General features: G+C 71.9%; 51 protein-coding genes and 1 pseudogene (1 of these 52 cut by a window edge). 21 read left to right on the top strand and 31 right to left on the bottom strand.

The features are described from left to right. Nucleotides 1-112: 112 nt before the first annotated feature. Nucleotides 113-793, bottom strand: a complete 681-nt coding sequence (locus ACZ7GJ_RS02190; RefSeq protein WP_470748506.1) for an HdeD family acid-resistance protein — start codon at nucleotides 791-793, stop codon at nucleotides 113-115. Nucleotides 794-870: 77 nt separating this feature from the next. Between ACZ7GJ_RS02190 and ACZ7GJ_RS02185 the strand changes: the two genes are divergently transcribed. After that, nucleotides 871-1,647: an enoyl-CoA hydratase/isomerase family protein gene (locus ACZ7GJ_RS02185; protein WP_470748504.1), complete on the top strand. Its 777-nt coding sequence runs from the start codon at nucleotides 871-873 to the stop codon at nucleotides 1,645-1,647. Here the strand turns inward: ACZ7GJ_RS02185 and ACZ7GJ_RS02180 are convergent. Together ACZ7GJ_RS02180 and ACZ7GJ_RS02175 are read right to left on the bottom strand one after the other, a co-directional pair. Continuing rightward, nucleotides 1,634-2,269 (bottom strand): DJ-1/PfpI family protein, encoded by a 636-nt coding sequence (locus ACZ7GJ_RS02180; protein ID WP_470748502.1) that lies wholly within the window; start codon nucleotides 2,267-2,269, stop codon nucleotides 1,634-1,636. The two genes, ACZ7GJ_RS02185 and ACZ7GJ_RS02180, sit on opposite strands and share 14 nt — an antisense overlap. A gap of 38 nt (nucleotides 2,270-2,307) precedes the next feature. Further along, on the bottom strand, nucleotides 2,308-3,279 hold the full coding sequence (locus ACZ7GJ_RS02175; protein ID WP_470748500.1) for a GlxA family transcriptional regulator: 972 nt from the start codon (nucleotides 3,277-3,279) through the stop codon (nucleotides 2,308-2,310). Between the two features lie 109 nt (nucleotides 3,280-3,388). On the opposite strand from ACZ7GJ_RS02175, the gene ACZ7GJ_RS02170 reads away from it, so the two are divergent. Next, the gene (locus ACZ7GJ_RS02170; protein ID WP_470748498.1) at nucleotides 3,389-5,026 is read left to right on the top strand and encodes an ABC-F family ATP-binding cassette domain-containing protein; all 1,638 of its coding nucleotides are present in this window, start codon (nucleotides 3,389-3,391) and stop codon (nucleotides 5,024-5,026) included. 7 nt (nucleotides 5,027-5,033) lie between these two features. Here ACZ7GJ_RS02170 and ACZ7GJ_RS02165 read toward each other — a convergent pair whose 3' ends face one another. The 5 genes from ACZ7GJ_RS02165 to ACZ7GJ_RS02145 all read right to left on the bottom strand — a co-directional run bounded on the left by ACZ7GJ_RS02165 (nucleotide 5,034) and on the right by ACZ7GJ_RS02145 (nucleotide 11,134). Next, complete coding sequence (locus tag ACZ7GJ_RS02165) at nucleotides 5,034-5,804, bottom strand: SDR family NAD(P)-dependent oxidoreductase (RefSeq protein WP_470748496.1); 771 nt, start codon at nucleotides 5,802-5,804, stop codon at nucleotides 5,034-5,036. Nucleotides 5,805-5,835: 31 nt separating this feature from the next. Continuing rightward, complete coding sequence (locus ACZ7GJ_RS02160; protein ID WP_470748494.1) at nucleotides 5,836-7,017, bottom strand: MAB_1171c family putative transporter; 1,182 nt, start codon at nucleotides 7,015-7,017, stop codon at nucleotides 5,836-5,838. Then, the gene (locus ACZ7GJ_RS02155) at nucleotides 7,007-7,519 is read right to left on the bottom strand and encodes a hypothetical protein (protein ID WP_470748492.1); all 513 of its coding nucleotides are present in this window, start codon (nucleotides 7,517-7,519) and stop codon (nucleotides 7,007-7,009) included. The genes ACZ7GJ_RS02160 and ACZ7GJ_RS02155 overlap by 11 nt, the downstream gene beginning before the upstream one ends. Nucleotides 7,520-7,723: 204 nt before the next feature. Further along, nucleotides 7,724-10,177 (bottom strand): Tex family protein, encoded by a 2,454-nt coding sequence (locus ACZ7GJ_RS02150; RefSeq protein ID WP_470748490.1) that lies wholly within the window; start codon nucleotides 10,175-10,177, stop codon nucleotides 7,724-7,726. 93 nt (nucleotides 10,178-10,270) lie between these two features. Then, the gene (locus ACZ7GJ_RS02145) at nucleotides 10,271-11,134 is read right to left on the bottom strand and encodes an SCO6745 family protein (RefSeq protein WP_470748489.1); all 864 of its coding nucleotides are present in this window, start codon (nucleotides 11,132-11,134) and stop codon (nucleotides 10,271-10,273) included. Between the two features lie 270 nt (nucleotides 11,135-11,404). On the opposite strand from ACZ7GJ_RS02145, the gene ACZ7GJ_RS02140 reads away from it, so the two are divergent. Then, nucleotides 11,405-12,910 carry a M1 family metallopeptidase gene (locus ACZ7GJ_RS02140; RefSeq protein ID WP_470748487.1) on the top strand — a complete coding sequence of 502 codons (1,506 nt, stop codon included), beginning with the start codon at nucleotides 11,405-11,407 and terminating at the stop codon, nucleotides 12,908-12,910. A gap of 39 nt (nucleotides 12,911-12,949) precedes the next feature. On the opposite strand, the gene ACZ7GJ_RS02135 is transcribed toward ACZ7GJ_RS02140, so the two are convergent. After that, on the bottom strand, nucleotides 12,950-13,849 hold the full coding sequence (locus ACZ7GJ_RS02135; RefSeq protein ID WP_470748485.1) for an oxygenase MpaB family protein: 900 nt from the start codon (nucleotides 13,847-13,849) through the stop codon (nucleotides 12,950-12,952). A 174-nt stretch (nucleotides 13,850-14,023) separates the two neighbouring features. Here ACZ7GJ_RS02135 and sph point away from each other — a divergent pair, with 174 nt between their 5' ends. Next, nucleotides 14,024-15,013 (top strand): sphingomyelin phosphodiesterase, encoded by a 990-nt coding sequence (sph, locus tag ACZ7GJ_RS02130; protein WP_470748484.1) that lies wholly within the window; start codon nucleotides 14,024-14,026, stop codon nucleotides 15,011-15,013. Between the two features lie 48 nt (nucleotides 15,014-15,061). Here sph and ACZ7GJ_RS02125 read toward each other — a convergent pair whose 3' ends face one another. From ACZ7GJ_RS02125 to ACZ7GJ_RS02110, 4 genes and pseudogenes are all read right to left on the bottom strand, one after another. Further along, nucleotides 15,062-15,430, bottom strand: a complete 369-nt coding sequence (locus ACZ7GJ_RS02125; protein WP_470748482.1) for a cupin domain-containing protein — start codon at nucleotides 15,428-15,430, stop codon at nucleotides 15,062-15,064. A gap of 114 nt (nucleotides 15,431-15,544) precedes the next feature. Beyond that, on the bottom strand, nucleotides 15,545-17,203 hold the full coding sequence (locus tag ACZ7GJ_RS02120) for a bifunctional aspartate transaminase/aspartate 4-decarboxylase (protein WP_470748480.1): 1,659 nt from the start codon (nucleotides 17,201-17,203) through the stop codon (nucleotides 15,545-15,547). Nucleotides 17,204-17,232: 29 nt separating this feature from the next. Further along, nucleotides 17,233-17,823, bottom strand: a pseudogene (locus ACZ7GJ_RS02115) (aspartate-alanine antiporter-like transporter); the annotation flags it as partial. A gap of 76 nt (nucleotides 17,824-17,899) precedes the next feature. Continuing rightward, nucleotides 17,900-19,732 (bottom strand): AMP-dependent synthetase/ligase, encoded by a 1,833-nt coding sequence (locus tag ACZ7GJ_RS02110; protein ID WP_470748478.1) that lies wholly within the window; start codon nucleotides 19,730-19,732, stop codon nucleotides 17,900-17,902. A gap of 85 nt (nucleotides 19,733-19,817) precedes the next feature. On the opposite strand from ACZ7GJ_RS02110, the gene ACZ7GJ_RS02105 reads away from it, so the two are divergent. Beyond that, nucleotides 19,818-20,555 carry a MerR family transcriptional regulator gene (locus ACZ7GJ_RS02105; protein WP_470748477.1) on the top strand — a complete coding sequence of 246 codons (738 nt, stop codon included), beginning with the start codon at nucleotides 19,818-19,820 and terminating at the stop codon, nucleotides 20,553-20,555. Between the two features lie 55 nt (nucleotides 20,556-20,610). Here ACZ7GJ_RS02105 and ACZ7GJ_RS02100 read toward each other — a convergent pair whose 3' ends face one another. The 7 genes from ACZ7GJ_RS02100 to ACZ7GJ_RS02070 form a co-directional block, all read right to left on the bottom strand. Then, a complete protein-coding gene (locus ACZ7GJ_RS02100) occupies nucleotides 20,611-21,516 on the bottom strand; it encodes a hypothetical protein (protein ID WP_470748475.1) in 906 nt (301 codons plus the stop codon). Nucleotides 21,517-21,750: 234 nt separating this feature from the next. Then, the gene (locus ACZ7GJ_RS02095; RefSeq protein WP_470748473.1) at nucleotides 21,751-23,922 is read right to left on the bottom strand and encodes a 3-hydroxyacyl-CoA dehydrogenase NAD-binding domain-containing protein; all 2,172 of its coding nucleotides are present in this window, start codon (nucleotides 23,920-23,922) and stop codon (nucleotides 21,751-21,753) included. Nucleotides 23,923-23,972: 50 nt separating this feature from the next. Beyond that, on the bottom strand, nucleotides 23,973-25,187 hold the full coding sequence (locus tag ACZ7GJ_RS02090; RefSeq protein WP_470748471.1) for an acetyl-CoA C-acetyltransferase: 1,215 nt from the start codon (nucleotides 25,185-25,187) through the stop codon (nucleotides 23,973-23,975). 23 nt (nucleotides 25,188-25,210) lie between these two features. Further along, on the bottom strand, nucleotides 25,211-26,353 hold the full coding sequence (locus tag ACZ7GJ_RS02085) for an acyl-CoA dehydrogenase family protein (protein ID WP_470748470.1): 1,143 nt from the start codon (nucleotides 26,351-26,353) through the stop codon (nucleotides 25,211-25,213). A gap of 19 nt (nucleotides 26,354-26,372) precedes the next feature. Further along, nucleotides 26,373-27,398 (bottom strand): LLM class F420-dependent oxidoreductase, encoded by a 1,026-nt coding sequence (locus ACZ7GJ_RS02080; protein ID WP_470748469.1) that lies wholly within the window; start codon nucleotides 27,396-27,398, stop codon nucleotides 26,373-26,375. Beyond that, on the bottom strand, nucleotides 27,398-28,576 hold the full coding sequence (locus ACZ7GJ_RS02075; protein ID WP_470748468.1) for a CaiB/BaiF CoA transferase family protein: 1,179 nt from the start codon (nucleotides 28,574-28,576) through the stop codon (nucleotides 27,398-27,400). Before ACZ7GJ_RS02075 ends, ACZ7GJ_RS02080 begins: the two co-directional genes overlap by 1 nt. A gap of 105 nt (nucleotides 28,577-28,681) precedes the next feature. Next, entirely contained in the window at nucleotides 28,682-29,086 is a 405-nt protein-coding gene (locus ACZ7GJ_RS02070) for an MmcQ/YjbR family DNA-binding protein (protein WP_470748466.1), read from the bottom strand. Nucleotides 29,087-29,168: 82 nt separating this feature from the next. Here ACZ7GJ_RS02070 and ACZ7GJ_RS02065 point away from each other — a divergent pair, with 82 nt between their 5' ends. Further along, the gene (locus ACZ7GJ_RS02065) at nucleotides 29,169-30,368 is read left to right on the top strand and encodes a saccharopine dehydrogenase family protein (RefSeq protein WP_470748464.1); all 1,200 of its coding nucleotides are present in this window, start codon (nucleotides 29,169-29,171) and stop codon (nucleotides 30,366-30,368) included. A gap of 119 nt (nucleotides 30,369-30,487) precedes the next feature. Continuing rightward, nucleotides 30,488-32,557, top strand: coding sequence for a serine/threonine protein kinase (locus tag ACZ7GJ_RS02060; protein ID WP_470748462.1), 2,070 nt, complete (start codon nucleotides 30,488-30,490; stop codon nucleotides 32,555-32,557). A gap of 4 nt (nucleotides 32,558-32,561) precedes the next feature. Here ACZ7GJ_RS02060 and ACZ7GJ_RS02055 read toward each other — a convergent pair whose 3' ends face one another. Then, on the bottom strand, nucleotides 32,562-33,239 hold the full coding sequence (locus tag ACZ7GJ_RS02055; RefSeq protein WP_470748460.1) for an endonuclease V: 678 nt from the start codon (nucleotides 33,237-33,239) through the stop codon (nucleotides 32,562-32,564). A gap of 26 nt (nucleotides 33,240-33,265) precedes the next feature. On the opposite strand from ACZ7GJ_RS02055, the gene ACZ7GJ_RS02050 reads away from it, so the two are divergent. Continuing rightward, nucleotides 33,266-33,565, top strand: coding sequence for a YciI family protein (locus tag ACZ7GJ_RS02050; RefSeq protein WP_470748458.1), 300 nt, complete (start codon nucleotides 33,266-33,268; stop codon nucleotides 33,563-33,565). Nucleotides 33,566-33,622: 57 nt separating this feature from the next. On the opposite strand, the gene ACZ7GJ_RS02045 is transcribed toward ACZ7GJ_RS02050, so the two are convergent. Then, nucleotides 33,623-34,702, bottom strand: a complete 1,080-nt coding sequence (locus ACZ7GJ_RS02045) for a WD40/YVTN/BNR-like repeat-containing protein (protein WP_470748456.1) — start codon at nucleotides 34,700-34,702, stop codon at nucleotides 33,623-33,625. Nucleotides 34,703-35,085: 383 nt separating this feature from the next. On the opposite strand from ACZ7GJ_RS02045, the gene ssgD reads away from it, so the two are divergent. Both ssgD and ACZ7GJ_RS02035 read left to right on the top strand, forming a co-directional pair. Then, the gene (gene ssgD / locus ACZ7GJ_RS02040; protein WP_470748454.1) at nucleotides 35,086-35,502 is read left to right on the top strand and encodes a spore wall synthesis regulator SsgD; all 417 of its coding nucleotides are present in this window, start codon (nucleotides 35,086-35,088) and stop codon (nucleotides 35,500-35,502) included. A gap of 199 nt (nucleotides 35,503-35,701) precedes the next feature. After that, a complete protein-coding gene (locus ACZ7GJ_RS02035) occupies nucleotides 35,702-37,342 on the top strand; it encodes an ABC-F family ATP-binding cassette domain-containing protein (protein ID WP_470748452.1) in 1,641 nt (546 codons plus the stop codon). Nucleotides 37,343-37,382: 40 nt separating this feature from the next. On the opposite strand, the gene ACZ7GJ_RS02030 is transcribed toward ACZ7GJ_RS02035, so the two are convergent. Next, entirely contained in the window at nucleotides 37,383-37,865 is a 483-nt protein-coding gene (locus ACZ7GJ_RS02030; RefSeq protein WP_470748450.1) for an ATP-binding protein, read from the bottom strand. Nucleotides 37,866-38,096: 231 nt separating this feature from the next. Here ACZ7GJ_RS02030 and ACZ7GJ_RS02025 point away from each other — a divergent pair, with 231 nt between their 5' ends. From ACZ7GJ_RS02025 to ACZ7GJ_RS02015, 3 genes are all read left to right on the top strand, one after another. After that, nucleotides 38,097-38,948 carry a helix-turn-helix domain-containing protein gene (locus ACZ7GJ_RS02025; protein WP_470748448.1) on the top strand — a complete coding sequence of 284 codons (852 nt, stop codon included), beginning with the start codon at nucleotides 38,097-38,099 and terminating at the stop codon, nucleotides 38,946-38,948. Nucleotides 38,949-38,987: 39 nt separating this feature from the next. Next, nucleotides 38,988-39,248, top strand: a complete 261-nt coding sequence (locus tag ACZ7GJ_RS02020) for a hypothetical protein (RefSeq protein ID WP_470748446.1) — start codon at nucleotides 38,988-38,990, stop codon at nucleotides 39,246-39,248. A 166-nt stretch (nucleotides 39,249-39,414) separates the two neighbouring features. Beyond that, on the top strand, nucleotides 39,415-40,386 hold the full coding sequence (locus ACZ7GJ_RS02015) for an acyl-ACP desaturase (RefSeq protein ID WP_470748444.1): 972 nt from the start codon (nucleotides 39,415-39,417) through the stop codon (nucleotides 40,384-40,386). Nucleotides 40,387-40,463: 77 nt separating this feature from the next. Here the strand turns inward: ACZ7GJ_RS02015 and ACZ7GJ_RS02010 are convergent, their stop codons facing one another. The 3 genes from ACZ7GJ_RS02010 to ligD all read right to left on the bottom strand — a co-directional run bounded on the left by ACZ7GJ_RS02010 (nucleotide 40,464) and on the right by ligD (nucleotide 42,481). Next, nucleotides 40,464-40,715: a WhiB family transcriptional regulator gene (locus tag ACZ7GJ_RS02010; protein ID WP_470748442.1), complete on the bottom strand. Its 252-nt coding sequence runs from the start codon at nucleotides 40,713-40,715 to the stop codon at nucleotides 40,464-40,466. 252 nt (nucleotides 40,716-40,967) lie between these two features. After that, nucleotides 40,968-41,201 carry a trypsin-like serine protease gene (locus ACZ7GJ_RS02005; protein ID WP_470748440.1) on the bottom strand — a complete coding sequence of 78 codons (234 nt, stop codon included), beginning with the start codon at nucleotides 41,199-41,201 and terminating at the stop codon, nucleotides 40,968-40,970. Nucleotides 41,202-41,461: 260 nt separating this feature from the next. Further along, the gene (gene ligD, locus ACZ7GJ_RS02000) at nucleotides 41,462-42,481 is read right to left on the bottom strand and encodes a non-homologous end-joining DNA ligase (protein WP_470748438.1); all 1,020 of its coding nucleotides are present in this window, start codon (nucleotides 42,479-42,481) and stop codon (nucleotides 41,462-41,464) included. Between the two features lie 75 nt (nucleotides 42,482-42,556). Here ligD and ACZ7GJ_RS01995 point away from each other — a divergent pair, with 75 nt between their 5' ends. From ACZ7GJ_RS01995 to ACZ7GJ_RS01970, 6 genes are all read left to right on the top strand, one after another. Beyond that, on the top strand, nucleotides 42,557-43,627 hold the full coding sequence (locus ACZ7GJ_RS01995) for an ATP-dependent DNA ligase (protein WP_470748436.1): 1,071 nt from the start codon (nucleotides 42,557-42,559) through the stop codon (nucleotides 43,625-43,627). 109 nt (nucleotides 43,628-43,736) lie between these two features. Then, nucleotides 43,737-43,928, top strand: a complete 192-nt coding sequence (locus ACZ7GJ_RS01990) for a hypothetical protein (protein ID WP_467944749.1) — start codon at nucleotides 43,737-43,739, stop codon at nucleotides 43,926-43,928. Beyond that, on the top strand, nucleotides 43,915-44,436 hold the full coding sequence (locus ACZ7GJ_RS01985) for a DUF6879 family protein (RefSeq protein ID WP_470748434.1): 522 nt from the start codon (nucleotides 43,915-43,917) through the stop codon (nucleotides 44,434-44,436). Before ACZ7GJ_RS01990 ends, ACZ7GJ_RS01985 begins: the two co-directional genes overlap by 14 nt. Next, the gene (locus ACZ7GJ_RS01980; protein WP_470748432.1) at nucleotides 44,433-45,263 is read left to right on the top strand and encodes a helix-turn-helix domain-containing protein; all 831 of its coding nucleotides are present in this window, start codon (nucleotides 44,433-44,435) and stop codon (nucleotides 45,261-45,263) included. The genes ACZ7GJ_RS01985 and ACZ7GJ_RS01980 overlap by 4 nt, the downstream gene beginning before the upstream one ends. Nucleotides 45,264-45,364: 101 nt before the next feature. Further along, complete coding sequence (locus ACZ7GJ_RS01975) at nucleotides 45,365-45,508, top strand: hypothetical protein (protein ID WP_354383220.1); 144 nt, start codon at nucleotides 45,365-45,367, stop codon at nucleotides 45,506-45,508. 6 nt (nucleotides 45,509-45,514) lie between these two features. Continuing rightward, a complete protein-coding gene (locus ACZ7GJ_RS01970) occupies nucleotides 45,515-46,687 on the top strand; it encodes a methyltransferase domain-containing protein (RefSeq protein WP_470748430.1) in 1,173 nt (390 codons plus the stop codon). Between the two features lie 38 nt (nucleotides 46,688-46,725). Here the strand turns inward: ACZ7GJ_RS01970 and ACZ7GJ_RS01965 are convergent, their stop codons facing one another. Both ACZ7GJ_RS01965 and ACZ7GJ_RS01960 read right to left on the bottom strand, forming a co-directional pair. Then, nucleotides 46,726-48,117: an NAD(P)/FAD-dependent oxidoreductase gene (locus ACZ7GJ_RS01965; RefSeq protein ID WP_470748428.1), complete on the bottom strand. Its 1,392-nt coding sequence runs from the start codon at nucleotides 48,115-48,117 to the stop codon at nucleotides 46,726-46,728. Between the two features lie 107 nt (nucleotides 48,118-48,224). Continuing rightward, nucleotides 48,225-49,205 carry an NAD(P)/FAD-dependent oxidoreductase gene (locus ACZ7GJ_RS01960; protein WP_470748426.1) on the bottom strand — a complete coding sequence of 327 codons (981 nt, stop codon included), beginning with the start codon at nucleotides 49,203-49,205 and terminating at the stop codon, nucleotides 48,225-48,227. A 66-nt stretch (nucleotides 49,206-49,271) separates the two neighbouring features. Between ACZ7GJ_RS01960 and ACZ7GJ_RS01955 the strand changes: the two genes are divergently transcribed. After that, nucleotides 49,272-49,931 carry a helix-turn-helix domain-containing protein gene (locus ACZ7GJ_RS01955; RefSeq protein WP_470748424.1) on the top strand — a complete coding sequence of 220 codons (660 nt, stop codon included), beginning with the start codon at nucleotides 49,272-49,274 and terminating at the stop codon, nucleotides 49,929-49,931. Then, a complete protein-coding gene (locus ACZ7GJ_RS01950) occupies nucleotides 49,928-50,449 on the top strand; it encodes a nucleotide triphosphate diphosphatase NUDT15 (RefSeq protein WP_470748422.1) in 522 nt (173 codons plus the stop codon). Before ACZ7GJ_RS01955 ends, ACZ7GJ_RS01950 begins: the two co-directional genes overlap by 4 nt. Nucleotides 50,450-50,473: 24 nt before the next feature. On the opposite strand, the gene ACZ7GJ_RS01945 is transcribed toward ACZ7GJ_RS01950, so the two are convergent. From ACZ7GJ_RS01945 to ACZ7GJ_RS01935, 3 genes are all read right to left on the bottom strand, one after another. Further along, nucleotides 50,474-52,540, bottom strand: coding sequence for an MDR family MFS transporter (locus tag ACZ7GJ_RS01945; protein ID WP_470748420.1), 2,067 nt, complete (start codon nucleotides 52,538-52,540; stop codon nucleotides 50,474-50,476). Nucleotides 52,541-52,612: 72 nt separating this feature from the next. Beyond that, entirely contained in the window at nucleotides 52,613-53,962 is a 1,350-nt protein-coding gene (locus ACZ7GJ_RS01940) for a 6-phospho-beta-glucosidase (protein WP_470748418.1), read from the bottom strand. Between the two features lie 55 nt (nucleotides 53,963-54,017). Then, nucleotides 54,018-54,508: the 3' portion of a helix-turn-helix domain-containing protein gene (locus ACZ7GJ_RS01935; protein WP_470748416.1), read on the bottom strand. It continues 379 nt past the right edge of the window; only the last 491 of its 870 coding nucleotides appear in the window; its start codon lies off the right edge, out of view; it ends in the stop codon at nucleotides 54,018-54,020.

Raw genomic sequence — 54,508 nt, 5'->3', positions numbered from 1 at the left:
ACGCTCGATCGTCTCCACGCGTCAAGAGTGGGGAACAGCCCGGTCCGGGCCGGACCGCTGACCATAAGTCAGCGCCATTCGGACACTTTCTGACCATTGGCGTATGACAGAGTCAGTTGTTGGACCGTTCCTGATCTTCCGGCAGCCGCTTCTCGGCCGCCTCGCGCGCCCCGGCCGCCGCATCCTGCGCCGTCGGCGCCCCCTCCCGCGGGGTGTCTTCCCTGACCAAGCCCAGGATGCGACGGGCGCCCATGCCGAGGGCCACCAGGCTCAGCCCGTCGAACAACAGGGCGAGCGAGAAGAAGGTTCCGATCACGTACAGACTGCTGCCCGGCCAGTTGGAGAGGATCAGCAGGCCCAGCAGGATGCCGAAGGCGCCCTGGACGAGGGTCAGGCCGAAGTTCGCACCGCGCACGACGAGCCCGCCGGCCAGCCGGAACACCCCGCCGGTGAGGAAGAGCAGCGCCGCGAACATGGTCAGGGCCTCGGCGCTCGCCTCGGGGCGGCGCAGGATCACGAAACCGGCCGCGATGTTGATGGCCGCGACGATGACCGCGAGCCAGAAGTAGTTGCTCTTGCGGGACTGCACGGCCTGCAACAGCCCGACCACACCGCCCGCCAGCAGCAGCCAGCCGAAGAGGAACATCGAGGTCAGCGTGGCGACGCCGGTGTAGACCAGCCCCACCAGACCCGCGATCACCAGTAGGACTCCCAGCAGGGCCAGTACGCCGAAGCTGCGGCTGACCTCTTTCCTGTCCTTGCCCTCGGTACGGTCTGCACGGTCTGCGCCCATGGGCGTGCCACCTCCTCGCACCCCCCGGACGGACTCCCTTGATCATAGGTACGACCGCCCGGGATAGCATCCGGCGCATGGACGCAGCCGCAACCGCAACCCTCCTGCACTCGGTGGCCGACGGGGTCGCCACCGTCGTGATCTCCCATCCCGCCAAGCGCAACGCCATGACCGCGGCGATGTGGAAGCGCCTGCCGGAGCTGCTGGAAGGGTTCGCGGCCGATCCGGCCGTACGGGTACTGGTGCTGACCGGGGACGGCGGGACCTTCTGCGCGGGCGCGGACATCTCCGCCATCACCGGGGGCGAGGACCAGCAGGCCCTGGCCGTGGCGGCGGAGGAGGCCCTGGCGGCCTTCCCCAAGCCCACGGTGGCCGCCGTCCGCGGCTTCTGCGTGGGCGGCGGCAGCCAGCTCGCGGCCGCCTGCGACCTGCGCTTCGCCGAGGAAGGCGCCTCGTTCGGGGTCACGCCGGCGAGGCTGGGCATCGTGTACGCGGCCTCCTCCACCCGGCGGTTGACGGAGCTGGTCGGCCCGGCGGTCGCCAAGTACCTGCTGTTCTCGGCGGAGTTGATCGATGCCGAGCACGCCCTGCGGGCCGGATTCCTCAACGAGCTGCTGCCCGCCGGCCACCTCGACAAGCGCGTACGGGAGTTCACCCGGATCCTGACCACCCGCTCCCAGCTGACCCAGGCGGCGGCCAAGGAGTTCGCCAACGGGCGGACCGACCGGGACGCCCACTGGACGGCGCAGGCGGCCGGCAGCGGCGACACCGCCGAGGGTGTCGCCGCGTTCCTGGAGCGCCGCGCCCCGGAGTTCACCTGGACCGCCGGGCGGCCGGGTCCTACTTCAGGATGAAGCGGCTCTTGCCCCGCCATTCCTCGACCACGTCGGCCGGGGCCTTCTCGGGAGAGCCCGCGTCGTAGGGCGGCTGGGGGTCGTACTCGGTCAGCAGCTGGACCGACTGGGCCAGCCGGTCCCCGCCGATCCGGCCCAGCAGGGCCAGACCCATGTCGATGCCGGAGGACACCCCGGCGGCCGTCACGTACTTGCCGTCGAAGACGACGCGCTCGCCCGTGGGGCGGGCCCCGTACGCCGGGAGCTGGTCGAGGGCGAGCCAGTGCGAGGTGGCGCGGCGGCCCTCCAGCAGCCCGGCGGCGGCCAGCAGCAGCGAGCCGGTGCACACCGAGGTGGTCCACGCGCTGGTGGCGTCGGCCGCGCGCAGCCAGTCGAGCAGGACCGCGTTCTCCATCTGGTCGCTCTGCCCGGGGCCGCCGGGGACCAGGATGATGTCGGGGTTCGGCACGTCGGCGAGGGTCTTGTCCGCCATCAGCGCGAGCGAGCCCGAGTCGTTGCGTACGGGTCCGGGCCGCTCGGCCACGAAGACGGTCTCGGCCCCCGGGAGCCGGCCCAGGGTGTCGAAGGGCCCGACGGCGTCGAGTGCGGTGAAACGGTCGAAGAGCAGGATGGCGATCTGCATGGCTCCTCCGGAGCGGTAGGCGGTTCGGTCATCGGGCTTTACAGGGGTTGGGGGCGACCGCCGAAGCGGCGCCGGTACTCCGCCGGGGACTGGCCCAGGGTCTTCACGAAGGCCCGGCGCAGCGCCTCCGGCGTCCCGTAACCGCAGGCGCGGGAGATCTGGGCCACCCCCTCGGTGCTGTCCTCCAGCAGCCGCCGCGCGTGCTCCACCCGCACCCGCTCGACGTACCGCCCGGGCGTCACCCCGGTCTCCGCCTGGAAGGCGCGGGCGAAGTGGCGCGGTGAAAGCCGGGCCCGGGCCGCGAGCGCCTCCACGCCGAGGTCCCCGCCCGGGTGCTCGGTGATCCACTGCTGGACGTCCCGCAGCGGCTCGCGCCGGGCGGTCTGCGCCGCGAGCTGCGCGCTGAACTGGGCCTGGTTCCCGGGCCGCCGCAGGAAGACCACCAGGTGCCGCGCGATCGTCAGTGCGAGGTCCCGGCCGTGGTCCTCCTCGACCAGGGCCAGGGCGAGGTCGATCCCGGCCGTGACCCCGGCCGAGGTGCTGACCGGTCCGTCCCGTACGTAGATGGGGTCCGGCTCCACCTCGACGGCCGGGTAGTCCCGGGCCATCCGCTCGCACGCGTTCCAGTGCGTCGTGGCCCGCCGGCCGTCCAGCAGTCCGGCCTCGGCCAGCAGCAGGCTCCCCGTGCACACCGACACCAGCCGCTCCGCCCCGGCCCCGTGGGCGCGCAGCCAGTCGGTGAGCCGCGGCGCGAAGTCGGCCGTGTACCGGCCGCCGGGCACCAGCAGGGTGGTCCCGGCCCCCGGGCGCTCGCCCTCCAGGTCCCCGTCCGGCACCAGCGTCAGCCCGCTGTGCGTACGGACCGGCTCCCCGCCGAGGGAGACCGTCCGGATCGCGTACCCGGCGCAGCCCGAAGCCCGGGCGGCGCCGGCGAACACCTCCACCGGTCCGGTGACGTCCAGGCTCTGCACCCCGTCGTAGAGGACGACGAGCACCTTTCGCTGCTGCATGACCTCATCCTGTGACGCGCGGCCGATGGCCGCAATGACGTGCATCCCACCTATCCGGCCATACGACCGGCTCCGGGGAGCACGGTCGCGCGGATAGGATCGGCAGATCATGACTGCAACCCTCGTCGCCAAGAACCTCACCGCCGCGCACGGTGAGCGCACCCTCTTCGCCGATCTCGACCTCGTCGTCGCGCCCGGCGACGTCATCGGCCTCGTCGGCGTCAACGGCGCCGGGAAGTCCACCCTGCTGCGGATGCTCGCCGGTCTGGACACCCCCGAGACCGGTGAGCTGCGGCTCTCACCGCCCACCGCCGCCGTCGGCCACCTCCCGCAGGAGCCCGAGCGCCGCCCCGGCGAGTCGGTGCGGGAGTTCCTGGCGCGGCGTACCGGGGTGGCCGCCGCGCAGGCGGAGCTCGACGAGGCGACGCAGGGCTTGGTGGACGGCACCCCGGGTGCGGACGACGCATACGCGGACGCCCTCGACCGGTGGCTGAACCTGGGCGGCGCCGACCTCGACGAGCGGGCCCAGGAGGTCGCCGACGACCTCGGGCTGGCCGTCGGACTGGACCTGCCGATGACGGCGCTCTCGGGCGGCCAGGCCGCGCGGGCGGGCCTCGCCTCCCTGCTGCTGTCGCGCTACGACGTGTTCCTGCTCGACGAGCCCACCAACGACCTGGACCTCGACGGTCTGGAGCGGCTGGAGCAGTTCGTGAAGGGCCTGCGCGCGGGCACCGTGGTCATCAGCCACGACCGCGAGTTCCTCACGCGCACGGTCACCAAGGTCCTCGAACTCGACCTGGCCCAGCAGCAGATCAACCTCTACGGCGGCGGCTACGACTCCTACCTGGAGGAGCGCGAGCGCGCCCGCGGCCACGCCCGCGAGGAGTACGAGGAGTACGCGGGCAAGAAGTCCGCCCTTGAGGGCCGGGCCCAGATGCAGCGCAACTGGATGGACAAGGGCGTGCGCAACGCCCGCCGCAAGTCGAGCGACAACGACAAGATCGGCAAGAACCTGCGCGGTGAGTCCAGCGAGAAGCAGGCCGCCAAGGCCCGGCAGACGCAGCGCGCGATCGAGCGGCTGGAGGTCGTCGACGAGCCGCGCAAGGAGTGGGAGCTGCGCATGGAGATCGCGGCGGCCCCCCGCTCCGGCTCGGTCGTCGCCACGCTGCGCGAAGCGGCGGTCCAGCGCGGGGACTTCGGCTTCGGCCCGGCCAGTCTGCAGATCGACTGGGCGGACCGGGTCGCGATCACCGGGGCCAACGGCGCCGGCAAGTCCACGCTGCTGGCCGTGCTGCTCGGCCGACTGGCCCCGGACTCCGGCTCCGCCACGCTCGGCTCCGGGGTACTGGTGGGCGAAGTCGACCAGGCGCGCGGCCTGTTCCTCGGCGAGGAGCCGCTGCTGGAGGCCTTCTGCGCGGCCGTCCCGGACACCGAGCCGGCCGAAGTGCGCACGCTGCTGGCGAAGTTCGGCCTGAAGGCGGCGCACGTGCTGCGCCCCGCGGCCACCCTGTCCCCCGGCGAGCGCACCCGGGCGGCCCTGGCGCTGCTCCAGGGCCGCGGCGTGAACCTGCTGGTGCTGGACGAGCCCACCAACCACCTCGACCTCCCGGCGATCGAGCAGTTGGAGGCGGCCCTGGACGCCTACGAGGGCACCCTCCTGCTGGTCACCCACGACCGCCGGATGCTCGACGCGGTCCACGTGACCCGCCGCCTGGAAGTCGCGAACGGCAAGGTCACCGAGGTCTAGCGGGCGGTCATTCGGCCGGGGGCCGGCGGGTGCGGGCCATCTTCCGGGCCACGAAGGCGCGCGGGAGGTGGCGGACCGCCAGGGCGTACGCCTGGTAGCGGCGGCCGGTGACGCTGATCGGGCGGCGGCGGACGAGGTCCTTCAGGGCCTGGTCCACCACCGCCCGCGGGTCCAGCCAGACCGCCTCGCGCAGGGCGCTGACGTCCATCCCGGCGCGCTCCTGGAACTCGGTGCGGGTGAATCCCGGCACCACCGCCAGCACGCGGACCCCGTACGGCTCCATGTCCACCCGGAGGGACTCGCTGAAGGCGGTGACCCAGGCCTTGGCGGCTCCGTAGGTGCCGGTCGGCAGGAGCCCCGCCACCGAGGAGACGTTGACGACCGCGCCCCGGCGGCGTTCGCGCAGGCCCGGCAGCACGGCGTGGGTGAGCCGCAGCGGGACCTTCACCAGCAGGTCGAGCATCCGCTCCTCGTCCTCGACCGGGCTGTACGGGAAGGGCGCGGGGAGGCCGAAGCCGGCGTTGTTGACCAGGATGTCGACGGGGCGGGTGCGGTCGGTGAGCCGCTGCTCCACGGCCGTGCGGTCGCCGGTGTCGAGGAGGTCGGCGGCCAGCACCTCGCAGCGGGCGCCGAACTCCCGCTCCAGCGATTCGGCGACGGTTTCGAGGCGGTCCTTGTCGCGGGCGACGAGGACGAGGGCGCAGCCCTTGGCCGCGAAGCCGCGGGCGAAGGCCGCGCCGAGTCCGGCGCTGGCTCCGGTGATCAGTACGGTGGTCACGTGCGGGTCACTTCCTTGCTGTTCGAACGCGTCACGGGGCGAATGCGGTGGTGGCCGGCGAGGCGTAGGCCCGGGCGACGTCGACGAGGAAGCGGGCCTCGCCCTCCAGGTCGCCGTCCTCGGCCGAGGTCTGGATGGCGGCCGGCAGCTCCAACGCGTCGTCCTCGCCCCGCTGTTGCTCGGCCCCGGCCAGCTTCGCCTGCCGCGCCTCCCTCAGTACGCAGGCCAGCGCGGCCGCGGCGCGCCCCTGGTCGGGCACCCCGTGTCCGGCGACGTGGCTGCGGGCCCGGTCCGGGACGCCCGGGGCGACGTACTCCCCCAGGATCAGGATCGCGTCGCGGGTCTCGATGACCTTGCGGTACACGAGCAGGTTGCGCGGCACCGGCGGCCACAGCAGCTCCAGTACCCGGCCGGCCCGCGGCTTGGTGAGGGCGACGTGCGGGACGGCGTGGACCAGGTCGCGCCACAGCGGCCAGAGCCGCCAGGCGGTGGCGATGTCGGCGGCGGTGCGGCGGAATGTGAACAGCGTCGGGACGAGGATCGCGGCGGCGCGGACCAGGCCGTGCAGGTTCATCAGCAGCGGCAGGGCGGGCATCGCCCAGGTGCTGCCGAACAGCGCCTTGAGCAGGTACGCGAACCAGAACACCCCGGCGAGCGCGGTGCCGAGGCCGAACAGTTGCAGTCCGGCGGCGAGGCCGCGGCTCTCGGTGCGCCGGCTGTAGCGCCAGCAGACGTACACGCAGACGGTGTTGGCGAGCAGGTGCGCGGAGATCAGCACCAGCCAGTACGCCAGGGAGGGCACCGGATCGCCCACGGGCGGGATGGTGTGGGTGCCGTGCGCGGGCGCGGCGGCGTCGAGCACCAGCAGCGTGCCCAGCCAGGCCACCGTGCCGGCGCCGGAGGCGAGTTGGAGGCGGCGGCCGCGGGTGGCGGCGGCCACGAAGTAGAGCACGGCGCCGGCCGAGAGCACTCCGATGAGGTTGCGGATCAGGCCGATGGTGTGGGCGTAGCCGGGGTCGCGGCCCATCGCGTAGGCGACGACGGCGGGCAGGTTCAGGGTCATCGCGGCGGCGGCCGTGGCGACCGCGAGCCACAGTCCGCGCTGGTGCGGGGCGCGCAGCGCGCCGGGGGCGCGCAGCAGTACCGCTGTCCAGAGGCAGACGACGCTGGGGACGGCGAGCCAGTCGCCGAGGGCGATGAGGTCAGCCGCCATGGTGACCGCGCCTGCGCCGCTCGTAGCCCATGGCGGACTCCAGCCGGGCGAGGGTGTCGCGGGCCTCTCCCGTGGCCGGCCCGGGGCCGGCGCTCGCCGTGCGGATGCGGATCATGCTGGCGAGCATCTCCGCCTCCTGCTCCTGGCGGGTGGTGTAGTTGGTGCGCCCGAGGACGGTGGGAGCCTGCCCGTCGGTCTCCTCGCCCTCCAGCGAGTGGTGCCCGAACAGGATGTGGCCGATTTCGTGGAGCACGATGTGCTCCCGGTGCAAGTGGGTGGTCTGGGCCTCGTAGAAGACGTAGTCGACGCTGGCGGTGCCCACCCACAGCCCGCAGACCCCGGACTCGGCCGCCTCCCTGGGAAGCGGGTGGAGCTTGATGGGGCGGCCTCGCTGCTCCGCGATCCGGTTGCACAGGCCGTCGAGGGAGAAGGGGTGCGTCAGGTCCAGACGACCGAGAATCGACTCGCACCGTTTGCGCAGACTGAGTTGCGGGTGGCGCATCTGATCCCTCTTCTGATCCCTCTTCGGAGCCTTTCTCGGGCAACGTCGGTAGGCGTGCGTGGGCAGGGGCATGGCGTCCTTCGGGAAAACGCGGAAGCCCGTCCGCCGGAAGACGAACGGGCGTTCCACCATCCCTACAGATCTTGCACGGGGGTTGGCAAGGCATGTCCCCAGGTGGGGTGCCTATTCGGCCAACCCTGCCGGCTACCGCTTGCGGCGCTCCTCCGGGCCGGTGAGACCCGCGCGGCGCAGGGCGTCGGCCATGGCGCTGTTGGCCGGGGCCGGGGCGCCGCCTCCGCCGCCGCCCTGCCGCTGACCGCCCTGGCCCTGCCGCTGGCCGCCCTGGCCCTGACCGCGCCGGCCCTGGCCCTGGCCGCCGTCACGGGAGCCGCGCTGCTGGGGCGGGCGGCCGCCACCGCGCCGCTCCTGCCGCTCCTCGCGCGCCTTCGGCTCGCCGGCGGCCGACCGGTCCCGGTCCTGGCCCGCCTCGTCCTCCAGCCGCAGCGTGAGCGAGATCCGCTTGCGCGGGATGTCCACGTCCATGACCTTCACACGGACGATGTCGCCCGGCTTGACCACGTCCCGCGGGTCCTTGACGAAGGTCTTCGACAGCGCCGAGACGTGCGCCAGTCCGTCCTGGTGGACGCCGATGTCGATGAAGGCGCCGAACGCGGCCACGTTGGTGACCACGCCCTCCAGGATCATCCCGGGGGCCAGGTCGCCGATCTTCTCGACGCCCTCCTTGAAGGTGGCCGTCTTGAAGGCGGGCCGCGGGTCCCGGCCCGGCTTCTCCAGCTCGCGCAGGATGTCCGTGACCGTCGGCAGGCCGAAGGCCTCGGTCACGAACTGCTCGGGCCGCAGCGAGCGCAGCACGCCCGTGTTGCCGATCAGGGCGGCGACCTCGCTGCCCGCCGTCTTGCCCATGGCGCGCACCACCGGGTACGACTCGGGGTGCACGCTGGAGGAGTCCAGCGGGTCGTCCCCGCCGCGGATCCGCAGGAAGCCCGCGCACTGCTCGTACGCCTTCGGGCCGAGGCGGGCCACGTCCTTGAGCCCCTTGCGGTTGCGGAAGGGGCCGTTGGCGTCGCGGTGGGACACGATGTTCTCGGCGAGGCCGCCGCTGATGCCCGAAACCCGCGAGAGCAGTGGCGCCGAGGCGGTGTTGACGTCCACGCCGACGCCGTTCACGCAGTCCTCGACGACGGCGTCGAGCGAGCGCGAGAGCTTCACCTCGGCCAGGTCGTGCTGGTACTGGCCCACCCCGATCGACTTCGGGTCGATCTTGACGAGTTCGGCGAGCGGGTCCTGGAGCCGGCGGGCGATGGAGACGGCGCCGCGCAGCGACACGTCCATGCCGGGCAGTTCCTGCGAGGCGAAGGCGGAGGCCGAGTACACGGAGGCGCCGGCCTCCGAGACCATCACCTTGGTGAGCTTCAGCTCGGGGTGGCGGGTGATCAGGTCCCCGGCGAGCTTGTCGGTCTCGCGGGAGGCGGTGCCGTTGCCGATGGCGATCAGCTCGACCGCGTGCTCCTCGGCGAGGCGGGCCAGCTTGGCGAGGGACTCGTCCCACTTGTTGGCGGGCACGTGCGGGTAGATCACGTCCGTGGCGACGACCTTGCCGGTGGCGTCCACGACGGCGACCTTCACGCCGGTACGGAAGCCCGGGTCCAGCCCCAGCGTCGCGCGGGTCCCGGCCGGCGCGGCGAGCAGCAGGTCGCGCAGGTTGGCCGCGAAGACCCGTACGGCCTCGTCCTCGGCGGCGGCGCGCAGCCGCATCCGCAGGTCGATGCCGAGGTGCACCAGGATCTTCGTGCGCCAGGCCCAGCGGACCGTGTCGGCGAGCCACTTGTCGCCGGGACGGGCGCGGTCGTTGATGCCGAAGCGGCGGGCGACCATGCCCTCGTACGTGGACGGGCCGGGCGTGTCGCCCGGCTCCTCCGGCACCAGGGTGAGGTCGAGCACGTCCTCCTTCTCGCCGCGCAGCATCGCGAGGACGCGGTGCGAGGGCAGTGCGGTGAAGGGCTCGGCGAAGTCGAAGTAGTCGGCGAACTTGGCACCCGCCTCCTCCTGGCCCTCGCGGACCTTCGCGGCGAGCCGGCCGCGGCCCCACATGCGCTCGCGCAGCTCCCCGATCAGGTCGGCGTCCTCGGCGAACTTCTCGGTGAGGATGGCGCGGGCGCCCTCCAGCGCCGCCGCCGGATCGGAGACGCCCTTGTCGGCGTCGACGAACGCGGCCGCCGCGGCGGCCGGTTCCACCGACGGGTCGGCCAGCAGGCCTTCGGCGAGCGGCTCCAGACCGGCCTCGCGGGCGATCTGCGCCTTGGTGCGGCGCTTGGGCTTGAAGGGGAGGTAGATGTCCTCCAGCCGGGCCTTGGTGTCGGCCGCGTTGATGCGCGCCTCCAGCTCGGCGTCGAGCTTGCCCTGCTCCCGTACGGAGTCCAGGATCGCCGCGCGCCGGTCCGCCAGCTCGCGCAGATACCGCAGCCGCTCCTCTAGCGTGCGCAGCTGCGCATCGTCGAGCATCTCGGTCGCTTCCTTGCGGTAGCGCGCGATGAACGGCACGGTGGAGCCGCCGTCGAGCAGCTCGACGGCGGCCTTGACCTGCCGCTCCCGTACGCCGAGCTCCTCGGCGATCCTGCCTTCGATGGACATCGTCACGATCGGGTCCCGCCTGCCTTCGTTTGCACTGGAAGGCTGCCAATTGTGGCAGGTGGCGGTGGCGGACGGCGGGAGCCCCGGTTGCGGACCCGCTCAGGCCTTGCCGAGGAGGTCGCCCGGGAAGGCCCCGGCGCCGATGGCCCGCATCACGAATCCGCCGCCCAGTTCGGCGAGTCGGGCCAGTCCTGCTGCGCCCAGGTGCTCGTACGGGGCCGCGTCCAGGCGGTCGGTGTCGGCCTCCAGGGCCTCGCGCACGGCCTTGCCCTCGTCGGTGAGCTCGCCGTCCGCGTCCAGGATCCCGCGGGCGCGCAGCCGATCGGCCGCCGCGTCCAGGTCGGACTGCTCCCAGCCGCGGATGGCCTTGAGCCACTTCGGGCTCATGCCGCGGCCGGTGGCGGTGTGGCTGACCAGGGCCTCCACCGGGTCGAGGCCCGCGAGGAGCAGTGCGGCGAGGTGGCCGTCGCCGCGGTGCTCGCGCAGCAGCGTGGTGGCGTGCCACAGGCGCAGGTGCGCCTCCTCGGGTACGGGGAGGTCCGCGTGCGCCGCGTAGAGGGTGCGGGCGTGCCGGGTGCAGCCCTCGGTGGCGCGCATCGCGAGGTCGGCGGTCTCGGCGAGCTCGGGGGACTCGATGACCTCCTGGCCGAGCAGCCGGCGCAGGGTGGTGTCGACGGCCCGCAGCCGGGCGGCGAGGGCCTGCTCGGGCGTGATGGTCTCCCAGAGGGCGGGCAGGTGCCGGGCGACGAGCTCGTGGCGGTAGTTGTAGAACGTGGCGGTCACCGCGCCGGCCCCGACGGCGCCCATGGCGGCGGAGCGGTGAGCGAGGTTGACGGCGACCGGGTCGGTGATGCCGAGGCCCGCGAACTCCTTGCCCAGGTCCGGCGAGAAATAGACGGCCGAGTGCAGCGGATTGATCGCGGTGTGCCAGCAACGGCGGGCGTCGAGCAGGGAAATCGTCATGCCCGGCAGGCTACCGACTGTTTGGTACGTCGGGTAGATCGGTTGCCGCCAACGCGGCCCCGGGGCGGGGGTGAAGACGCGGCCCGGGGGCGGCCCGGCGGCGAACCGGCAGCGGCGGCCCGTTCTTTCAGGCCTTTCTTGGTCCTGTGACGGCCGAATGGCGATCGTGTGACAGCAGGGGCCATGGACATGACGTGGGGCGCCGGGCGTGAATACGGTCGGACCACAAAGCTTCGAACCGATCTGTCTCCCCTACCACTTGGAGCCCAGGTGTACCGCAAAGCCATCGCCCCGAGCGTTCTCGCCGCCTCCCTTCTGCTGGCGATCCCGGCGTCGGCGGCGAGTTCCGCTCCGGGCGCCCCGGGTATCGGCGACCCCTACTACCCGGCCAGCGGAAACGGGGGGTACGAGATCTCCCACTACGACCTGCGCCTGAAGTACCAGCCGAAGACGGACCTGCTGGAGGGCACCGCGACCCTCCTCGCCACCGCCAAGCAGGACCTGTCGCGCTTCAACCTGGACTTCGGCCTGGAGGTGAGCGAGATCCGGGTCAACGGCGCCAAGGCGAAGTTCGCCAAGTCCGGCACCCAGGAGCTCGAAGTCACCCCGGCCTCCGCGCTCCAGCGCGGAAAGCAGGCGACCGTCGTCGTCAAGTACGCGGGCAAGCCCTCGGAGTTCAAGATCGACGGCTGGAGCGCCTGGCAGCGCACCCCGGACGGCGGCGTCGCGGCGCAGGAGCCCGATTCGGCGGTGTGGTGGTTCCCCAGCAACGACCACCCGCGCGACAAGGCGACCTTCGACATCTCCGTCAACGTCCCCGACGGCACCCAGGCCATCAGCAACGGCGTGCTCCAGTCGCAGAGCTCGAAGCTCGGCTGGACCCGCTACAACTGGCGCTCGAACAAGCCGCAGGCCACGTACCTGGCCACCCTCGCCATCGGCAAGTTCGACATCACCACCGACAAGACGGCGAGCGGGCTGCCGATCCTCAACGCGTACAGCCAGGACCTCGGTGACAACGCGGGCGCGGCGCGGGCGAGCGTGGAGCGCACCGGCGAGGTCGCGGAGTGGCTGGAGGGCGTCTTCGGCCCGTACCCCTTCAACGCGCTGGGCGGCTACGTCCCGAACGTGCCCAGCGGCTTCGCGCTGGAGACGCAGACCCGGCCGTTCTACAGCCCCCGCCAGTTCGCGAACGGCTCGAACGCCTCGGTGGTCGTGCACGAGCTGGCCCACCAGTGGTACGGCGACAGCGTGTCCGTGGAGAACTGGAAGGACATCTGGATCAACGAGGGCTTCGCCCGCTACAGCCAGTGGCTGTGGTCGGAGAAGGAGGGCGAGGGCACCGCTCAGGAACTCGCCGACTGGGCCTACGCCTCACGCCCGGCCGAGGACCCGTTCTGGCAGGTCAAGCCGGGTGACCCGGGTCCGGAGAACCAGTTCCACGGGGCCGTCTACGACCGCGGGGCCCTCGCCCTGCAGGCGCTGCGGAACGAGATCGGCGACGAGAAGTTCTTCGCGATCCTCAAGGGTTGGCCGACCCAGCACGCGTACGGCAACGCCTCGGTCGGGGACTTCGTGCGCTACGCGGAGAAGGTCTCCGGCAAGCCGCTGGCGCAGCTCTTCGAGGACTGGCTGTACACGCCGGGCAAGCCCTCCTTCGCCCCGCCGGCTGCCAAGGCCCCCGCGGCGCGCTCCCTCCAGGCCCCGGCGAAGCCGCCGGTGGAGCCGAAGTCCTGGAAGAAGATCGCCGAGACGAACACGATCCACGAGCACTGATCCCGGGTCGTAGGTGCAGGACCCGCGCGCCGGCGGCCCTCAGTGGGCGCCGGCGCGTCGGCGCGCCCTGGCTTCCCGCGCGATGGGCAGGTACCGCAGCCGTTCCGGCAGCACCGGTACGAGGAGCCGTGCGACCGTGCTGAAGCGGCGGAGCTTGCGCTCCTGGGCCGGGGTCCACTCCAGGCCGATCGCGGCGCGCGCCTCGGGCGGCATGTAGCCGACGGTGACGAAGGCCCGCAGGCGCAGGTACAGCACGCGCAGCAGCGGCCAGGCGAGCCGGAGCAGCGGCCGCACGGCCGCCGGGCCGACCTCGGGGCACGGCACCGGCGCATCGGTGGCGACCAGCTCGCGGGCGACCTTGGTGGGCTCGATCTCCTCGGCCAGCATCCGGTGGTAGTAGGGCCAGAACTCCTCGATGCTCTGCGGCATGTCCCGGTCGTGGAGGCCCAGGATCCGGCCCACCTGGAGCCACTCGCGGTACATCTGCCGCTCCTGGGCCGGGGTGATGCGGCGGAACAGGTAGCGCCCGGCGTACAGGGAGACCGGGAATCCGGTGGCGTGCACCCAGGCGTAGCAGGCGGGGTCGAGCGAGTGGTAGCGCCTGCCCCGGGTGTCGGTGCCCTGGATCTCCTTGTGCAGCCGGCGGACCCGGCGCCCCTCGGCGGCGGCGTGCTCCCCGCCGTATACCCACAGCTGGACCGAGCGCAGCGAGCGCTCGCCGCGACCCCAGGGGTCGGTGCGGAAGACCGAGTACTGGTCGACCCCGGCCCCGACCGCGGGGTGGGCGACCTGGAGGGTGAAGGCGGCGGGCAGCATCAGCAGGGAGCGGATGTCCCCGGCGCTGCCCCAGAGCACCCCGCCGGGCGGGGGCGGCTGGGGATCGGTCCGGCGGCCCGCGGCCTTCCGTTTCGAGGTGTCCGAATCCTCGGTCGTACTCATCCGTGGTCCCCCAGGTCTGGCTCTGTTCCGTCCTCCCAGTATCCGTGGTTTCCGGGGCGCCCCCGTTTTGACGCGGGCAGGACAGAAAGTCTTGTCATGGGTGTTACCCAGAGGTAACCGCGGCTGCTTGGATGACGGCGTCGATCTTCCCCCGCAGGAATGATGGAGTCCCCCATGCCGAACACCTCGCCCCGCCGCAACCGGGCCGCGGCCGCCGCCGTCGCGATGATCGCCGCCGGTACGCTGGCCGGCACGACCGCGCCCGCCGCCACGGCCGCGGAGAGCGCCGACGCACCCCGGCTGAGCGTGCTGTCGTACAACGTGTTCCTGATGAGCAAGAACCTCTACCCGAACTGGGGCCAGGACCACCGGGCCGCGGAGATCCCCAAGACGTCCTTCTACCAGGGCCACGACGTGGTCGTGATCCAGGAGGCCTTCGACAACGGCGCCTCGGACGCCCTCAAGGCCAACTCGGCCGCGCAGTACCCGTACCAGACCCCGGTCGTCGGCCGCAGCAAGAGCGGCTGGGACGCCACGGGCGGCGCGTACTCCTCCACGACCCCGGAGGACGGCGGCGTCACGATCCTCAGCAAGTGGCCGATCGTCCGCAAGGAGCAGGTCGTCTACAAGGACGCCTGCGGCGCCGACTGGTGGTCCAACAAGGGCTTCGCCTACGTCGTGCTGAACGTCAACGGCTCGAAGGTGCACGTGCTCGGCACGCACGCCCAGTCCACCGACCCGGGCTGCGGCTCGGGCGAGGCGGCGGACATGCGCGCCCGCCAGTTCCGGGCGATAGACGCCTTCCTGGACGGGAAGAACATCCCGGCGAACGAGCAGGTCATCGTGGCGGGCGACATGAACGTCGACTCGCGCACCCCCGAGTACGCCACGATGCTGGCCAACGCCGACCTGGCCGGCTCCGACACGCGCACGGGCCACCCGTACTCCTTCGACACCGCGCTGAACTCGATCGCGAACTACCGCTACCCGAACGACCCGCGCGAGGACCTGGACTACGTCCTCTACCGCAAGGGCAACGCCCGCCCGGCGGGCTGGGAGAACAACGTGGTCAAGGAGCAGTCGGCGCCCTGGACGGTCTCCAGCTGGGGCACCTCCTACACCTATGACAACCTCTCGGACCACTACCCCCTGATCGGCCGCTAACCCCCCACCCGGCCGCCGTACCGACCCAGGTCCGGCGGCCGGCCCCGTTCACGAGGGCAGCGAGGCGGCCACATGGTCGACGACCACCTGGAACTCCTTCGTCGGCGAGAAGTCCAGGAACTCGCAGTCCTCCAACGCCTCCGGAGCGTGACCGGGTTCCCAGTAGAAGGCATCGCCCTCCTGGTAGACCCGGTCCCCGTCCTTGAAGTGCAGCTTGACCTTCCCCTTGAACACGTATCCCCAGTGCGGGCACGTGCACAGGTCGTCCGGGAGCCCCTTGAACGCCGGCGTCATGTCCACGCCCTTCGCGAATCGCACGAAGCCGACGGAGAAGTCGCCGCCTATCTCGCGCATCCGCAGTTCCACACCGTCGCCTTCGAAGGCCACGGGCGTCTGGTCCCGCGTCGTTGCCGTCATGGCTGCTCCACGTTTGTCCGCTCCGGCGGTCCGGAGATCCCCCTGTGTTCCCCGATAGCCCAAGTCTCCCCCCGCCCCGCCCGGCCCGCGAGGGCTCAGGGGAGCGGCGCCGGGTCAGGCGGAGGCCTTGGCGCGCTCCCATTCCGTGGCGTAGTCCTGGAAGATCTCGCGCAGGTGGTGGCCGATCTTCAGGTAGTCCAGGTCGTCGAGGTTGGCCAGGGAGACGCGGACCGACCACTCGGGGCCGTCGAAGCCGCCGCCGTTGAGGAGGACGACCGAGGTCTGTTCGGCGAGGCGGAAGAGCGGGTCGACCGGTTCGTAGTTCTTCTCCAGGAAGTCCGCGAAGTCCTTGCCGTGGACCCGTTCGGCCTCGGCCAGCAGGTCGAGTTCGATGTAGTACGCGGCCCGCCGGTCGTCGTCGGAGATCTTCATCTGGGCGCCCTCCAGTAGGAGGTCGAGGCGCCGGTGGACGATCTGGCGCAGGTGCTCCTTGTACGCCTGGCCCTCCTCCAGCATGTCGAAGAGCGAGAAGAGCACCATCATCGTCTGCTGCGGCAGCGACAGGCCGGCGGTGTGGTTGAGGGCCACCGAGCGGGAGTCGGCGACCAGCCGGTCGATGAAGCGGATCCGGTCGGGCTCCAGGGTGAGCGTTCCGTAGCGCCTGGCCAGGCGGTCCTTCTGCTCCTGCGGGAAGTTCGCGATCATCTCGTCGATGACGTTGTCGTCGTGCAGGCCGATGACGCCGAGCCGCCAGCCCGTACAGCCGTAGTGCTTGGAGTACGAGTACACGAGCAGGGTGTTGCGGGGCAGCTCGGCGGCGACCGAGCGGAAGCCGGGCACGAAGGTGCCGTACACGTCGTCGGTGACGATCAGCAGGTTCGGGTTGGGGCCCGCCACGATGTCCTTGATCTGGTTCGCGACGCGCTCGCTCAGCGCCAGCGACGGCGGGTTGCTGGGGTTGACGAGGCAGACGAGCTTGACCGCCGGGTCCGCCAGCTGGGCCACTGCCTCCTCCGGGTAGCGCCACTGGCGCACCCCGGTCTCCGCGAAGAGGCTCGCGGAGACGTTCACCACCTCGAACTCGAAGGTGTCGAGCTCCGGGATCTCGATGTACGGGGTGAACACCGGGGCCATCAGGGCGATCTTGTCGCCCTTGTGGAGGATCCCGTTCTTCATCAGGGAGTCGAAGATGTAGCACATGGCGGCGGTGCCGCCCTCGGTTGCGAACAGCGACAGGTTGTTGCCCTCGGGCGGCTGCTTGTCGAACATCTCGTCGCCGATGTACCCCCGCACGATGTGCTCGGCGTGCACCAGCATCCGGTCGGGGACCGGGTAGTTGTCGCCGGTGATGGAGTCGGTCAGCTCGTGCACGAAGGCGTCCTTGTCGAACGGCCAGCGCGTGAGGGCGTACTGGATGCAGGCGGACAGCATCTCCACGCCGGGCAGGTCCGGGTGGCGCCGGACCCAGGAGTCGAAGCGCTCGGCGATACCCTTCTTCTCGGGCATCCCGCCGAGGTTGTCGGCCGTCCACACCCGCCGGGACTCTTCGAGCGCGAAGTAGCCGAGGGCGTAGAAGGCCTCACGGGGTCCGGCGGCGATCCAGTTGGGGTTGCCCCGGCCCGCGTTGAGCATCGCCCGCGCGGTGGTCTCCTTCTGGCCCGGCTTGTCCTCCTGCACGGCGGTGGCGAGCTGGATGAACTTGTCCTTCAGCTCGAACGGGCTGAGCTGGGCGAAGGACTGGATCTCCTCGCGGCTGAAGCTGGTCTCCGGCACGGCGTTTCCTTTGCGTAGGTGGTGCGGGGTCAATGGCGGAGGAGGACGATGACGGCGCCCCAGATCGTCAGGAGCACGTTGCTGACGGCGTACGGGATGGTGTAACCGAGCACGGGTACCTGGGACTTGGCCTGTTCGTTGACCGCGCCGATGGCGGCCGTGGTGGTCTGGCCGCCCGCGAGGACGCCCATCAGGATCGGGAAGCGGATCTTCTGGATGTGGTGACCCGCGAGGAACCCCACGAGCAGTGGGATCAGCGTGGCGATCGCGCCGAACAGCAGCAGCCCCCAGCCCGCGGTGGAGAGCCCGCCGGTGAAGCTGGGCCCGGCGTTGATGCCGACGACCGCGACGAAGAGGCAGAGCCCGAGGGTGTCCATGAACCACTGGGCGCCGGGCGGGACGTTGCCGTACGTCGGGTACTTGCTGCGGATCCAGCCGAAGACCAGGCCCATGATCAGCGCGCCGCCCGAGGTGGACAGCGAGATCGGGACCCCGCCGGCCTTGAGCGCCGGGATGCCGATGCAGCCGCCGAGGAAGATGCCGAGGCCGACCCAGATCATGTCGGTGGCGAAGCTGGTGGGCACCGGTTTGCCGATGGCCCGCCCGGCCGGGTCCACGAGCGGAGCCGCGGGTATCGGCATTCCCCCACCCTTGTCCGGTGGGCGGACATCCGCCCACCGGACTGGGCCGTTCGGGTTACGGCGCCTCGGGCTCGCCTTCGTACAGCCCGTCGATCAGGGCCGCGTACTTGTCCCGGACCACCCGGCGGCGCAGTTTGAGGGAGGGGGTGAGCTCCCCGCTCTCGGGGCCCCACTCCTCGGTCAACAGCCGGTAGCGCTTGATCTGCTCGGTGCGGTTCAGCCGGGCGTTGGCCGCCTCGACCGCACGGGCGATCTCCGCGCGGACGGCCGGGTGCTCGGCGAGGTCGGCGGGAGAGGCGGCCTCGATGCCGCGGGCGGCCGCCCAGGCTGGGGCCAGTTCGGGGTCCAGGACGAGCAGGGCGACGAGGTAGGAGCGGCCGTCGCCGTGGACCAGCGCCTGCCCGATCAACGGGTGTTCCTTGACCGTGTTCTCCACCAGCGCCGGCGAGACGTTCTTGCCGTTCGAGGTGATGATCAGTTCCTTCTTGCGGTCGGTCAGCCAGAGGAACCCGTCCTCGTCCAGCCGGCCGATGTCCCCGGTCGGGAACCAGCCCTCCGCGTCGGACGCGCTCTCCACCGAGCCGTCGGGCCGCAGGTAGCCGCCGAAGACGGTCGCCCCGCGGGTCAGGATCTCCCCGTCCTCGGCGAGCCGCAGCTCCAGCCCCTCGATCGGCCGGCCCACCGACCCGAGCCGGAAGCCGTCCGGGCTGTTGACCGTGCACACACCCGAGGTCTCGGTCAGCCCCCAGGCGTCCATGATGGTGATCCCCCAGCCCGCCCAGAAGCGGACCACGTCGATCGGCATCGGCGCGGTCGCACTGGCCGTCCACAGCAGCCGGTCCATCCCGGCCAGCCCCAGCAGCGGATCCAGCACCTGCTCCTTGGCCCGGCCGTACGAGGCTTCGAGCGCCTGCGGCACCTCCTCGCCCCGCTCCCGGTGGCCCGCGCGGGTGCGCGCCAGGTCGTTGGCGGCTTCGATGGCCTCCCGCTGCTCCGCCGGGAGCTGCGCGAGGACCGCCCGTACGGAGGCGGCGAGCTTCTCCCACACCCGGGGCACGCCGAAGAACTGCACCGGGTGCAGCTCGCGCACCGCGCCCGCGACGGCGGCCGGGTCGGCGCACAGCCGTACGTGCGCGGCCCGCAGCAGCGGCAGGTAGATGCCGAGGACCCGCTCGGCGATGTGCGCGAAGGGCAGGTAGCAGATGTGCTCGGCGTGCTCGGGCAGCTCGACGTGCCGGTCGAGGCGGACCGCCTGGAGCATGATGTTGCGGTGGGTCAGCCGCACGCCCTTGGGGTCGCCGGTGGTGCCCGAGGTGTACACGACGGTCAGCGGGTCCTCGGGCCGGGACTCCTGCCAGGCCTTCTCGAAGGCGTCGGGGCGGTGCACCCGGGCTCCGCTCGCGTGCAGGGAGCCGTAGGTGCGGTGCGGGCCGGCGTCGGCGGCCTCGGCCACCACCAGCCGCTCCAGCGGGACCCCGGCGTCGGCCAGCAGCGGTTCCCACCGGGCCAGCTCGCGGGCGCCCTCGACGACCGCGACCCTGGCGCGGGAGTGCCGGGCGATGTGCGCGATCTGCTCGGGCGCGGAGGTTCCGTACACGGTGACGGGGACGGCGCCCAGGTGGACCAGGGCGAGGTCGCTCAGCCAGTGCTCGGGGCGGTTGCCCATCATCAGCAGGACGTGCTCGCCGCGCTCGATGCCGAGGGCGGCGTACCCGGAGGCGAGGACGGCGACCTTGCGGCGCACCTCGGACCAGGTCAGCGTCGACCAGCCGGGGCCCTCGCGCCACGAGAGGGCGGGGAGGGCGCCGTGATCGGCGGCGTTGCGGGCGAGCAGGGCGGGGAGGGTGAGTTCTTCGGGTCGTCCGGGCAGTCGCAGGTTCGTGGTCATGGGCAGCTCCTGGCCGTTTCACATCGTTGGTGCGACAGCAATACTGTTGAACCCAAGCTGTGGAGCAGAGATCGAGGCGCAGACGATGACCGACCAGGCACCCGAGCCGATGCTCACCGTCGACGAGCTGGCGGCCAGGGCGGGCGTAACCGTCCGCACCGTACGGTTCTACAGCACTCGCGGGCTTTTGCCCCCTCCCGTGATCGGACCCCGTCGGGTGGGGCACTACGGGCCGGAGCACCTGTCCCGGCTGGCGCTGATCGAGGAGTTGCAGCACCAGGGCATGACCTTGTCCGCGATCGAGCGCTATCTGGACGCGCTGCCCGACGACCTGAGCGCGCACGATCTGGCGATCCACCGTGCGATGGTGGCCAGTTGGGCCCCGGACGCGGCCCAGGAGGCTTCCCTGGAGGAGCTGGAGAAGCGGGCGGGTCGGAGCCTGTCGGAGACCGACCTGCGGCGGCTGACGGCGATGAACGTGCTCGCCGCCTCGGGGGACGGTTTCCGCGTCGATGTGGGGCTGCTGCGGCTGGGGGTCGCGCTGCTCGACGTACCGATCGCGCACGAGACGATCCTGGCGGCCCGCAAGGTGCTGATGGAGCACACCAGGTCGGCGGCGCACGAGCTGACGGCGCTGTTCCGGGACGAGGTGTGGGGGCCGTTCACGCTGGGCGAGAGCGATCCGGAGCGGGTGGAGTCGATGAAGGCGCTGTCGGCGCACATGCAACCGATGGTCGTACAGGCCCTGGTGACGGCCTTTCAGCGGTCGCTGAGGGAGGAGCTGCGGGCGGCGTTCGTCTCGGAGCCGGCCGGCTCCGAGTGAACGCCGCCCGCGGATGCGGGGCCCGGGAGGGCCGGGCTCGGCCGGGAGGGCGGGCTCAGACGCCGCCCTCGATGATCGTCCAGCCCGAGGAGACCTCGTTGAGCGGGCCGACGTTGGCGTACCTGCCGCCGCTGAGCTTCGAGATCCAGGAGGTCCCGTCGTCCTTGTAGAAGAACAGGCTGTCCCCGGTCCGGCCCACCAGGTCCCACACGCCCGAGGTGCCGATGTCGCGGAACGAGCCGACCGTGCCGTTGGTCGCCGAGGCCAGCTTGTACCGGAGTTCGGAACTGTTCCTCGCCATGCCCAGGACCGAGTCCTTGGTGGCGACCAGGGTCCCCAGGAACACGTCTCCGTCCCTGTTGCCCACGTTGGTGAAGACGCCGCCCTTCAGGCTCCCGTAGCCGACGTTGCTCTTGGGGAACTCGGTCGACCCCTTCCTGGCCGTCGTGGCCAGCAGCGTGTCGCAGGAGGCGGCCATGAACGCCCAGCCCGAGCTGAAGTTGTCGTACTGGCGTACCTCCTGGTATCTGCCCCTCTTCAGCGTGCCGGTGACTCCCCGGCCGGAACCGGCGTCGTAGAAGATGATCGAGTCGCCCGACGCCTCGACGAGGCTCCAGCCCGTCGAGAAGTCGTCGAACCTCTCGACGCGGGCGTACCGCCCCCCGGTGAAGGTGCCGGTCTCCCCGGCCCCGGTGTCCGCGTTGTACAGGAGCATCGAGTCGCGGCTCGCGGCGGCGTGCGTGTACCCGGTGGGAAGGTTGAACCCTCCCCTGTACTGGTAGTTCCCCGCCGACAGGGTGGCGGTCCCCGTCGAGCCGGTGTCCGCGTTGTAGAAGAGGATCGAGCTGCTCGGGGTGGTCTGGTTGCAATACGGTGAAGCAGCGGTCGCGGGCGTCGCCGGCGCGGCCAGCAGGACCGCCGTCGCGGAAGTGGCAAGTGCGGCCACCAGGGATTTCTTCATGAGGCTCCCCGTTTCTTCGCACGTGAACGGTGGGGTCCCCGGGCACGTGAACGGTAGGTCCCCCGGCACGTCGGTGGCGCTCCCCGCGCCGCGCCCGCTCGAACGGGGACGCGTGCCCTGTTCATCGTGCGCCGCGTCCGGCCGCGGCGCATCTCGGGTCCCCCGTCATACGGCGGGGGCCGCCCCGGGGAAGTCCCCGGGGCGGCCCCCGCGTTCCGTCAGCGGTACGCGGCCTCAGTCCGCGTAGGTCTCGCCGCGCTCGGCCTTGGCCACCAGCGAGGCCGGCGGGGTGAAGCGCTCGCCGTACGTCCCGGCCAGCTCGCGGGCGCGGGCGACGAAGCCCGGCAGCCCGCCCTCGTAGCCGTTGATGTACTGGATCACGCCGCCGGTCCACGCCGGGAAGCCGATGCCCATGATGGAGCCGATGTTGGCGTCGGCGATGGAGGTGAGGACGCCCTCGTCGAGGCAGCGGACGGTGTCCAGCGCCTCGGAGAAGAGCATCCGCTCCTTCATGTCGGCGAAGGGGATCTCGGCGTCCGGCTTGCCGAAGTGCTCGCGCAGACCCGGCCAGATGCGGGCGCGCTTGCCGGCCTCGTCGTACTCGTAGAAGCCGCCGCCACCACTGCGGCCGGGGCGGCCGAACTCGTCAACCATGCGGTCGATGACGGTGTCGGCGGGGTGCTCGGCCCACGCCCGGCCCTCGGCCTCGAAGGCCTTGCGGGTCTCGTTGCGGATCTTGCGGGGCAGGGTGAGGGTCAGCTCGTCCATCAGGGAGAGCACCTTGGCGGGGTAGCCGGCCTGGGCGGCGGCCTGCTCGATCGAGGCGGGCTCGATGCCCTCGCCGACCATCGCCACGCCCTCGTTGATGAACTGGCCGATGACGCGCGAGGTGAAGAAGCCGCGCGAGTCGTTGACCACGATCGGGGTCTTGTTGATCTGGCGGACCAGGTCGAAGGCGCGGGCGATGGCCTCGTCGCCGGTGCGCTCGCCCTTGATGATCTCCACCAGCGGCATCTTGTCGACGGGCGAGAAGAAGTGCAGGCCGATGAAGTCGGCGGGGCGCTTGACGCCCTCCGCGAGGCCGGAGATCGGCAGGGTGGAGGTGTTGGAGCAGAGCAGCGCGTCGGGGGCGATGACGTCCTGGATCTCCTGGAACACCTTGTGCTTGAGCCCGGTGTCCTCGAAGACGGCCTCGATGACGGCGTCGCAGCCCGCCAGGTCGGCGGCGTCGGCGGTCGGGGTGATCCGGGCCAGCAGCTCGGCCCGCTTGGCCTCGGTCGTACGGCCCCGGGAGAGGGCCTTGTCGAGCAGCTTCTCGGAGTACGCCTTGCCCTTGGCGGCGGCCTCGGGGGTGACGTCCTTGAGGACCACCTCAATGCCCGCGCGGGCACAGGAGTAGGCGATGCCCGCGCCCATCATGCCGGCGCCGAGCACGGCGACCTTGGTGACCTTGCGCGGTGCGGCGCCCTGCGGGCGGCTGCGGCCTGCGTTGACGGCCTGGAGGTCGAAGAAGAACGCCTGGATCATGTTCTTGGCGGTCTGCCCGGTGACCAGCTCGGTGAAGTAGCGGGCCTCGATGGTCAGCGCGGTCTCGAAGTCCACCTGGGAGCCCTCGACGGCGCACGCCAGGATGTTGCGCGGGGCCGGGTACGGGGCCCCGTTCAGCTGCTTCTTCAGGCTGGCCGGGAAAGCCGGGAGGTTGGCGGCGAAGCGCGGGTTGGACGGCGTACCGCCCGGGATCTTGTAGCCGGGGACGTCCCAGGGCTGCTTGGACTCCGGGTTCGCGTCGATGAAGGCGCGCGCCTTGGCCAGCATCTCCTCGGGAGTGGCGGCCAGTTCGTGGACCAGGCCGTTGTCGAGGGCGCGCTGGGGGTTGTACTGGGTCCCCTGCAGCAGGACCTTGAGCAGCGCGTCGGCGATGCCCATCAGGCGGACGGTACGGGTGACGCCGCCGCCGGCCGGGAGCAGGCCGAGGGTGACCTCGGGCAGGCCGATCTTCGAGCCGGGCGCATCGAGGGCGACCCGGTGGTGGGAGGCGAGGCAGATCTCGTAACCGCCGCCCAGCGCGGCCCCGTTGATGGCCGCGACCACGGGCTTGCCGAGGGTCTCGATGCGGCGCAGGGAGCGCTTGATCTCGGTGCCGGTGTCGAAGGCGAGCTGCGCGTCCTCGGGGCGGAGCCGGATCATGTCCTTGAGGTCGCCGCCCGCGAAGAAGGTCTTCTTGGCGGAGGTGATGATGATGCCGCGGATGGAATCCTTCTCGGCCTCGGCGCGGTCGGCCACCGCCGCGACGGAGTCCTTGAAGGCCTGGTTCATCGTGTTGGCGGACTGGTTCGGGTCGTCGAGGGTCAGGGTGACGACGCCGGTCTCGTCCTGCTCCCAGCGGATCGTGCTGGACTCGCTCATGGTCACTGCTTTCGTATCGGAAGGTCCAGGGGGCGGGGATGCAGGACGGTTCAGAGCCGCTCGACGACGGTGGCGACGCCCATGCCGCCGCCGACGCAGAGGGTGACGAGGCCGTAGCGCTTGTCCTGGCGCTCCAGTTCGTCGACGATCGTGCCGAGGATCATCGCCCCGGTGGCGCCGAGCGGGTGGCCGAGCGCGATGGCGCCGCCGTTGACGTTGACCTTGTCGAGGGAGACGCCCATGTCCTTGACGAAGCGCAGGACGACGCCCGCGAAGGCCTCGTTGATCTCGATGAGGTCGATGTCGTCGATGGTCAGCCCGGCCTTGGCGAGCGCCTTGCGGGTGGCGGGGGCGGGACCGGTGAGCATGATGGTGGGCTCGGAGCCGGAGACGGCCGCCGAGACGATCCGGGCGCGCGGCTGCAGACCGTTGCGCTCCCCCGCCTCGCGGGAGCCGATGGCGACGAGGGAGGCGCCGTCGACGATGCCGGAGGAGTTGCCCGCGTGGTGGACGTGGTCGATCTTCTCGACCCAGTGGTACTTCTGGAGCGCCACCGCGTCGAAGCCGCCGAGCTCGCCGATGTCGGCGAAGGAGGGCTTGAGCTTGGCCAGTGTGTCGGCCGTCGTTCCCGGGCGCACGAACTCGTCGTGGTCTAGGACGACCAGGCCGTTGCGGTCGGTGACCGGGACCACGGACTTCGCGAAGCGGCCGTCCTTGATGGCGGCGGCCGCGCGCTCCTGGGAAAGCGCGGCATACTCGTCCACCTCGCGCCGGGAGAATCCCTCGATCGTGGCGATCAGGTCGGCGCCGATGCCCTGCGGGACGAAGTTGACGTCCCAGTTCGTCATCGGGTCGTTGAACCAGGCGCCGCCGTCGGAGGCCATGGGCACGCGGGACATGGACTCCACGCCGCCCGCGAGGACCAGGTCCTCCCAGCCGGAACGGACCTTGGCGGCGGCCAGGTTGACGGCCTCAAGGCCGGAGGCGCAGAAGCGGTTCTCCTGTACGCCGGCCACGGTGTCCGGCAGCCCGGCGGCGATGGCCGCGATCCGGGCGATGTCGGAGCCCTGGTCGCCGACCGGCCCCACGACGCCGAGCACGATGTCGTCGATGGTGGCGGGGTCCAGCCCGGGGTTGCGCTCGCGCAGGGCGTGGATGAGGCCGACGACCAGGTCGATCGGCTTGGTGCCGTGCAGGGCGCCGTTGGCCTTGCCGCGACCGCGCGGCGTGCGGATCGCGTCGTATACGTAAGCTTCGGTGCTCACTGGTCAAGCCTTTCGAGGGGAGGTTAGCCGAGCAGGGAACGACCGATGATCTCTTTCATGATCTCGGTCGTGCCGCCGTAAATGGTCTGGATGCGGCCGTCGGTGAAGGCCCGCGCGACCCGGTATTCGGTCATGTATCCGTATCCGCCGTGGAGTTGCAGGCAGCGGTCGGCCACCCGCTTCTGGAGCTCCGTGGCCCACCACTTGGCCATCGAGGCGTGCACATGGTCCAGTTCGCCGCTCGAGTGGTCGCTGATGCACCGGTCGAGGAACGACCGGGTGACGGCGCACTCGGTGGCCATCTCGGCGATCTCGAACCGGATGTGCTGGAGCTTGGCGAGCGGCCGGCCGAAGGCCTCGCGCTCCTTCACGTACTGCGTGGTGATCTCCACCAGGTACTCGGCGGCGGCGATGGCGGCCATCGCGATGCCCATCCGCTCCTGCGCGAGGTTGGTCATCAGGTGCACGAAGGCGCCGTTCAGCTCGCCGAGCAGGTTCTCCTTGGGGACGCGCACGTCGTGGAAGAACAGCTCGGCGGTGTCCTGCGCCTTCTGGCCGATCTTGTCGAGGTTGCGGCCCCGCTCGAAGCCCTCCGTGCCGCGCTCGACGACCAGCAGCGACAGGCCGTGGGCCCCGCCCTCCGGGGTGGTCTTCGCCACCACGATCACCAGGTCGGCCAGGATGCCGTTGGAGATGAAGGTCTTGGAGCCGTTGAGCACCCAGTGGTCGCCGCGGTCCTCGGCGCTGGTGCGGATCCCCTGGAGGTCGGAGCCGGCGCCCGGCTCGGTCATCGCGATGGCGGTGATCGTCTCGCCGCTGCAGAAGCCGGGCAGCCAGCGGCGCTTCTGCTCCTCGGTGGCCAGCGAGGTCAGGTACGGCCCGATGATGTCGTTGTGCAGGCCGATCGCGAGGCCCGGGGCCCCGGCCCGGGTGAACTCCTCGGCGAGCACGGCCGCGTACCGGAAGTCCGTGTTGCCGCCGCCCCCGTACTCCTCCGGGACGGCCATGCCGAGCAGTCCCTGACGGCCGGCCGCCCGCCAGGCGTCCCGGCTGACGATGCCGTCCTTCTCCCACTGCTCGTAGTGGGGCAGCACCTCCTTGGCGAGGAAGGTGCGCACGGTCTCGCGGAACGCCTCGTGTTCGGCGTCGAAGATCTGGCGCTTCATCAATGGTCTCCCTGCATTCCTACAGCCAGCTCTTGACGGTTTCGATCAGCCGGGCCGGCTCGGGGCCGACCGGCGTGACGTTGAGCATGGTGACGCCCGCCTCGCGGAAGGCCTCGACGCGCTCGCGCACGTAGCCCTCGGGCCCGCACAGGGTCATCAGTTCGCAGAACTCGTCCGGCACGGCGGCCGCCGCGTCGCGCTTGCGGCCGGCGAGGTACAGCTCCTGGATCTTCCGGGCCTCCTCGCCGTACCCGTAGGCGACGGCGAGGTCGTTGTAGAAGTTCTTGCCGGGCGCGCCCATGCCCCCGACGTACAGCGCGATCTGCGGGCGCGCGAGGTCCCGTACGGCCGCCGCGTCCTCCCCGATGGCCAGCAGTCCGCCCGCGACGGTCTGCAGCGGGCCCAGCTCCGGGGCGCGGCGCGCCTCGCCCTCGGCGAGGGCCGCGCCCCACACCGCGTGGGCCTTCTCCGGGACGAAGAGGGTGGGCAGCCAGCCATCGGCGATCTCGGCGGTCAGGCGCACGTTGGCCGGGCCGAGCGAGGCGATGTAGACGGGGACGGCGTCCCGGACCGGCCGCGTGAGGATCTTCAGCGGCTTGCCGTGCCGGCCGCCCTTCTCGGGCGGCAGCGGCATGTCGGTGATGCCGTGGTGGTCGATCGTCTCCCGGCGCCAGATCCGGCGGCACAGTTCGACCGTCTCCCGGGTGCGGCCGAGCGGCTTGTCGTACGGCATCCCGTGCCAGCCCTCGACCACCTGCGGGCCGGAGGCGCCGAGGCCGAGCAGCGCCCGCCCGCCGGACATCGCGTCCAGCCCGGCGGCGGTCTGGGCGATCAGGGCGGGGGTGCGGGAGTACACGTTGAGGATGGCCGAGCCGATCTTCATCCGCTCGGTGCGGGCAGCCAGGTAGCCCATGATCGTCGGGGAGTCGAAGCCCCACGCCTCGGCCACCCATACCGCGTCCAGCCCCGCGCTCTCCAGCGCGGCGGCCTGGTCGGCGGCCCGGCGCGGGTCCCCGGCGTAGTCGAGCATCATCGACAGTTCCATCACGCCTCCTTCCCGAGCAGGGCCGCTGCGCCCCAGTCGGCGGCCACGGACTCGGTGTCCGCGCCGGGCCGGGCGGGTCCGGAGGTGACGGCGCTCGGCGTCGCGGAGAAGCGCGGGGCGGGGGCGGGCTGGGTGATCCCGCCGTACTCGGTGAAGGTCCCGCGCGCGGCGAGGTGGGGGTGGTGCGGGGCCTCGCGCAGCGAGAGCACGGGCGCCACGCAGGCGTCGGTGCCCTCGAACACCGCCGTCCACTCCTCGCGCGTACGGGACTTGAAGCGTGCGGCGACGGCCCCGCGCAGTTCGCCCCAGCGGGCGAGGTCCTTGCGGGCGGGGGCCTGGTCCTTGATGCCGAGCAGGTCCACGAAGGTGTCGTAGAACTGCTGCTCCAGCGCGCCGACCGCCATGTACTGGCCGTCGGAGGTCTCGTAGGTCCCGTAGAAGGGGCAGCCGCCGTCCAGGAGGTTGGCCCCGCGCCGGTCCTGCCAGCCGCCGGCCGCCATCATCCCGTGGATCATGGCGGTGAGGTGGGCGGTGCCGTCGACGATCGCCGCGTCCACGACCTGCCCGCTGCCGCCGGGCGTGCGGGCGTGCTGGAGGGCGGCGAGGACGCCGATGACGAGGTAGAGGGAGCCGCCCGCGTAGTCGCCGACGAGGTTCGCGGGCACGGCCGGGGGCTCGCCCGGCCCGCCGATCATCCCGAGGGCGCCGGTGACCGCGATGTACGCGATGTCGTGCCCGGCGGTGTGTGCCAGCGGGCCCTCCTGGCCCCAGCCGGTCATCCGGCCGTACACGAGCCGCGGGTTCCTGGCGTGGCAGTCGGCCGGGCCCACGCCGAGCCGTTCGGCGACCCCGGGGCGGAAGCCCTCGATGAGCACGTCGGCGCGCTCGACCAGGTCCAGGACCCGGGCGGGCCCCTCGGCGGACTTCAGGTCGACCAGGACCGAGCGCTTGTTGCGGTTGGTGACGTCGAAGGCGGGGTCGACCGCGAGCCCGCCGCCGCCCGGCCGGTCCACCCGTACGACGTCCGCCCCCAGGTCGGCGAGGAGCATGGCGGCGAAGGGGCCCGGCCCGATGCCCGCCAGCTCGACGACGCGCACTCCGGCGAGCGGGCCGTTGCCCGGCGCGGGGGCCCGTCCGGTCCCGTGCGCGGCGCTCTGCCCGTTCCCTGTCACTGCCATCGAGCCCCCAGCTTCTCTGGTGTACGACTGTGTGACACAACTGATGTAACACCAGTGATGCTAGGAACGTGTTCCACTCAGCACAAGCCCCTGGCGAGCAAGCGCTTAGCCGGTTGGCCCGATCCGCGCGTCGAGTTCCCTGACGTGGCGCTTGAGCGCGACCGTCCGGTAGCTCTCCTCCACCCACTCGCACAGCACCTGGAGCGAAGGCGCCCCCTTCTCCCCCAGGGGCACGGACACCCAGCCGGACCGGCCCAGACCGTACCCGGTGGGCTCCGCGCCGGGCGCGGTCATCGCGTGCCCGTGCAGCGCCTCGTCCTTGAGCTTCACCGAGAGCCCGGGCGGCTGGGGACCGTCCGTGTTCCCCAGGAAGACGAAGATCTTCTTGTTGACCTTCATCACACAGTCCTCGGGCCCCCAAGGGTGATCCTCCACGGCCTCCGGGAGCCCGAGGGCGAACTCGCGCACCGCCTCCCACTTGCGTACCGCAGCCTTCATCGCCGCCTCCATTTACCGCAGGTCACACCTGCTCGCACGGACAGTCGGAACTCACGCTAGCCTCAGCCCCCGACACCAGCTGGGAGGAGCGGGCATGAACGCACAGGTTCGGCAAGGCGATCAGGAACGGGCCTACGACGTCGTGCTCTTCGGCGCGACCGGATTCGTGGGGGCGCTCACCGCCGAATACCTCGCCGCGCACGCCCCCGCGGGCTGCCGGTGGGCCCTCGCGGGCCGCGACACCGCGAAACTGGAGCGGCTGCGCGAGCGCCTGGCCGCCATCGACCCGGCCTGCGCGGCCCTGCCCCTGCTCCGGGCCGACGCCCGGGACGCCGGGCAGGTACGCGAACTCGCCGCGTCCGCCCGGGTGCTGGCCAGCACCGTCGGCCCGTACGTCCTGTACGGGGCGGAGCTGGTCGCCGCCTGCGCCGAGGAGGGCACCGACTACCTCGACCTCACCGGAGAGCCGGAGTTCGTGGACCGGATGTACGTCGAGCACGACGCGCGGGCCCGCGAGACCGGCGCCCGGCTCGTCCACGCGTGCGGTTTCGACTCGGTCCCGGCCGACCTCGGGGCGTACTTCACGGTGCAGCAGCTCCCCGCCGGCGTCCCGCTGCGCGTCGACGGGTTCATGCGCTCCAACGCCCTCTTCTCGGGCGGCACCCTGACCACCCTGCTCACCGCGATGGGCCGCGGCCGCCAGAACCTGGCCGCGGCCCGGGCACGCCGGCTGCACGAGCCCCGGCTGCCGGAGCGGCGGGTCCGGGGGCCCGTCGGCGCGCCGCGGTTCAGCCGCGAGACCGGGACCTGGGCGCTGCCGCTGCCCACCCTGGACCCCCAGGTCGTGGCCCGGTCGGCGGCCGCGCTGGAGCGGTACGGGCCGGACTTCCGCTACCGGCAGTACGCGTCCGTGGAGCACCTGCCCGCGGCGGTGGGCGGTGTGGCGGCGGTGGGGGCGACGGTGGCCCTGGCCCAGGTCCCGCCCGTGCGGCGGTGGCTGGCCGGCCGCTGGGAGCCGGGCCGCGGGCCGGACGCGGAGCGGCGGGCGCGCAGCTGGTTCACGGTGCGGTTCGTCGGCGAGGGCGGCGGGCGGCGGGTGTTCACGGAGGTGTCCGGCGGCGACCCGGGCTACGGGGAGACGGCGAAGATGCTGGCCGAGGCGGCGCTCTGCCTGGCCTACGACGCCCTGCCGGAGGCCGCCGGTCAGCTCACCCCGGCGGTGGCGATGGGCGACGCGCTCCTGGACCGGCTCCAGAAGGCGGGAATCCGCTTCCGGGTGGTCGACGCCCGCTGAGCCGCGCCGGGTGCGATCGGCCCTCCGCGATCCTGTGACAGGGCCCGGCCACCGTGAGAGCATCGCCTCGATTCACGGGCGGGTCTGCGCGGGTGGGGCGATGCGGGCGGGCGGGGGCTATGCGGGCGGGCGATGTGCTGGACCGGCGGTACCGGCTGGAGGAGAAGCTGGGCGCCGGTGGTTTCGGAGTGGTCTGGAAGGCGTACGACAGCCGGATCCAGCGGTCGGTGGCGGTCAAGACAGGGCATCCCCGGACTCCCGCCGAGGGGCTGCGGATGGCGAAGGAGGCCACGCTCGCGGGCAGCCTCGCCCACCCGCACATAGCGGCCGTGTACGACTTCGGCGAGGCGGAGCCCGCCGGGGAGCGCACGCTGTACATGGTCATGGAACTCGTCGACGGGGAACCGCTGTCGACGGTGCTGCGCCGGGGCGTGCCACCGCTGGCGACGGCGCTGGAGTGGGCGGCGCAGATCTGCGCGGCGCTGGCGGCGGCCCATGACGCGGGGGTCGTGCACCGGGACATCAAGCCCGCCAATGTGATGATCACCCGGGTGGGCGGCCGGGTGAAGGTGCTGGACTTCGGCATCGCCCGGCACCGGTCCGACCCCACCCGGCTCACCGGCGAGTTCACCGTGCTCGGCTCGCCCCACCACATGGCGCCGGAGCGCTGGTCCAGGGCCGCCGCCGACGGGCGGACCGACCTGTACGCCCTGGGGTGCGTGCTCTTCGAACTGTGCACCGGGCAGCCGCCGTTCCGCAGTACGGACTGGCAGGAGGTGGCCCAGCTGCACAAGTCGGTGCCGCCGCCCGTCCCGAGCGCGCTACGGCCGGGCCTGCCTGGCGGCTTGGACGCGCTGCTGGCGGAGCTACTGGCCAAGGACCCGGCGGGGCGGCCCGCGCAGGCGGGTGAGGTGGAGCACCGGCTGCGGGCGCTGGCGGCGGATCCGCGGGTGCCGCTGGCGGCGGCGGGTCCGGGTACGGGTGCGGCTGCCGCCCCGGCGACGCCGGAGCCGGAGCCCGGGTCCGGATCCGCTTCCGGGTGCGCGCCGGAGCCCGCGCCCGCGTCCGAGCCCACACCCAGGTCCGGGACCACGCCCGCTCCCGGGTCCGGGGCGACGCCGGGGACCGGCGCCACGCCCGGGACCGGCGCCACGCCCGGGTCCGGCGCCACGCCCGGGTCCGGCGCCACGCCCGGGTCCGGCGCCACGCCCGGGACCGGCGCCACGCCCGGGACCGGCGCCACGCCCGGGACCGGGACCGGGACTGCACCGCAGGCTGAGCCCGGGGCCGGGGCCGGGGCCGGGTCCGGGTCCGGGTCCGGGTCCGGCTCCGGGTACGCGCCGGAGCCTGAGCCCGGGTCTGCTGACACGCCGGTGCTGCCCGTGCCTGTGCCCGTGGCCTCGTTACGGCGGCCCTGGCGACGGGGGGTGCTCGCGGGGGTCGGGGCCGTTCTGGTCGCCGCCATTGCCGTGGGAGCCTGGCAGTTGGCCCCCCTCAAGGGCACTGGGAATCGTGCCGCCGGCGGGTCCGGGAGCTCCGCCGCCGCGCCGCACTCGGCCTCGCCGTCGCCGTCCGCGAGCCCCACCGCGTCCGCGTCGGCGTCCGCGTCCGCGCCGGTCTCCCCGTCGGCTTCGCCTTCCGCGTCGGCGGCCGCCCCGCCCCCCTCCTCCCCGCCGCCGGCCGGCAGCGGCGGCCGCACCCCGGCGCCCGCTCCGTCGGCGACGGCCAGGACCACCCCGGCCTCGCCGCCGCCGGTGCAGGCGCCGCCCCTGCCGACGGGGTGGTTCCGCTTCACCAACGCGGCCACCGGGATGTGCCTGTCGGTGCCCGACGCGAGCACCTCGGCGGCGATGGGCCTGGTCCAGGAGCGCTGCGGCGGCGGGAACGAGCAGTTCTGGCAGCTGCGGGCCGAGGGGCAGGGCGCGTACTCGGTCCGCAACGCCAACAGCGGCCAGTGCCTGTCGGTCGACGCGGCCCGCAAGGAGAACGGGGTGGTCATCACCCAGTACATCTGCGGGCTCTACCCCGACCAGTACTGGACGCTGCGGTTCGACGCGGCGTACCGGGGCTGGCAGTTGGTCAGCCGCAACAGCGGCCGCTGCGTGTCGATCCGGGCCGGCGGCGGAAACCGGGAGCAGGCCCTCCAGTGGGACTGCACGGCGACGGCGGAGCTGTCCTGGCGCACCTGACCGCTCAGGACGCCTCGCGCAGGGCGCGCCGGCACAGGGAGTCGGAGTGCCGAGTGGTCTCGGGGATCCGGAAGCGGGGGCTCAACTCCAGTGCGTGCGCACAGGCGTTGTCCAGCGAGACCCGGTGGCCGACGGAGACGTACACCGGCTTGACGCCGTCCTGCGTACGCAGCGCCCGCCCGACGACCGCGCCGTCGGGCGCGAGCAGCGGGGCCGCGTCGCCGCGCCGGGCGCCCGGTTCCTCGTACGTGAAGGTGAACGGGTTCTTCGCGACGCCGATGCTGGGCAACCCGGTGACCACCCCGAGGTGGCAGGCGAGGCCGAAGCCGCGCGGGTGGGCCAGTCCGTAGCCGTCGCAGACGACCAGCCCCGGGGTGACGGTGAGGGCGTCGAGCGCGGCCAGCACGGTCGGCAGCTCCCGGAAGGCGAGCAGGCCGGGCACGTAGGGGAAGCTGACGTGCCCGACGGCGGTGGCCTCCTCGACCACCTGGAGGGTGGCCGCGTCGAGGACGACGGCCGCGGCGGCCACGAGGTCGCGCTCGTCGTCGTAGGCGACGTCGACACCGGCGACCAGCCCGCGTCCCGGCGGGGGTCCCACCTCGTCGAGCACTACCAGATCGCGCAGTTCGTCTTGTATCGCCCGGGCCTCGGCCTCGTCGGCGGGGGTCTTCGCACTCGTCATGATGGAGCGAGAGTAGCCTGGCGATCATGTTCGTCATGGAGCTCACCTACACCGCACCCGTCGAATCCGTGGAGGAGGAGATGGACGCGCACATCGCCTGGCTCGACGGCTACTACGCGTCCGGCATCTTCCTCGCCTCGGGCCGCAAGGTCCCGCGCGACGGCGGGGTGATCCTGGCCGGGGGCGTCTCCCGGGCCGAGATCGAGAAGATCGCGGCCGAGGACCCCTTCACGGTGGCGGGCGTGTGCGCCTACCGCATCACGGAGTTCATGGCCACGAAGACGTCGGCGGACCTCGCGGCGGTACGGGAGAACCCGGCGCTCTAGGTCGCGCCGTCCGGGGCGCGGGCCGGTGCCGCCCGCGCCCGTCTCGTCCCCGCGGGGTCAGTGGCGTTCCAGCCGGGCCACCCGGCCCTTCTCGCCCGACGCCCAGCAGCCGCCGTCGGGCGCGCAGGTGACGGTGTCGAACGAGCCCGGGTCCAGCGCCCGCCAGGTGCGGCCCCCGTCCACGGTGACGTCCGTACCCGTCGGGCCCACCGCCAGCGCCGTCGCGCGGCCGAAGGGGTGCCAGGCGACCCCCGACCGGTAGGCCGGCGGCGGTGTGGCCGCCGGCAGCCAGGTGCGGCCCGCGTCCGGGGAGAGCGCCGCGGCCCGGGGGGACGGCTGGCCGGTGCGGTAGTCGCCGCCGACCGCGAGGCCGTTCGTACGGTCGCGGAAGGCGAGGCCGAAGACTCCTCGCGCCGGGTCCCCCGCGGGAACCGTGGAGTCGGCCACCCGCCAGGTCCGGCCGCGGTCCGCGGAGTGCAGGACCCGTCCGGCGGCCCCGCCGCCGGTGGCGAGCCAGACGTCGCGGGAGCCCGCGGAGACCAGGCACTGCCCGCTGGCCGCGAAGCCGGCCTCGCCCGGCAGGGCGTCCGGCATGCCGGTGCTCGGCAGCGGCTGCCAGCTGCGGCCGCCGTCGGCGGTGGCCAGGAGGCGGAACCGGCCGTCCACCGGGTCGCTCACCGCCAGCCCGTGCCGGGAGTCGAAGAAGGTCAGGCAGTCGTAGAAGGCGCGCGGGTCGGGGTTGCGGAAGGTCTCGGTCCAGGTGGCGCCGCCGTCCTCGGTCCGCAGGACCCGGGAGGCCTCCCCCTCCCCGATGGACAGGGCCACCGCGCGGCGGGAGTCGAAGGCCTCGATGTCGCGCAGTTCCAGGCCCTCCGCGACGGCGCCGGGCGGCGAGACGTCGTGCCAGCTGCGGCCGCCGTCGACCGTGCGCAGCACCGTTCCCTTGGACCCGGCCACCCAGGCCGTGGACCGGCTGACGGCCGAGAGGCCCCGGAAGCGGGAGTCCTTGCCGGTCTCCTTCAGGGCCCAGTTCGCGCCCCGCAACCCCTCGCGCGACTCCCCCGCCGCCTGCGCCGGGGCGGCCATGATCCCCATCAATAATGCGGCCGTGCACATGCCAACTCCCAGAAGTCTCATGGCGCCGGAAGCTAACGCACCCGGCAACCCCCGTCCAGATGGCCGTCCGGCCAGCTCCTCCTGCTCCGCTTCCCGCGCGGGGAACTGAGCGTGACCACCCCGGACGGCGTAGCCCACAGGGGGACGGGGGCCGGGCCTTGCGCCTGTGGAGTGAGCGGTAACCAGCCGTACTGAGACCACCCCGAGGCCTGCGGAACCGATAGGGGCACCTGCCCGCACATCCGCTCCCCCGTTACGCTGTGCGATCACACAGATGGGTTCCGGCCAACCGGTGACACAGCTCACGCAACTTCGCGTGCACGGATTTGCCGAATCCGGCGTCTATCCGGTTGCCGGGTTCCACCCCATATCCCGGCCGCAGATCCGCAGCAAGGGAGCGAGCCTTGATCACTGTCATCGAGCAGGCCGTGCAGGCCCGACTGGTCGCCACCGCGCCGAAGGTCGACACCGTACCCGTCACGCTCTGCTACGACCGTTCGGATCCCTTCGCCGTCCGCATGGCCTTCCCCGCTCCCGCCACCCTGGAAGGCATCGAGGTCTCGTGGACCTTCGCGCGCGAGCTGCTGGAGGCGGGGCTGGACCGTCCGGCCGGCTACGGCGACGTGCGCGTGCGCCCGTACGACGCCGACCGCACCACCATCGAGTTCCACGCACCCGAGGGCGTGGCGATCGTGCTGATGCTGACCGCCGAACTGCACCGGTTCCTGGAACGGGCCTCGACGGTCGTGGCGCCGGGCCTGGAGCACCTGTACCTCGACGTCGACCACGGTCTGGCCGAGCTGATGCGCGGCTCCTGCTGATGCTGAGGTCCTAATTCGTTTGCGGGCGGCTTCGGCCGCCCGTAACTTCGTAGGCGCCCCATTGCCGTCGAACGGAGTAGGACATTGCTCTTCTGAGGTCCGAGACACCGACCCCCGTCACCGCCTGACCACCGTCACCGTCTGACCGTCGGCTGTCTCCCCGCGTTGCACGCACCACTCACGCAACCTGGAGGCCTCCATGAGCCATGCTCCGACTTTCATCACCTGCTCCGCCCTGTCCTTCGACTGGCCCGACGGAACCCCCGTCTTCGACGGCTTCCAACTCGCCGTCGGCCCCGGCCGTACCGGCCTGATCGGACTCAACGGCTGCGGGAAATCCACCCTGCTGAGACTGCTCGCCGGTGAACTTCAGCCCTCCGAGGGCCAGTTGTCCATCGCCGGCACGGTCGGCTACCTCCCGCAGACCGTCACCCTCGACACCGCCCTGCGCGTGGACGAGGCGCTCGGCATCCACACCACCCGCGCCGCCCTGCACGCCATCGAGGCGGGCGAGGCCACCGAGGCGAACTTCGCCGCCGTGGGCGACGACTGGGACGTGGAGGAGCGGGCCCTGGCCACGCTCGACCAGCTCGGCCTCGCCCGGATCGGCCTGGACCGCACCGTCGGCGAACTGTCGGGCGGCGAGTGCGTACTGCTGCGGCTGGCCGCCCTGCTGCTGGCCCGGCCGGCCGTACTGCTGCTCGACGAGCCGACCAACAACCTCGACCTGCGCGCACGGCGCCGCCTGTACGCGGCGGTCGAGTCCTGGTCCGGGGTGATGGTCCTGGTCAGCCACGACCGGGAGCTGCTGGAGCGGGTCGACCAGATCGCCGACCTGCGCGACGGCGAAGTCCGTTGGTACGGCGGCAACTTCACGGACTACGAGGAGATGCTCGCCGCCGAGCAGGAGGCCGCCGAGCGGATGGTCCGGGTCGCGGAAGCCGACGTGGAGCGGCAGAAGCGCGAACTGTCCGACGCCCACGCCAAGTTGGCGCGGCGCAAGCGGTACGGCCAGAAGATGAACGACACCAAGCGCGAACCGAAGATCGTCATGGGCGCCCGCAAGCGCGCGGCGCAGGAGTCGGCCGGCAAGCACCGCATCATGCACACCGAGAAGCTGGCGCAGGCGAAGGAGCGGCTGGACCAGGCGGTGGACGCCGTACGGGACGACGCCGAGATCCGCATCAAACTGCCCGCCACCCAGGTCCCGCCGGGGCGGCGCGTGCTGACACTGGCGGATCTACGGCTGGCCCACGGGGCCGTGGTGCCGGGCGAGTGGGAGCTGCGGGGCCCGGAGCGGATCGCACTGGTGGGCGGCAACGGCTCGGGCAAGACCACCCTGCTGCGGACGATCGCGGGAGAACTCGCCGCGGAGTCCGGGGAGGCGGTGACGCACGTACCGACGCGGTACCTGCCGCAGCGCCTCGACGTACTGGACGACGACCGCTCGGTGGTGGAGAACGTGGCGCGGTTCGCCCCGCACGCCACGAACAACCTGATCCGGGCCCGGCTCGCGCACTTCCTGCTCCGGGGAGCCCGCGCGGACCGGCCGGCGGGCACGCTGTCGGGCGGCGAACGGTTCCGGGCGGCGCTGGCGGCGCTGCTGCTGGCCGAGCCGGCTCCGCAGCTGCTCATGCTGGACGAGCCGACGAACAACCTCGACCTGGCGAGCGTACGGCAGTTGACGGACGCGCTGGACTCGTACGAGGGGGCGCTCGTGGTGGCGAGCCACGACGTGCCGTTCCTTGAGTCGATCGGCATCACGCGATGGCTGCTGCTCGACGGCGAGTTGCGCCCGACGACGGCCGAGGAGGTCCGGGAGTCCCGGTGGCAGGGGTGATCCTGCAGGGCAAGGGTCAGGGGGTCAGGGGGTCAGGGGGTCAGGACAAGGGGAGCGGCAGGGGCAGCGGGAGTAAGGCCCAGGATTTCGTGCCGCCCGAGGGGGTGAGGACGGGGGTGAGCCCCCAGTCCCCGCCGCACGCCTCGACCGCCGCGGCGAGCAGCCACATCTCACGGCTGCGGCTGCGCCGGCACTCCTCGCTCGCATCGGGCGAGGAGTGCGCGGGGTGTTGGTCGTAGACGACGATCCGCAGTGCGTCGAACTGCCATCGGATCTTCAGCACCATCTCTTTGTCAGGTGTGAACCGGTGGGCGCAGGCGACGAGTTCCGAGGCGGCGAGGGCCGCCGTGTCGAGCAGGTCGCGCAGCCCGTGCCGGGTGAGCAGGGCCCGTACGGCGGAGCGGGCGCTGCCCGCGCAGTAGGCGCCGCCGGGCAGGCCTATGGAGTAGCGCAGCTTCTCCGCCTCGGGCGGGGCCTGCCGGAACTCGTGGACCGACCGCAGGCCACGGAGGGTGCCCGTCATCGTGCTGCTCCAAGTTCTGAAGGGGGCGGCGTGATCGAAAGCTTGTGATCAAACCCGCCTGTGGCCATACAAGGGCTCGGCGTCGCCCCGTGTGAGACTTGCACTACCGACCGTAGCGTAACCCGGTGCACAGTGCTACTACTTGTACGACCACTTGATGTTTTCTCATGGCATATCCGGCATCGATACGGGCAGCGCCACCTGTCCGCGGTCCGGAGGATAGGGGGATCCATGCCACCCAGGAGTACGCCGACCGCGCGGCAGCAGCGCCTCGGCTCCGAGCTGCGCAAGCTCCGCGAGCAGTCGGGAATGACGGTCCAGCAGGCCGCGGCGCTCCTGGGCGTCGACCGCACCCGGATCCCGAACATCGAGTCGGGCCGGATAGGCATCAGCGCCGAGCGCGTGCGCACCCTCGCCTTCAACTACGACTGCCCGGACCCGGGTCTGGTCGACCTGCTGGCCTCGATGGCGCAGGAGCGGGACAAGGGGTGGTGGGAGCAGCACCGGGGGATGCTGCCGCCCGCCCTCCTGGACATCTGCGAACTGGAGCACCACTCGGTCGAGTTGAACACCGCCGTGACCACGCACATACCCGGCCTGCTCCAGACCGAGGCGCACGCGCGGGCGGTCTTCGACACGGCCGACCCGCCGCTGCCGGAGCCGGATCTCCAGGCGCGCCTCGCGCTGCGGATGAACCGCCGGCAGATCTTCGCGCGCGAACGGCCGCCGCTGTACGGGGCGGTGGTGCACGAGGCCGCGCTGCGGATGCAGTTCGGCGGGCCGAAGGTGGCGCGGGCGCAGCTGGAGCACATATTGGAGGAGTCGGAGCGGGCGCGTACGACGGTGCGGGTCATCCCGTTCACCGCCGGGGGCTTCCCCGGCGCCGGGCAGTCCTTCACGTACGCCGCCGCTTCGATATGCCAGCTGGACACCGTGCAGCTCGACAGCTCGCACGGCTCGATGCTGCTGGACTCCCACATGAAGCTGATGCGCTACCGGGGGCTGCTGGAGCGGCTGCGCACGCTGGCACTGCCGGCCGCGGCCTCGCGCGATTTCATCCGCGCCATCGCCCAGACGCTCTGACCGGCCGACCGGATCCCGACGAGGAGACGAGAAGACTCCATGAACACGACGCCGACGAACACTCCCGTGGCGCCCGCCGCCCCCGCCACGCTCGCCGCCCCCTCGGCCGGCCCCGCCATCGCCTGGGGGGAGGCCTTCTGCAGCGAGGGGGCCAACTGTTTCCGCTTCGGGCGCGACGCCGAGGGCCGGGCGTACATCGGAACCACCGGTTCCGCGACGTACGTCACGGACTCGATCGACGCCTTCCGAGCCATGGTCTCGGCCGTCAAGGCGGGGGCGGCGGACCACCTGCTCGCGTGACTTTGGTCCCGGGTTGCCCAGTCAGAGCCGTCCTAAACTGCACAGATAACGGGATGTAGCCGGGCATACCCACGACTGGGGCTTGGCTGGCCTTGATGTCGCGCTTAACCTACGACTCCGTAGGCTACGGAACCGTAGGTAATTCGCTTTGCACCCAGGAGTACCCGTGACGATCACCTCTCCCCACCTCGGCAGCTCGGAGGCGTGGACCGACGCCAAGCTGCTGTACGCGCTGGAAGAGGTGGTCGAGAAGGAGCTCAACCGCCATTTGAAGGTCACCAAGGACTGGATGCCCCACGAGTACGTCCCGTGGAGCGACGGCCGGAACTTCCCGGGCTTCTTCGAGGACGGAGAGGCCTGGGACCCGGAGCAGTCCAAGGTCACCGACATCGGCAAGATCGCGCTGGTCGTGAACCTGCTGACCGAGGACAACCTCCCCAGCTACCACCACGAGATCGCCTCCCTCTTCGGCCGCAACGGCGCCTGGGGCACCTGGGTGCACCGCTGGACCGCCGAGGAGGGCCGCCACGGCATCGTGATGCGCGACTACCTGCTGGCTTCGCGCGCCGTGGACCCGGACAAGCTCGAAGCGTTCCGGATGCAGCACATGTCGGAGGGGTTCGAGTCCGACAACCGCCACTCGATGCTGCACTCGGTGGCGTACGTCGCGTTCCAGGAGCTCGCGACCCGCATCTCGCACCGCAACACCGGCCACCAGTCCGGTGACCCGGTCTGCGACCGGATGCTGGCGCGCATCGCGCAGGACGAGAACCTGCACATGGTCTTCTACCGCAACCTGCTGGGCGCCGCCTTCGAGCTCGCCCCGGACCTGACGATGCAGGCCGTGCGGGACGTCGTCGTGAACTTCCGGATGCCCGGACACGGCATGCCCGGGTTCGAGCGGATGGCCGCCCAGATGGCGATCGGCGGGGTCTACAACCTGCGGATCCACCACGACGACGTACTGAGCCCCGTGATCCGCTTCCTGAAGATCATGGAAATCGACGGCCTCGGCCCCGAGGGCCACAAGGCCCAGGAGGAGCTCGGGCTCTTCATGAACGGCCTGGACGGCGAGGCCCGCAAGTTCGACGAGCGCCTGGCCGCCCGCGCGGCGCGCATCGCGGCCCGCAAGGGCTGATCGGCACTACGACCCGAGCCCTGGCAGAGCACCGCCCTGCCAGGGCTTCGCGTTGTCCGGTCGATCCGCTCGTACGGTCAGCCGCGCGGCCGCAGGGCCAGGCGCTCGGCCTCCGAGAGGCCGCCCCAGACGCCGAAGCGCTCGTCGTTGGCCAGGGCGTACTCCAGGCACGCCGCCCGCCCCTCGCACGCCCCGCACAGCCGCTTCGCGTCGCGCAGCGACGAGCCGGGCTCGGGGAAGAAGAAGCCCGGGCCCGTCTGGGCGCACAGGGCGAGCTCGTACCAAGCGGTAGCGCTGGTGGCGGTGGCGGTAGTGGTGTTCATCGACATGCCGCAGAGCCTCGCGGCAACCGATGTACGTCCGATCAACGCCTGATCAACAACCCGCTCCACAGAGCGCAAAACCGTGCCCGCCGGCGTGTGGGCCGGCGGGCACGGTTGGTCAGCGACTCAAGGGCTCGGGGCCCGAGGGCTCGAAGACTCACACGACGGGTTCGAACTTCTCGTTCCCGGCGCCGGGAGTACAGTCGAACAGGATGATCGGCGTGAGGTTGCCCCAGGTCGGACCCGCACCCGAGACGTTCAGGCAGCGCCCCGCGTCGAGAGCGCCCCGGTACGGGTCTCGGCCGCATCGATGCCGAGGCAACCACCCTGCCAGAAGCGGCTGTTGATGCCGACCAGCTCGCCGGCCGCGTTCAGCAGCGGGCCGCCGGTGTCGCCCTTGCAGATCACGTCGGTGCCCTTGCCCGTGACGGTCAGGGTCGTGGCGTCGGTGGTGTTCGTGGTGAACGTGCCGGTGTGCGCCTTGCCCGGCACCCACTCGGTCTTGGTACGCCGAACCCGACCGCCGTCAGGTCGACGCCCGCGGCGGGCGCGGCCGCCGCGACCTTGACCGTCGCCACACCCGTGGCAGAGCGCGCGAGCAGTGGTCGTCAACGAGACCCGACGCTCGGGCATGACGACTGCTCAGAGTTTCCCCCCGGCCCCCGGACGACCGAAGCATCGGTGATCTCTCCGCGCGATGGTGCCGGGGAGCCGAAATTCACTGACCGCCGGATCTCACCAGGTGGCGGGGGTCAGTCCTCGTGCTTGGCGCGGCTCGGTTGGACGCGTTTGGGTTCGCCCGGCATTTTCGGGTAGTCCGGCGGGTAGGGCATGTCGCCCAGGCCGTGGTCGTGTTCGTGGCGGTCCGCCAGTTCCAGGGCGGCGTCGAGGGTGAAGGCGTGGTCGTCCATGTCCGCGTGGAGGTCGCCCAGTTCCGCGAAGCGCGCCGGCATCGTGACGATGTCGAAGTCGCGCGGCTCCGCGTCGTCCAGCTCGTCCCAGCGCAGCGGCGCCGAGACAGGGGCGTGCGGGCGCGGGCGGACGGAGTAGGCGGAGGCGATGGTGCGGTCGCGGGCCGTCTGGTTGTAGTCGACGAAGATCCGCTCGCCGCGCTCCTCCTTCCACCAGGCGGTGGTGACCTTCCCCGGCATCCTGCGCTCCAGCTCCCGGCCGATGGCGATGGCGCAGCGGCGGACCTCGGTGAAGGTCCAGCGCGGTGCGATCGGCACGAAGACGTGCAGCCCGCGTCCGCCCGAGGTCTTGGGCCAGCCCCGCAGTCCCAGCTCTTCGAGGAGTACGCGCAGTTCGTGCGCGGCTGCCACCGCGTCGTGGTAGTCGGTGCCCGGCTGTGGATCCAGGTCGATGCGCAGTTCGTCGGGCCGGTCGGTGTCGGTACGGCGCACGGGCCAGGGGTGGAAGGTGAGGCAGCCCAGGTTGGCCGCCCACAGGACGGCCGCCGGTTCGGTCGGGCAGATCTCGTCGGCCGTGCGACCGCTCGGGAAGGAGATGTGGGCGGTCGGGATCCAGTCGGGCAGGTTCTTCGGGGCCCGCTTCTGGAAGAAGGACTCGCCCTCCACCCCGTCGGGGAACCGCTCCAGCGTCGTGGGCCGGTTGCGCAGCGCGCGGGTGATGCCGTCCGCGACCGCGAGGTAGTACGCGGCGACGTCCCCCTTGGTGAGACCGCGCTCGGGGAAGTACACCTTGCCCGGGTTGGAGAGCCGTACGGCCCGTCCGCCCGCGTCCAGCTCGATCGCATTGCCCGCAGCACCCATGTGCGCCACGGTAGGCGGGCGCGGCCGGGTGCGCATACCGGGCGGGTCCGGACGTACCGTCGCAGAATCTGAAGCATGGACCTGCCGGTGATGCCGCCCGTGAAGCCGATGCTCGCCAAGTCCGTGTCCAAGATCCCGCCCGGCATGCAGTACGAGGCCAAGTGGGACGGCTTCCGGGCCATCGTCCACCGCGACGGCGACGAGATCGAGATCGGCAGCCGTACGGGCAAGACCCTGACCCGGTACTTCCCGGAGCTGGTGGCGGCCCTGAAGGAGAACCTGCCGGCCCGGTGCGTCATGGACGGCGAGATCGTCATCGTTCAGGGCGGGCGGCTCGACTTCGACCGCCTCACCGAGCGCATCCACCCCGCAGCGTCCCGCGTCCGCACACTCTCCGAGGCGACCCCCGCCAGCTTCGTCGCCTTCGATCTGCTCGCGCTCGGCGACGAGGCGCTCCTCGGCACCCCGCTCGCCGACCGCCGTACCGCGCTCGTCGATGCCCTTTCCACCGCTCGGCCCCCCGTTCACCTCGCGCCCGCGACCACCGACCCCGCGCTCGCGCAGGAGTGGTTCGAGCGATTCGAGGGCGCCGGGCTCGACGGGGTGATCGCCAAACCCCTCGATCTCCCCTACCGGCCCGATGCCCGTCTCATGTTCAAGATCAAGCACGAGCGTACGGCCGACGTCGTCATCGCGGGTTTCCGTTTCCACAAGAGCGGTCCGATTGTCGGATCGCTCCTGCTCGGGCTGTACGACGCCGACGGCACCCTCCAGCACGTGGGCGTCTGCGCCGCCTTCCCCATGAAGCGCCGGGCCGAACTGGTGGAGGAGCTCGAACCACTGCGGATGGCGGACCCCGCCGGGCACCCCTGGGCCGCCTGGGCCGAGGAGTCGGCCCACGAGGGCGCCAGGCTGCCCGGCGCGCAGAGCCGCTGGACCGGCAAGAAGGACCTCTCCTGGGTCCCGCTGCGCCCCGAGCGGGTCTGCGAGGTCGCCTACGACCACATGGAGGGCGACCGCTTCCGGCACACCGCGCAGTTCCGCCGCTGGCGCCCCGACCGGACCCCGGCAAGCTGCACCTACGCCCAGCTGGAGGAGGTAGTCGGCTACGACCTAGCCGAGGTCCTCGGCTGGAAGGACACGTAGACACGCCCGGTTTCCCGTTCCCTCAACCGTGATCGCTTGACCCCGGCCGCACGGGCTCGGGAACATCGAACGCGGCACTCCGTCGAACGGGAGAAGGGAACCGGACGCCATGAAGGTGACCAGGCTGATCAGCACCTGTGACCTCAAGGACTGCCCGACGATCTACGCGACCGACAGGGGCACGTTCCTCGTCCAGGGTGAGACGCCCACCGACCACGGACTCAAGATTCCCGCTCACGAAACCCTCGTGGAGATCCCCGTCGAGCTGATCAAGAAGGCCATCGCCGATGGCCTCATCTAGGACCCTCGGAGATCTCTTCGACGACTTCGAGCGCGAGGCGTTCCGCCTGGAGACCCTCGACGACTACAGCGGCTCGGGGAACGTGGACGCCTATCGGATGTTCCAGACTGGCCAGGAGCAGCCGGAAGGCTATAACGCCGGTTGGGTCAACGAGCTCCGGGACCTGACCACCGCGGGCAAGCGGGTGTACCGCGTGCACGTCCTCAGGCGCCCGCTCACGGAATACCTCCGTTTCGAACTGGGCTGGGGCTACCGGACCAACATGACCGGCGGGGAAGAGTTCTTCATCCTCGACGTGACGGACGCACCGAACCCTCTCGAAACCGCTCCGGACTTCTGGCTCTTCGACTCCAAGGACACAGCTGTCATGCGGTACGACGAAACCGGCGCGTATCTCGGGGCACACGTTCTGCCGCCGGACGAAGCCGCCGCTTACGTCACCTACCGAGAGACGGCACTCGCCCACGCGGAGCCGTTCACCGACTGGTGGGCCAAGTACGGCGAGTGAACAAGGCACAGCTCGGGCCCGCGCTGCGGGCACTGCGAGGGGCGTCCGGCAAGGAAGCCAAAGCGGTCGCCCGTAGCGCCCTCATGTCTCCGTCCAAGCTCTCCAAGATCGAGAACGCCAATCTCTTGCCGAGTGCGACGGACGTGGAGCGCATCCTCACGGCCATAGGTGTCTCTGACGCCATCAAGGCCGAGTACACGGAAGCGGCCCGTGCGGCGACCACGGAGGCCATCGCGTGGCGGCTCCTCAAGCGGGCCGGCATCCACAAGGGCCAGCTGGCGGCGAAGGCCCTGGAAGCTCAAATGGCGGTCCTGCGGCTGTTCCAGCCCGCCCTGGTACCCGGGCTGCTCCAGACACCCGAGTACATCCGCGCCGTCCTCCAGCGCCACGCCCTGGGGGAGGACGCGCTCACGCGGACGATCAGCGGCAGACTTGAGCGTCAGGCGGTGCTGTTCGACAGCACGAAGAAGTTCCGGTTCGTCATCACCGAACCCGTCCTTCGCTGGCGGATCGTCCCACCCCAGATGATGGCCGCGCAGCTCGACCGGATCGTCTCCATGTCCCGACTCGCACACGTGGACATCAGGATCGTGCCGCTGTCCGCCCCTCAATCGGACATCGCCAATCACGCCTTCGTCATCCGCGACGATCGCATGGTGACAGTTGAGAGCGTGCATGCCGAGATAGTCGTAACGGATCCACGCGACGTAGAAATGTACGTCCGGAAGTTCGAAGGGTTCGAGAAAGCGGCCTTGTCCGGCGATGAGATGCGGACCTTCCTAGACGGCATCCGAGACAGCTTTTTGACGGAACAGGAAACCGGCTAGGAACTGCCTCCGGTCCTGGTCAATATTGCTGCCGACGCGGCGAGGTGACGTACGACCCCGCCTCGACCCCCACACCATCCGGCGACAAGAGGAGACACTCGATGCCCAAGCACGGTGGCGGTACCGGAAGCGGTCAGGGCGGCAGCCAGCAGGATGACGGCAGCAGCGGACGCGGGCACGGCGGAGGCGGCACGGACACCGGCAGCGGTGGCAACTCCTCCGACGGCTCCGGCCCGAAGAAGTAGGGGTACATGACCGCGCGCAAAGAGGAGGCGGGCCCTACGGGGCTCGCCTCTGCGCTCGTTGTGTCGGGCGCATTGCAGACAGATTGGCTGGGGGCGTTCCACGCGGTCCCGCGTGAGCTGTTCGTCCCTGAGCGCATCTGGCCGGGCATCCCGGCCGGCACCCGCCAGGGCCGGGCCGTGGACTACCGCACCGACCCCGAAGGCTGGCTCAAGGCCGTCTACTCGGACATCCCTCTGACTACGCAGTGGGACGACGGCGAGCACGACGGCGACGACGTAGGGACAACGCCGAGTAGCTCCAACTCCAAGCCCGAAATGGTCTTCTCCATGCTCGGTGACTTGGACGTGCACGACGGCATGCGGGTGCTCGAAATCGGAACCGGTACCGGCTGGAACGCGGCTCTTCTCTCGCACAGGATCGGCGCCGAGAACGTCGTCTCAGTGGAGTTCGACCCCGAGGTAGCGAGGGGTGCGGCCGACCGGTTGGCGGACGCTGGTCTCTCTCCGACGACGGTCGTGGGTGACGGCCGGCTCGGGTACCCGAGTCGCGCTCCGTACGACCGGATCATCGCCACGTGCTCGATCGGTGATGTCCCGTACACATGGGTGGAGCAGACGGTTACCGGTGGGTTGATCGTCGCCCCCTGGGGTCCGGGTAACGGCGGTGAAGGTATCGCCCGGCTTGTCGTGACCGAGCCCGGTAGGGCTTCGGGACACTTCACGCGCCCCAGTGCGTTCATGCGCCTTCGGCAGCAGCGTCCCGACCGTGCACGCCATGAGGTGTATCTCCGGGGCGAGGAGTGGCCAGCTGACGGCATCCAGAGCAATACCCCCCTCTCCCCCGAAGACATCGACGGGTGGGCTACTCAGTTCGCCGTCAATCTCCGCGCGCCCGGGATGTTCTGGGCAGTGGAGCGGGACGACGAGGACGTGAACACCTACGTCCTGTGGCTGTACGGCGACGACCGACAGTCGTGGGCGTCCATCGACTACGAACCCGGGGCGCGCGACTACCTCGTAGTGCAGTCCGGTCCCCGGCGGCTCTGGGACGAGAGGGAAGCCGCCTACCGATGGTGGGAGGAGCAGGGTCGACCCGAGTTCGACCGCTTCGGTCTCACCGTGGGCCCTGAGGGTCAGACGGCATGGCTGGATGATCCTTCCCACCCCGTGTGCGCCTGACCCGAAGTTCCGACGCTGGCGGCCCGGCTCGGCGCGGGTCAGCCTGCCGTCAGTTTCTCCCACTGGCCGCGGTCCGGGCCCGCCGTGTTCGGGGCGTAGTCGGGGCGCGCCGCCAGCCACCGCGCCACCCGGGCCCGTACCTCCGGGTCCGCGTACGCACGCTCCGGCGGCTCGGCCAGGTGGCGCACCCGGGCGCGGGCCCGCATCACCTCCGGGTCCTCCAGCGCGCAGTCGAACAGCGCCGCCACATCGCGCGCCGTCCCCGTACGCACGGCCCGGGTCGCGAACCGCTCCCCGATGGCCGCGTCGGCGACGACCTGGAAGTCGAACCACGGCTTCAGCGTGCGCACGGCCCACGCGTGGTAGTCGGCGGCGAAGGTCAGCGATCCCGGGTCCCGGTGCGCCGTACGGGCCACCCGGAGCGCGGCCCACAGCGCGAGCGAAGTACCCTGCCCCAACGTCGGGTTGGTGTGGGTGATGGCGTCACCGACGGGGATCAGCCCGGCCGCCACCGGCCCCTGCTCGTCGACGTACGGGCTCCACCGGTTGTCGAGGCTCGCGGTGGCCAGGACCTCCGAGAGCGGCTCGATCCCCGGCACCAGCCAGGCCGCACCGGGCGGGAAGGCCCGCGCGGCGGCTTCGAACACGGCCGGATCGCGCAACGCCGACCGGGTGGTGTCCTCGGTGTGCACGAAGAGGGTGACGGCGAACAGCCGGTTGTCGGCCGGGAAGACGGCGCACCCGGCGAAGCTGCCGCCCGTCACCGCCCAGGGCCGGCGCGGCCCCTCCTCCTGCCCCTCGGGCAGCCGGTACCAGCGGCAGAAGTACGCGAGCCCCGTGCGGTGCCGCTCCACGAGGGCGGGCCGGCAGCCCGCCGCGGCGAGCCGGTGCTCGGCGCCGCCGCGCCGGCCGCCCGCGTCGACGACGAGGTCGCCCTCGTACGCACCTGCCCCGGTGGTCACTCCCGTCACACGGATCCCGGAGGTGTCCTGGACCGAGGTCAGCCCGGTGACCGGCTCCCCGTACCGCGCCACGACGCCCGGTTCGGCGCGCAGCGCGGTGGCCAGGGCGCTCTCCAGCACGATGCGCCGGGCCTGCAGCATGACCAGGTCCTCGTCCCCGGGCCGCGCGGGCGGTCGTACGTCGAACCAGTCCAGCTCGTGCCGCTCGCGGGCGCCGAGCCGGAGCATCTGCGCGTACACGTCGGGCAGTTCGTCGCGCAGTACGTTGCGTGCGGCGCCGAGCAGCGCGTGCGGCTGGGTCGCCTGCGGTACGGTCGGCCGGCGCCAGCCGAAGAAGTCGCGGTCGAGCGCGGTGCCGGGGGCCCGGGTTTCCCGTTCGAAGAGCTCGACGCCGTGTCCGGCGCGTGCCGCGAGCAGCGCGGTGGCCTGCCCTCCGATGCCCCCGCCGATGACCAGCACATGTGCCACTGCGCCCCCTGAAGCCGACGAACCCGTGGAAGGCCGATGCGCCGTATGACGATCAGACCGCCCAGAGCCTGCGCGGCCGGACCCTGGCCGAAACCCGCACACCAGTCCTATGCGGTCCGGTACTCCCGCAGCGCCAGCCCCGTCTCCTCCTCCACCAGGTCGGCGTTGACGGCCGCCGCCACCTGTACGCCCTGCGCCGCCGCGCCCGCGACCTGCTGCACCGGGGAGCCGACGTTCCCCGCGACCCACACCCCCGGGAGCGCGGTCGCACCCGTCGCGGGGTCGGCGTCGGCGCAGGTGCCGATCACATGGCCGTCCCGCTCCAGGGTGGCGACCGGCAGCCCCAGGCCGGTCAGGACGCCGGCGCGGGCGGTGAACCTCGGGGCCACCACGAGCGCCCGGCACTCCACCGTCCCGCCGTCGGCCAGGCTCACCCCGACCAGCCGGTCCTCGGCCACGGCCAGGCCGGTGACCTCGCCCTCCACCACCGCGATGCCCCGGGCCGCCAGCGGCTCCCGCTCCTCCGCGGTGAGGTGCCACGTGTGGGACAGGAGCGTCACATGTCCGCTCCACTGCCGCCAGAGCTGCGCCTGGTGCAGGGCGAGGGGCCCGGTGGCCAGTACCGCCAGCGGCTGGTCCCGTACCTCCCAGCCGTGGCAGTACGGGCAGTGCAGCACGTCCCGTCCCCAGCGGGCCGCCAGCCCCGGTACGGCGGGCAGCTCGTCCACCAGGCCGGTCGCGACCAGCAACCGCCGCGCGCGCACCGCGCGGCCGTCCGCGCAGCGGACCAGGAACTCCCCGTCGGGCAGCCGGTCCGCGGCGACGACCACGCCGGACCGGACCTCCCCGCCGTACCCGGCCACCTCCGCCCGCCCCCTGGCCAGCAGCTCGGCGGGGCTCGCCCCGTCGTGGCCGAGGTAGCCGTGCATGTGCGCGGCGGGGGCGTTGCGCGGGCTGCCGGAGTCGATCACCAGCACGGAACGGCGGGCCCGGGCCAGCGTCAGCGCCCCGGCCAGGCCGGCGGCCCCGCCGCCCACGACGACCACGTCGAACCGTTCTTCCATCACCATCACCTTCACCTTGTCCATAACGGCGAGGGTGTGCCCGAGAGTGCCCGCTTGACAAATGGTGTTGCCAAACCGGCAAATGGAACCATGGCCACGGAAGAGCGGGGACAAGAACCGGAACGAGCGCCGGAACGCGGGCGCGACGACGAAGAGCTCGCCGGCGTGCTCACCGCCGTGGGCCCCCGGCTGCGCGCGCTGCGCCAGGAGCGCGGCACCACGCTGGCCCAGCTCTCCGAGGTGACCGGGATCTCACTCTCCACCCTCTCCCGGCTGGAGTCCGGCCGGCGCAAGCCGACCCTGGAGCTGCTGCTGCCGCTGGCCCGGGCCCACCGGGTGGCGCTCGACGAGCTGGTCGGCGCCCCCGAGACCGGCGATCCGCGGATCCGCCCGCGGCCCTTCGTACGGCACGGCGACACGTACGTACCGCTGACCCGGAACTTCGGCGGGGTGCAGGCCTTCAAGCAGATCCTCCCGCCGCGCGACGCCGCGCAACCCCTCCCGGAACTGCGCGTCCACGAGGGCTACGAGTGGCTGTACGTGCTCTCCGGGCGGGTCCGGCTGCTGCTGGGCGCGCACGACCTGGTCCTCACCCCCGGCGAGGCGGCCGAGTTCGACACCCACACCCCGCACGCCTTCTTCAACGCGGGCCCGCAGCCCGCCGAGTTCCTCAGCCTTTTCGGCCCGCAGGGCGAGCGGATGCACGTCCGCGCCCGCCCCTCCACCCCCTCCTCGGAAGGACGCTCATGAACTCCCCCGCCGCCCGGCAGCGCTCCGTCCCCGAGCCCAACGCCGTGGTCGGCGTCGGCCTGGTCGTCGTCGGCGCCGACGGCCGCATCCTGCTCGGCCAGGCGCACGACGGCCGCTGGGAGCTGCCCGGCGGCAAGGTCGACCCCGGGGAGGGCTTCGAGCAGGCCGCGGCGCGCGAGCTGGCCGAGGAGACGGACCTGCGGGCGGCCCCGGAGGGCATCCGGATCCTGTCCGTGCGCATCGACGCGCAGTCCGGGGTGACCAGGCTGACGGCGGCCGCCGTCACCGAAGCCGCCGAGGGCACCCCGACCGTCACCGAGCCCCACAAGATCGCCCGCTGGCAGTGGTTCGCCCCGGACGCGATCCCCGACGCGCTCTACGCCCCCTCCGCGGGGGTCATCCGCGCCTGGCGCCCGGACTGGCGCCCCGAACCGGCGCCCAGCCTTCCGGACGGCCTCCCGACCGGGAGCCCGGCCACCCTCCCGACCACGCCCCCATACGACTATCCGACCGTCTGACGGGCACAGCCGCCGGCCCGGACCCTACCGCCGGCCCGCCGCCGCCCGTGGCGCGAAGTTGCCCTCCCCCAGGTCCTCGGCCAGCAGCCGCTTCGCGATCGCGTCCGCCGCCACCCGCAGCTCCGCGCTGCGCGGCCGGCCCCGATCCTTCTCCAGCTGGTCCCCGAGCCACTGGGCCCACGCGCCCGAGATGACGGCCGCCTCCCGCTCCCCCGCCGGGGTGTGCGCGAAGTAGCCGTTCTCCCGCGTCAGGTACCCCTCCTCCACCATCCGGTCGAAGACCGGCACCAGCACCTCCGGCGGCAGCGACCGCCGCGACGCGATCAGCCCCAGGCTGGCATGGCCGACCGTCCGGGTCAGCAGGTCCACCTGCATCACCGCCCACGCCCCCGCCATGTCGAGCCGCGTGTCGGAGGCGTCCACGATGCCCCGGGCGGTCTCCGGCCCCATGCTCCGTACGAGCTTGCCGACCGCCAGCTCCAGCAGCTTCGCCGAGTCCCCCGAAGCGGTGGCGGGCGAGGCGAATCCGTCGCCCATGTCGGTGGAGCCGGCCCGGGCACTGTCGCGCAGCTTGACCTGCTTGAGGAAGAGCGCGACGACGAAGCCCGCCAGCGCCACCGGCACGGTCCACAGGAACACGGTCTGCAAGGTGTCCGCGTACGCGGCGATCACCGGGGCGGCCGCCTGCGGGTCGAGTCCGCGCACCCCCTGCGGGCTCTGTGCGGCCGCGCCGAGCTGCGCCGGATCCTGCCCGGTGGCCCGGGCGGCCTCGCCCACCGCCGTCTTGAGCGCGGGAGTCAGGGTGTTGGCGTAGATCGTCCCGAAGACCGCGGTCCCGAAGGAGCTGCCGAGCGTACGGAAGAAGGTGACGCCGGAGGTGGCCGTGCCGAGGTCGGCGTAGTCGACGGTGTTCTGCACGGCGATGGTCAGCACCTGCATGCACAGGCCGATGCCGACGCCGAGGACGAACATGTACAGGGATTCCAGCCAGGCGTTGGTCCCGGGCCCCATCAGCGACAGCAGGTACAGCCCGAGGCCCATCACCGCGCTGCCGGCGATCGGGAAGATCCGGTAGCGGCCGGTCTTGCTGGTGACGTTGCCGCTGAAGACGGAGGCGATCAGCAGCCCGATGACCATCGGCAGCGTCCGCACGCCCGACACGGTGGCCGAATCCCCGTCGACGTACTGCAAGTAGGTCGGCAGGAAGGTCATCGCGCCGAGCATCGCGAAGCCGACGACGAAGCTCAGCACCGAGCAGACCGTGAAGACGGGGTTGCGGAACAGCCGCATCGGCAGCATCGGCTCGGCGGCCCGGATCTCGGCCAGGCAGAACAGCGCCAGGGCCAGCGCGCCGCCCGCGAAGAGGCCGATGATCGTGCCCGAGGTCCAGGCGTACTCGTTGCCGCCCCAGCTCGTGGCCAGGATCAGGGCGCTGGAGCCGATCGCGATGAGGGCGATGCCGAGGTAGTCGATGACGGGTCGGCCGGCGGCCCGTACCGAGGGGATCGTGCGCGCGGCCGCGACGACCACCAGGACGGCGATGGGCACGTTGACGTAGAAGCACCAGCGCCAGGACAGGTTGTCGGTGAACAGCCCGCCCAGCAGCGGCCCGATGACGGTGGAGACTCCGAAGACGGCGCCGATCGCGCCCTGGTACTTGCCCCGTTCGCGCAGCGGCACCACATCGGCGATCAGCGCCATGGAGGTGACCATCAGTCCGCCCGCGCCGATGCCCTGCACGCCCCGCCACAGGATGAGGAAGGTCATGTTGCCCGCGAGGCCGCACAGGAAGGAGCCGGTGACGAAGACGACCGCGGAGATCTGGAAGATCACTTTCCGGCCGAACATGTCACCGAACTTGCCCACCAGCACCGTCGCGACGGTCTCCGCCAGCAGATAGGAGGTGACCACCCACGACATGTGGTCGCCGCCGCCGAGGTCCGCCACGATCGTGGGCAGGGCCGTGCCCACGATCGTCTGGTCGAGGGCGGCCAGCAGGACGCCCAGCATGATCGTCCCGAAGATGACGTTGCGCCGCCGCCGGTCGAGCACGGGGGGCGCCGGGAGCGCTGTGGCGGGGGCAGTGGTCACACCTCGCACTCTCACAGCGCTCCCGGCCGGGCGCACCCGGCTCGGGGCCGTACGGGTGAACCCCGGGTCGGATCAGCCCAGGTGGGCGAGGCCCGGGTGCTCCGCCGCGTAGCCGTCGAGCAGCCGCCGGGCCACCGCCACCGAGTCCACCAGCGGGTGCAGCGCGAAGGCCTTGACCGCGTCCGCCCGGGAACCGCTCGCCGCGGCGGCCAGTACCTCGCGCTCGACCGCCTTGACCGAGGTCACCAGTCCCGTCGCGTGCAGCGGCAGCGGGGCGACGGCCACCGGGTGGGCCCCGTTGGCGTCGACGAGGCACGGGACCTCGATGACCGCCTGCGCGTCGAGCGCCGAGAGCGTGCCGCGGTTGCGGACGTTGAGGATCAGCGTCGCCCGCTCGTCCCGGGCGATGGCCCGCATCAGCGCCAGGGCGACCTTCTCGTAGCCGCCGGACTCCAGGTCGCTCTCGTCGCGCTCGCCGACGCCCGCCGCCTCGCGGTTCTCGGCCATGTACGTGGCTTCGCGCTCGGCCCGGGTCCGGTCCCAGGCGGCCAGCGCCTCCCCGGGACGCTGCCCGGCGCGGCCCGCCTGGGCGTAGAAGCCGCGCTGCTGGTCGCGCAGGAAGGCGCCGCGGGTCTGCTTGGCCTCCTGGTAGGCCCGTACCGTGTCACGGTTGAAGTAGTAGTAGTGCAGGTACTCGTTGGGGATCGCGCCGATCGAGCGCAGCCAGTCGGCCCCGAAGAGCCGGCCCTCCTCGAAGGACTCCAAGGCCTCGGTATCGGCCAGCAGCCGCGGCAGCTCGTCGCGGCCGCCGATGTGCAGCCCGCGCACCCAGCCCAGGTGGTTGAGGCCGACGTAGTCGATCCAGGCCTCTTCCGGCCGGGCACCCAGCAGCCGGGCGATCCGACGCCCGAGCCCCACCGGCGAGTCACAGATCCCGATCACCCGGTCCCCGAGCGCCTCGGCCATCGCCTCGGTGACCACACCGGCCGGGTTGGTGAAGTTGATGACCCAGGCCTCGGGTGCGATGCGGGCGATCCTGCGGGCGATCTCCCGGGCCACCGGCACGGTCCGCAGGCCGTACGCGATCCCGCCCGCGCCCACCGTCTCCTGGCCCAGCACTCCCTCGGCCAGAGCGATCCGCTCGTCGGCGGCGCGCCCGTCCAGCCCGCCGACACGAATGGCCGAAAAGACGAAGTCCGCTCCGCGCAGGGCCTCGTCGAGGTCCGCGGTGGCGGTGACGGCGGGTGCGTCCGGCACGCCGGCGGCCTGGTCCGCGAGCACCCGGGCCATGGCGCCCAGCCGCCCGGGGTCCTCGTCGTACAGGGTCACCTGCGACACCCTGCCCTCGGCGTGGTCGCCGAGCAGTGCTCCGTAGACGAGCGGTACCCGGAATCCGCCCCCGCCGAGGATCGTCAGCCGCACGCCCTTACCGCCCTTCGCAGTGCCACGTTTCGTGACACCAGTGTCCCCCGCCGGGTCATTCCCCCAGCGGCGGCACGGCGCGCAGCCTCGGTCCCTGGAGCTGCGGTACGCCGCCGCCCCGGACCGGACCGGTCGGCGCACCCTGCGGCGCCGAGAGGATCAGGGTGATCCGGGTGAGTCCCATCGAGTCGAGCATGCGGCTGGATTCGGCCACCATCCGGCAGCGCACCAGTCCCCAACCCGGGTCGGGATGGCGCACGGTGCGCACCGCGCCGTCCTGCTCGGCGGCGTCGGCCCCGTGCGTGGTCAGCCAGTGCGGCACGCCGTACCGGTAGGCCGCCTCCATGAAGGGATCGCGGGCCACCTCCTGACGGATGCTGCGCAGCCCCTCGTCTTCCGGGGCGGCCTCCAGCGCGGTCGCGAAGCGGGCCAACAGCGGTACGCACCAGGCCGGTTCGTGGTCCTCCAGCACGGCCGCGGCGTCCGGGTGGAACAGCACGAAGCGCAGGAAGTTGTCGTCCGGCAGGGCGGTCGGGTGCGGACGCA

It is taken from the genome of Streptomyces sp. NPDC037242, assembly GCF_055604165.1.
Note: the sequence above shows the minus strand (reverse complement) of the source record. Positions and strands in the feature narration are given on the sequence as shown.

Bases quoted from the DNA above. Each gene is read 5' to 3' on its own strand.
- ACZ7GJ_RS02100 (WP_470748475.1), bottom strand. From the start codon at position 21,516: ATGAAGAAATCCCTGGTGGCCGCACTTGCCACTTCCGCGACGGCGGTC.
- ACZ7GJ_RS02010 (WP_470748442.1), bottom strand. From the start codon at position 40,715: ATGTCGATGAACACCACTACCGCCACCGCCACCAGCGCTACCGCTTGG.
- ACZ7GJ_RS02030 (WP_470748450.1), bottom strand. From the start codon at position 37,865: ATGACGGGCACCCTCCGTGGCCTGCGGTCGGTCCACGAGTTCCGGCAG.
- ACZ7GJ_RS02160 (WP_470748494.1), bottom strand. From the start codon at position 7,017: ATGGCGGCTGACCTCATCGCCCTCGGCGACTGGCTCGCCGTCCCCAGC.
- ACZ7GJ_RS02185 (WP_470748504.1), top strand. From the start codon at position 871: ATGGACGCAGCCGCAACCGCAACCCTCCTGCACTCGGTGGCCGACGGG.
- ACZ7GJ_RS02020 (WP_470748446.1), top strand. From the start codon at position 38,988: ATGAACACGACGCCGACGAACACTCCCGTGGCGCCCGCCGCCCCCGCC.
- ACZ7GJ_RS02095 (WP_470748473.1), bottom strand. From the start codon at position 23,922: ATGAGCGAGTCCAGCACGATCCGCTGGGAGCAGGACGAGACCGGCGTC.
- ACZ7GJ_RS02025 (WP_470748448.1), top strand. From the start codon at position 38,097: ATGCCACCCAGGAGTACGCCGACCGCGCGGCAGCAGCGCCTCGGCTCC.
- ACZ7GJ_RS01950 (WP_470748422.1), top strand. From the start codon at position 49,928: ATGAACTCCCCCGCCGCCCGGCAGCGCTCCGTCCCCGAGCCCAACGCC.
- ACZ7GJ_RS02085 (WP_470748470.1), bottom strand. From the start codon at position 26,353: ATGAAGCGCCAGATCTTCGACGCCGAACACGAGGCGTTCCGCGAGACC.
- ACZ7GJ_RS02170 (WP_470748498.1), top strand. From the start codon at position 3,389: ATGACTGCAACCCTCGTCGCCAAGAACCTCACCGCCGCGCACGGTGAG.
- ACZ7GJ_RS01955 (WP_470748424.1), top strand. From the start codon at position 49,272: ATGGCCACGGAAGAGCGGGGACAAGAACCGGAACGAGCGCCGGAACGC.
- ACZ7GJ_RS01975 (WP_354383220.1), top strand. From the start codon at position 45,365: ATGCCCAAGCACGGTGGCGGTACCGGAAGCGGTCAGGGCGGCAGCCAG.
- ACZ7GJ_RS01995 (WP_470748436.1), top strand. From the start codon at position 42,557: ATGGACCTGCCGGTGATGCCGCCCGTGAAGCCGATGCTCGCCAAGTCC.
- ACZ7GJ_RS02190 (WP_470748506.1), bottom strand. From the start codon at position 793: ATGGGCGCAGACCGTGCAGACCGTACCGAGGGCAAGGACAGGAAAGAG.
- sph (WP_470748484.1), top strand. From the start codon at position 14,024: ATGCCGAACACCTCGCCCCGCCGCAACCGGGCCGCGGCCGCCGCCGTC.
- ACZ7GJ_RS01985 (WP_470748434.1), top strand. From the start codon at position 43,915: ATGGCCTCATCTAGGACCCTCGGAGATCTCTTCGACGACTTCGAGCGC.
- ACZ7GJ_RS02110 (WP_470748478.1), bottom strand. From the start codon at position 19,732: ATGACCACGAACCTGCGACTGCCCGGACGACCCGAAGAACTCACCCTC.
- ACZ7GJ_RS01960 (WP_470748426.1), bottom strand. From the start codon at position 49,205: ATGGACAAGGTGAAGGTGATGGTGATGGAAGAACGGTTCGACGTGGTC.
- ACZ7GJ_RS02145 (WP_470748489.1), bottom strand. From the start codon at position 11,134: ATGACGATTTCCCTGCTCGACGCCCGCCGTTGCTGGCACACCGCGATC.
- ACZ7GJ_RS02075 (WP_470748468.1), bottom strand. From the start codon at position 28,576: ATGGCAGTGACAGGGAACGGGCAGAGCGCCGCGCACGGGACCGGACGG.
- ACZ7GJ_RS01990 (WP_467944749.1), top strand. From the start codon at position 43,737: ATGAAGGTGACCAGGCTGATCAGCACCTGTGACCTCAAGGACTGCCCG.
- ACZ7GJ_RS02045 (WP_470748456.1), bottom strand. From the start codon at position 34,702: ATGAGACTTCTGGGAGTTGGCATGTGCACGGCCGCATTATTGATGGGG.
- ACZ7GJ_RS02060 (WP_470748462.1), top strand. From the start codon at position 30,488: ATGCGGGCGGGCGATGTGCTGGACCGGCGGTACCGGCTGGAGGAGAAG.
- ACZ7GJ_RS02135 (WP_470748485.1), bottom strand. From the start codon at position 13,849: ATGAGTACGACCGAGGATTCGGACACCTCGAAACGGAAGGCCGCGGGC.
- ACZ7GJ_RS01970 (WP_470748430.1), top strand. From the start codon at position 45,515: ATGACCGCGCGCAAAGAGGAGGCGGGCCCTACGGGGCTCGCCTCTGCG.
- ACZ7GJ_RS02155 (WP_470748492.1), bottom strand. From the start codon at position 7,519: ATGCGCCACCCGCAACTCAGTCTGCGCAAACGGTGCGAGTCGATTCTC.
- ACZ7GJ_RS02080 (WP_470748469.1), bottom strand. From the start codon at position 27,398: ATGGAACTGTCGATGATGCTCGACTACGCCGGGGACCCGCGCCGGGCC.
- ACZ7GJ_RS02175 (WP_470748500.1), bottom strand. From the start codon at position 3,279: ATGCAGCAGCGAAAGGTGCTCGTCGTCCTCTACGACGGGGTGCAGAGC.
- ACZ7GJ_RS02035 (WP_470748452.1), top strand. From the start codon at position 35,702: ATGAGCCATGCTCCGACTTTCATCACCTGCTCCGCCCTGTCCTTCGAC.
- ACZ7GJ_RS02055 (WP_470748460.1), bottom strand. From the start codon at position 33,239: ATGACGAGTGCGAAGACCCCCGCCGACGAGGCCGAGGCCCGGGCGATA.
- ligD (WP_470748438.1), bottom strand. From the start codon at position 42,481: ATGGGTGCTGCGGGCAATGCGATCGAGCTGGACGCGGGCGGACGGGCC.
- ACZ7GJ_RS02065 (WP_470748464.1), top strand. From the start codon at position 29,169: ATGAACGCACAGGTTCGGCAAGGCGATCAGGAACGGGCCTACGACGTC.
- ACZ7GJ_RS02125 (WP_470748482.1), bottom strand. From the start codon at position 15,430: ATGACGGCAACGACGCGGGACCAGACGCCCGTGGCCTTCGAAGGCGAC.
- ACZ7GJ_RS02070 (WP_470748466.1), bottom strand. From the start codon at position 29,086: ATGGAGGCGGCGATGAAGGCTGCGGTACGCAAGTGGGAGGCGGTGCGC.
- ACZ7GJ_RS02105 (WP_470748477.1), top strand. From the start codon at position 19,818: ATGACCGACCAGGCACCCGAGCCGATGCTCACCGTCGACGAGCTGGCG.
- ACZ7GJ_RS02180 (WP_470748502.1), bottom strand. From the start codon at position 2,269: ATGCAGATCGCCATCCTGCTCTTCGACCGTTTCACCGCACTCGACGCC.
- ACZ7GJ_RS02050 (WP_470748458.1), top strand. From the start codon at position 33,266: ATGTTCGTCATGGAGCTCACCTACACCGCACCCGTCGAATCCGTGGAG.